Source organism: Lysinibacillus sp. NPDC093712 (assembly GCF_050280025.1).
GTDB lineage: Bacteria > Bacillota > Bacilli > Bacillales_A > Planococcaceae > Lysinibacillus.
The window spans coordinates 10,454-68,124 of sequence record NZ_JBNNUU010000003.1; the positions used below are offsets into that span (position 1 = coordinate 10,454).

Genomic DNA, 57,671 nt, shown 5'->3' on the forward strand with positions numbered 1-57,671 from the left:
CCAGAGACTACATCCGTAATTTTTACGCTATTATCATTTGTTTTATCTGGACTACACCCAACTAATATAAGTCCACTTGCTATAAAAAGCATAATAAGTCCATCTTCATTTTCAGCTAAATATTCGGGAGAATCTTGTAATACATTGCTGGGGATGATTTCATTGTTTATAGCATTATTTACTTTGCTATCCCCAGAGACTACATCCGTAATTTTTACGCTATTATCATTTGTTTTATCTGGACTACACCCAACTAATATAAGTCCACTTGCTATAAAAAGCATAATAATTCTTGCCAAAATATCAGCTCCTCTGGAGACCTTAATGGGTATGTACTTGTTGTCAATAACGCTGCCCTTATCTTAAATTTCTTCCAATAAAGCTAGCAGATACAGGGCTTAGACCTAATTCTCTTGCCCAAACAGAAAGTTGCCCAATGTGATGAACTTCGTGAGTAATTATATGATGTAATATTTCATCAAAAGTATATTGATCTTTATCCCATGAAACACTGACTAGTTTTTCATTTAAATGTCCTAAATTTGGGTTTAGAAATTCAGCTATTTCATCTCGTAATTTATCTGAAAGTGATTTTACCTTTTCAAGTGTATTGTAATCAGTAAACTGAAATACGATATCTTCTTTGCATTGGATACCACGAATCCAGCTATACTCCACATCAATTATGTGAAAAAGTGTATATAATATATTTCCTACTCCACCATTGTGGACTTTTAACAACTCTTTAATTGTCAGTTGATTACACCAGTCAAACCATTCATCTCTTACCTGCCAGTTGTATTCAAAAAATTTAATCATTGTAAGCACTCCAATCTAACATAGTACATTACATTTCGATGCAAATACAACTATATCCTTCTTCAACTATCCTGCTCGTTTAGTCCACTAAAGAAAAAAGAGCTGCCTATGCAACTCAATGTTTTTCATGAAAGAAACCAGTTTGTTGAATAAGGCTACTCAATTTTTCACTTTTTTTCATAGCTCTTTATTTACTACTATTATATCAGTAGCTAGTTAAAAATACTTTTCCATTCGTTTTTTTAGTAGCTTCAACAGCGTCAATCGCCTTATTTAACTCTGACAAGTCATACTTTGAATCGACCATCATTAAACGTAATTTTTTTTCTTCGATTAGCCTTGTCAAATGGGTAAAAGTTTCTTGCCATTTACTTGTTGAAGCATTTTTATTCCAATGCCGTAAATGAAACATATTCGCTTTCACTTTTGCTTGATTTACAATAGCTGCCCAGTTTACTTGTATCCCAGATAAAAGACCAATGGTTAAAAATTGACCATTCGGATGGACACTAAAAGCTAACTCATTGCCATCCGAACCTCCAATAGAATCAATTGCCGCATCTGCCCCCCTACCGTTCGTTAATTCCATAACAGTTTCAATTAATGCACTTTTTGAGGTATCTATTACATCAGAAGCTCCAAGTTGAAGTAATTTCTCGGTATAGTTATTATTTCTTGTCACTGCAATTAATCGAAAACCTAAAATCTTAGCAAATTGAGCAAAAATATATCCAATAGCAGAACCACATGCATTAACTAATAAAACATCATCTGGTTTTAATTTTAAAACTTCCATACAAACTACCCACGCAGTAACTGGATTGATATACATTTGGGCAGCTGTAAAATCATCAATAGAATCAGGTATAGGAACGGCAAATTATGCTGATGTCTTTACAAATTCTTGCCATGTACCTTCCCCTCGTAAAGGTAAGACTCGTTTACCAATAAGATTCTTCGAAACAAAAGAGCCTACATCTTCTACAATCCCAACCCCTTCATAACCGGGAATGTTAGGTAATGATATGCGATGAGCATACGTTCCTCTAATTGGAATTAAATCAGAAGGATTGATAGGTCGTGCCAACATCCGTACAAGCACTTCATGATCTTTTGGTAGTTCTATCGTTTTATAATCAATTTTCAACACTTCTTTAGGTAAGCCAAATTCGTAAAATGTAATATATTTTGCATCCATGTTATTAAGGCTCCTTAAATAGTAGCTAGCGTGTAAAATGTTTTATTTAGATTCGATTATGAGCGTATCAAAAGTTGTTTTTTGCTTTTTACCAATCTAATTTAGCAGGTTAAGCGAGAGCTTTATTGATTGAACCTCGTAGCTATCACTCTAAAGCTCTGTTGTTTCATAGCGAAAACGGGTTATTTTCTTCTCTTTTCGTGCTTTTAGCATTTGAGGTATAAAAATCCCTAATAAAATACAAACAATGCCAAACCATTGCAAAGGAGAAACGACTTCATGAACAAGTGTAATAGAAGCGATTACCGCTGTTGGTAGTTCGACAGCTCCTAAAATTGTTCCAAGGCCTGTCCCGACTTTTGGTATACCAACGGAAAAACAAATAACAGGTATGACCACACCAAAGAAACCAAGAATTAATGCATATTTCCATAATCCAGCCTGCAGTGTACCATCAATCAAGTATGTCGGGGGGAAAACTAAGCAAACAAAGAGTGTTGCACTCGTTGTCATAAGAAAGCTTTTTGAATAGATTGGTACTTCGGTGGAAACACGACCACTTGCAAATATATAAAGTGAAAAGGTTATAGCAGCTAATAATCCAAAGAGTATTCCTTTAATAGATAATTGCTGTCCTAATCCTTCAAATACTCCTCCAGCAAACAACGTTCCTACAAATAAGATCATAATCGAAATTAACTTCTCACGACTTGGAAAAGTTTTATTAGCAATTGCTTCAATTAGAACGCCCATCCATGTGAATTGAAATAACAACACAATAGCAATGGATGCAGGTAGTTCTTTTACAGAAAGTCCGTAAAAAATACTTGTTAAACTCATTGTTGTCCCAACTGCTAACAGTGATAATATATTTTTCAAAGATACTTTATGACGTGAAAAACAAATAACAAGTAATAATAATCCAAACCAGCCGAATACATATTGTCCACCTAAAAGCTCAGGAAAGGTAAATCCATTTGAAAATCCAACTTTAAGAATAGAAGATAGGACCCCATAGCTACAGGCACCTAATAAAACCACTAAAGAAAACTTCAATTTTTCCAAAAAAAATCCCTCCAAAAAATAAAAAATCTCGTCGTCTATAAATAGACGACGAGCGAATGAAACAGAGCTAAAACTCTACAAAATTCCGCCACTCACGAACTCGTGAGTGTTTGCTTATAAAATTAGGACAATTATATGCAATAGTTTTCTAAGTGTCAACACTATTTGACTTCTAATTTTAGCTGTAGATTAATGAAAAGTAACAAAAAGTCGTACTTCGCTTTAGTTAACATTACTTATTTGATTTCCTCAGCCAACTCTAAAATAATTCCCTTGGACTACGAACATAGCATACATTATATATAACTTTCTTCATATTGCTGCTAAAGATTTCCGTACTCTTCTTGTTCAACCTTGCAACAATAACTTCAATATCTTCAACAGTAAATTCAATATGTCTGATACCCAATGTATTTGCAAAGGGTTGCTGTAAGCACAATAAGAAAAAAGAACTGGCATATGCAGCTCAATAATTTTTCATTATTTAATCGTAATGATAAAAAAGTTCCAAAAAATACTTTGCGAGCTTGCACTAACTAAATACTGTAATATTTTTTTGATACCCTGTGATTAGTGCAGATTTAGGTCTATTCCCCTCATCACTCTATGATTTAATCATTCACTTTTTCCTTACAAAAGAAAAAACACCCTATGTAAGCGAGCAGACTAGTCCAATTTTGAAATGGATAGTTTGAACACTTACATAGAGCGATTTAAGTACCTCTATATAGTTAAGGTAATGAAAAATATTTAATGACGTTTTTTGTTTAGACAGCTTTCATGCTTATGCTTGTAACGTCTTAATTGTTTGAGCTACTTGCTCTTCTGTTAAATTGTGACGCACGATGTAGCGATTGAGCGCATGCTTTGTACATTCGATTGTACAGCCCCCTAAATGCTTTGCTTCATTTTCTTCAGATGCGATGATTTGCTTGTTACATTCAGGGTTTGCACAGTTAATGTAACGTTCACAAGGTTCACCGTCATAGTGATCACGACCGATAATCACATGCTCTACTTGATTGATTGGCACCGTTAAACGCTCATCAAATACGTACATTTGACCATCCCATAATTGGCCTTTTGCAACAGGGTCTTTTCCGTATGTTGCAACACCGCCATGTAATTGACCGACATCGCCAAAGCCTTCACGTTTCATCCAGCCTGAAAACTTCTCACAACGAATCCCACCCGTGCAATATGTTAAAACATTTTTTCCTTCGAATAACTCGCGGTTTTCACGTACCCATTCCGGTGTATCACGGAAGTTTTCTACATCTGGTCGAATCGCGCCACGAAAATGGCCGACATCGTATTCATACGTGTTACGCACATCTAATACTACTGTATTTTCATCTTGCATTTCAGCAAGGAATTGTTCTGGTGACAGATAGCGACCTGTTAATTCATGCGGGTTAACGTCTGCTTCTAAGCCTAAGTTTACTAACTCAGGACGTGGGCGTACGTGCATTTTTTTGAATGCATGGCCATCTGCCGCATCAATTTTGAAGACAATGCCTTCAAATAATGTATCTGCTTGCATGTTTGCCATGTATTGCTCTGTTTGCTCAATCGTACCTGATACCGTACCGTTAATGCCCTCATTGGCTACTAAAATACGACCTTTTAAACCGATTTCTTTACACATTGCTAAATGCGTTACTGAAAACTCAGCTGGATCTTCAATCTTCGTGTAATGGTAATATAATAAAACTTGATAATTCATTTTTTCCACCTATCATTTCATATATTTGCAGGATATACCTGATAGCCTCTTTTAAGACCTTATAACCATAAAGGATTTTCATTAAATATACTATCGGTAATTAGGCTGAAATGAGTATAAATATTGTAGGTTAGACAATTAATACAAAAGAACCGGTTTTTTAAGCACATTTGAAGCCAACAGTTATCCAAAGTGATTATGAAAACACCAAACAACAAGAAACATACTCACTAACCCCCAAGCCATGGTACTCCATATCCACCAAATGACTGATTTAGATTTTGATGAATTTTCCTCGTCCTCTATATTTGCTTTTATAAAAGCGACCTTACTCTCCATATCTTTTTTCATAGAAATGAGAACAACAAATCCAATTATTATGAAACCAATAGTTATCCAAAGTAATAGGTCCACTGTTACACTCCCTTTATGTAATTGAATTTCACCGCAGTTTATTATAGTAATTAGATCCTACAAAGATAACAATTTGTTAATTCAAATGCGTTAGTATATAAAATACCCTGTGAAAATAATAATTAATCTAAAATTTTACATAATCCACGTATTAAAAGGCTGAAACTTAAAGTCCCCCAAAGCGTCGTTTTGGTAATATTTAAAAAATTGTTATTGAATATTATATCCCTTTCCATGAATGAAGACGCATTTCCTTATTAAGAAAATACGCCCGAATATCGAATATTCTATCTATTGTTTCGAGAAAGTATATAGACGGAGAAAAAAAGAAATGTTAATCCTAGAAACAATAGAATTCCACCTGCAATCATATTTGATATTATATATTTGGACCGAATGGAATGAAACTCAGCCGTATCCATATCACCCATAGAATCTAAATAAGCACTAGCTGCACCTGCTCCCAGATCAACACTAAACTTTAATACAAAAAAACCTGCTAATGTAATAACCATTGTAATTATTAAAAAGCCGTATTTCTTAATAAATTGCATTATATCCCCCCTGTCAACTTCACAAACTGGCCTGATTCTTAAACAAGAAGCGCGATATCTACTCTAAAATAGCGCCCTTTAACAGTAGACTCGATTTCAAGATAATCGTAACATTAAATAATTGCAAAATCTCTACTGTTCTTTAATTAAAAACTCTAAAGTAAAAGGAATTGCCAACTCCCGAAATACTCTCAGTTAAGGAGTACTCAACTACATTTGCTGTATTTCTTGATTCTATATTAGAACAAGACGTACTTTCTTTTCCCTTCCCAGTGCCTGCATATCAACTAACCTGCACCGTTAGAATAATAAGAAAAAAGAGCAACATATGCAGCTCTTTTTTCTCCAAATAACGCACCCCGTTAGTTTTACGTTTCACAACATTTTTTTACGAAACTTTAACTTACTTTATTGACTTTGCTCAATCGTCATTTCTTCCCACGAATAATTTGGTATAGTTGCAATCCATAACGTATCTCTCATCATATCTACATCTAATACGATTAAATCAACCGCATCAAACACTTTTTCAGGTTTTCCTTCATCTTTCGTATGAATGGTATAAATAGCTTCGTCTCTATGTGTGTATCCGAATAATTTCTCTCCTTTTTTAATGAATTGAACTACCTCTTCATCAACTTTAATTTTACGCCAATCTTTCTCTTGAAGATCTCGAATCCAAATTCCATTTTGTGTGGAAATAAATAGCCTATTATTAATTACTTTCATATCATGAGGTTCATCATTACTATTCGGCATAGGGATCTGCTTCCACTCATCATTTATCTTTTGAAGAATCTTCCTTTCTTCTGTGAGCCCTACTAAATCACCATTATTTGATATTTGAACTACATTAAATGGTTTAGGAACACTAGCTTGTTCCCAACTCTCCCCCTGATTAGTTGTATAATAAATATTTCCACTCGATAGCACAGCTATATGATTGTTGAGTGAATAATCGATGTTGTCAATCGGGTCATCTAAAGAAAGTATTTTCGTACCTTTACTTTTTGATGTAATACCTGCCCATAATTCTTTTTCTGTTGCTGCAAATAATTGGTCATTTTTATCAAACCAAGCATGTGTTACGTAATTATTAACTTGGAGTTCTGTCCATGTTTCTCCATTGTTTTGGCTCCATTCAATAAAAGGTTGCTTGGTTGTACTAAATTGGGTTGTCTTTTTGTCTCCCCATACAACTAATTTGTTGTTTCCAGCGACAACCCCCGTAATCGCCATCCCTTTTTTTGTTAGGTTTTCTGTGGCATTACGTCTGGATATTAACCCTCCACCGTATGGTAATTTATGAATAGCACTGACCACATCTCCGTTTTGTGCATTGAATGAAATTCGTGTAAAACGGCTATCTCGATCCGTTCCAACCACTGTTATTATGGGCTTACCATCGATCCTATCAAGTGTAAAATGATATCCTGTTGCCCAATCTTTCCCTGGTTTTAGTCCGTATTTAGCTTTTGCTAGTTGGAGTACATCAGAGCTATCTAACTTAATCTCATCGTAAGGTATTGTTGGTCCCTCAGTTTGTTTACCAGGTTTAAACAGCCAAATCTTTTTTTCTGAGATGCCAATTATGACATAGTCATCTGTACCTGGAACCACAAAGAACATGAACCAATTAAAGCGTTTCCCTGTTTCTCCTCTCGAACCTCCCATCTTTTCATCCACACTGTTCACACTTGAAAGTACTGCGTTTACATTCCATTCTTTTGCTCTCTGGAGTCCAATGTTAATCGCTTCTTTTAGCGTAACTTCACCTTCTGAAGCGTTTGTTTCACGACTAATCAAAGTTACAAAAACTAAACATACAACTAAAAAACAACAGATTTTTTTAATAAAATTCAAAATAACCACCATCCTAAGAATAATGTGCTTATTTAGGATGGAGTAAATTTTCCGTACTATTCCCTCTTGCATTAAACTGCATCTTTAGTTTTAAAAAATCGTCTAAACAGCAAGTAAAATCACTGTTAGCCATCCATCGATTTACATTCGATGAAGCATATTAAAAGGACTTGTTTGTATTATTTACGCACAAGTCCTTAGATTAATGTTAATCAATATTGTCCGATTGTTGAAAAGCCAAGAATAAATCTCTACTTTTTTCATCATCTTGACCAAGTTAACCATTTTTAACGTTCTCAATAACAATTTTAAAGTGTTTTTGTGTAATAATATCTCTTACCTGTTAGCGGATAATCATGAAGTACAAATTCTTCTTTATAGCCTAGCTTGACGTAAAAATCAGGTGCTTGAAAACTAAACGTATTGAGGAAGGCGTATTTGCATCCTCTATTAATAGCAATCTTCTCCACTTTCCTCATCAATTCAGTACCAATTTGCTGACCTCGCAGTGCTTCACTTACCCATAAATACTCTACTTCTAACCAATTTCCATGTGTCTCACCAATTAAACCTGCAACTCTATTTCCTTCTTCATCCTCTACAAATAGACCAATATCCTTTACTACCTTATCTTCAATGTTCTCAAGATTGTATTTTAATAACTGTTGAAAAATATGTTCTTTTTCCTTTTTCGTAATCTTTTCTGATTCAATGTATTTCATTTTTCCGCCTCCTATTTGTGATTCTTTAACTGTTTAAAGAAGAAACTTCTTTTTTAAAATACGCCTGCCGTTTAACTGCTGTTACAGCCTTCAATGCTAATAATCCTAATAAGAAAAAGGCACTTGAACCTATTAACCCTATAGGTCGGATTGAAGTTAATTCAGCAGCTAAACCTATTAAAACCGTTAATGCAATAATGAAACCTGCTTCTATGACACTAAAAATGCTTCCGAATCTCCCCATCATCCCCACAGGAATGTGATTTTGGTAGAACGTCAAATACCCTGTATTGGCAAACGTTACAGCAAATCCTATTAAAAATACACTAGGTGCTGCACTAAAAAATCCGTTCGAACTATAAAGTACGAGATAACCTATTGATGTAAAAATGGTACCAATACCTATTAATAGATTAACTGCCAGTTGTTTCGAAAATACTGAATTAATAATTGATCCTAATATTATGCCCGCTCCAAAAATACTTAATAAAAACCCATAATGGGTGTCTGATATTAAAAGTACACCTTTAGCAAATGATGCCTCAAGAGAATCTATCGCAGTCATGAATATCGTAGTCCCACTAAATAATAAATATATCTTTGTGATATAAGTATCGCCCTTACTGAAATTAATAACAACCCGAAAATCATTTTTTATCAAATCCCACGTAAATCTTTGCACCTCTGACTCTTTCAGCTTTGAATCAACATTAGGTAGCATCATTATAATTAGTGCTGAAAAAAATAAAGCGACTGCATTGACATGGATGGCGGTATATGGAGTACCCATCCAAAATAAAACCCCAGCAATGGCAGGGCCTATTAGTGAACCACAAGAGTTGATAAAACTACGTAGTGCATTAAAGCGTTGCCGATCTTTTTCTGGTATTAGTTTCGTCATGTAAACCATAGATGTAGGCTGAAAAATAGCACTGCCCATATTAATGATAAATGCAAGTATATAAACATAAATAAGTGAAGGTAAAAACGGAATTAAGGCAATACAGATTGCTCGGAAAATGTCTAAGCCCATCATTAGAAGCCGTGTATTAACCCGATCAATTAAACTACCTGCCCAAGCATTCGAACATATCGTTGCAATGGGACCTAGTATATATAAAAAAGCAATTGCAAGTGGGGAACCTGTTTCATTCAATAGAATTAAATTTAGTGCGATTAGGTAAACCCATGCACCGACATTAGAAATGCCTATTCCCCCTAATAGTATTAAAGGATATTTCCATCTGGACATCATCACCACTCCTATTTTATTTGTTGCTAAACAAAATAAAAAAACTCACCCCCAAGATTTTTATCTTGGGGGCGAGTCATATCGCGGTGCCACCCCAGTTCATTTCTACATTGCTGCAGAAGCCTTATCAAGTACAGCTGTGTGAATAAGTCACCAGCGATACTCTATCTCGTTAACGTGAGAAGACGTTGCATCATCATTAGTTTAACAAACAAATCCAATGCACAGCTCCAAGGCTTGTTTCAACACATTTCCTAGCCCTCTTTTTCAGCGTAACAGAGGTCTCTGTAGATAGTACGTATGTTTACTCTTCTTTTCATAGCTTTTTATATGTAATTTTGTAAATCTTATACTATTTTAAATTGAATTTCAATACAAAAAAGACTATATATTTTTTTACTTCATACATAACCTAACTTATTTTTCTAGAACTAATATGCTTCTTCCTTGTTAGATTAATAAGAAACTATCCCATATTTTATCATCAACCCTAAAAAAACCTTCGTGCGAACATGCTGCTAGTAGACATTGATTATCTTGATAAAACATCAAATCCTCTGGTAATTTCGGTGTAATCCACCCAAAAAGTGAGTCGCTACGTTCCTTTAAAAATTGTGTGGTAACGTTATTTAAATGAAAATAATAAACATATGCTGTACCTTCACCAAGCGCTGTCGTCTCCCACTGTCGTTGAATTTTTCTTTCGATAATCTGGTCTTTAATTTCTGCTATTAATTCATCAACAAAGGCTAGTCTCAATTGTTCATCATCCATTAATTGTCTATTCTCTACGAACGCAAAACGGTTACATCTTGTTGCTAAAAACTCGATAAGATGTTGATATCGTTTTCCTTCAACTTTTTCTGTAATCATTATCAATTTTAAATCCCCCTCATTTTTTGATTGGCTATCACAATACCTTCTTTGCCATCAATAACCAAATTATAGCATTTACTCTAAAATACCATATTTTATAGTAGACTGTTAGTATTACATATTAAGTTGATTGGAGCGGAGGACGGGCGACTCCTGCTCAGAACGCACAGTACGTAAGTCGCAACAGACCGCGCGTTAGCGAGGGTTGCGGCTTACGGTGTGCCCGCGGAAAGCGCCCGTTCGTAGCGAAAATCAACGGCAGGAGACATCACTTCTATTCTATATTAATTTTAAATAAAAAAAGACTGTAGACAAACTCGAAAATCTTCGAGTTTGTCTACAGTCTGAGCTTGGTAGTAAAACATACCAAGTTGTTTTCTTTATTGCGCTTTTATTGAACATAACAGTCGGCTATGAAGAAGCACCTTTAACGTGTGCATTGCTGAAAATTTATTAGTACTTTTTTTGTACGTCTTCAGCACACTCTAAATACCATTTCTCCTCACTTTAAGTGAATGTTCAATGATTAAGTCAAGTAACTTATGATAAGGAATACCCGCTCCTTGTGCGCTTTTTGGCAGCAAACTATTTTTCGTCATCCCTGGTAATGTATTAACTTCCATCACATAAGGGATACCATTTTGAATCATCATGTCAATTCGGGCGTAAACACTACATTTCAATGATTTATAGCAAGTCATAGCAGCTAAAGAGACACGGGCCTGTGTTTCCAGAGGGAGCTGAACTACCTCTTCAATCGTAGCCACATCATTATATTTGGAGGTATAATCAAAAAACTCTCCCTGATGACGAATCGAAATCACCGGTAAAAGCTTTCCATCTAAAATAGAACATGTAATTTCCTCTCCCATAATTAGCTTTTCAATTATCACTTCGGAATCCCATTTGAATACTTCTGCAATTGCTGGCTTTAGTGTTTCTTTATCATAAACAATTTTTACTCCCACACTTGAACCGCCTGAATTAGGTTTTACCACTAGCGGGAAACCCATTTTGTCTAGTTCATCCATTTTAAGTTCTTCCATGTTCGTTAGGTGAATCCAATCCGGTGTTTGCACGCCTTCAAAGCGGATGATTTTTTTTGAGATATTCTTATCCATACATAAGCTGCTGGACAGAATGCCACTCCCTGTATAAGGAACTCCCATGGTTTCAAGAGTACCTTGAACAGTACCATCCTCACCGAATTTGCCATGCAGCGCCAGTAGTGCAATGTCAAGATCGTTCACCTTTTCCACTAAGTCTTCTTTGTTCTCTATGTGAATCGGTACAATTTCATATTTATGTTCATCTAAATGCACGATCATTTCTTCACCTGTCATAATCGAAACTTGTTTCTCAGAAGAAACTCCTCCCATAATTACGCCAACTTTCATTTTTCTAGCCCCCCATAATTATTTTTTAACGTATCCCCAATGATTTTTATACCCTGAATAATCTCTCTTTCATTCAACCTAGAAAATCCTAATCGTAAAGAATGGTTTCCACTGCTGTCCGTATGAAAAACATTTCCTGGTATGAAAACAACGCCTCTTTGATAACATTTTTCTAAAAGCTTTCGTGAATCAATATGGTCTTCTAGTTCTATAAAAATGTGAAGACCTCCGTCACCCGTTATTCGTTTGAAAGGAATAAATTGCTTACAATAATGAACGGTTAATTCATACTTTTTCTTATAGACAGATTTAGCTTTTTTTATATACTTCTCAAAGTATCCATCAATCAAATATTGATATAACACAGCTTGATCTAATGTGGACGTATGAATTGTTCGAGCTCTTTTCATACTTTCTAAGTAATTAATTAAATCTTTATCTGCCAATATCCAGCCAATCCGTAAACCAGGAAAAAGAATTTTAGAGAAGCTGCTAATATAAATAACATTATTACCTTGTCCGGCGAAGGACGCCAATGATGCGAGATGTGACCCTGAATAACGTAATTCTTCATTAAATCCATTTTCAATGATAGGAAGCTGATATGCCGAAAACAAATCCATGATTTCTTTCCTTTTTTTTGAAGACGTTACGATTCCAGTGGGATTATGGTAGGACGGAATTAAGTACGCAAAATCATATTCTTTTTTTGATAGCATTGTTTCCAGTTTACTAATATTGACACCATCATTATCCATTTCGATTCCATCAATTTCGAAGCCATGTAATCGAAAGAGCTTAAGAGCAGAGTCATTGGTTGGATTTTCACAAATAACACGACCGCTCTTTTTATTTAAAGATGATAAAATGAGATCCAGACCTTCCGTGAACCCATTGGTAATTAAAATATCTTTATTTCGAGTGTCTACTCCTTTAATTTCCATGTAGCGAAGCAAGTATTCGATAAGTGGTTTATAGCCCTTTGCATATCCATAGTTAAGAACGATATCTCCTTCAATAGACATCCGATTTAAAAAAGCCCGTTTAAAATTATCTATATCAAAAAGCTTTTCATCGGGTGCGATGCTATTAAACGAAATAATTTCCTTATTCCAGCGTACACCTTGCTTTTTTAGGTCCAATTCATCTGCCAAAAAGGTTCGCTCGTTAACTTTTTCAGTCCAATTTAACTGGATGGATGGGGATTTGATTATCTCAACATGACTGACAAAGTTTCCCTTTCCCTTTACCGCATAGATAAGACCTTCTTGTTCCAGATCCGCATAAGCTGTTAGAACGGTATTTCGGCTAATTGATAATAAGGAACAGAGTTCACGAGTGGATGGAAGCTTTTGGTGCTCAAGTAAATGCCCGTTGGTTATCATTCTTTTTAAATATTCCTTAAGTTGTATATATACAGGACGACCTTCCGTAATCTTAAAATCGTTAAACACTCCATTCATCTCCTTGCTAACATTTTTACATTCCTGCACTAATTTCAAAAGGTCCACCCAATATGTATTTTTACTGTCTTGTGGTAGCTGAGTGGAACTAATATGTTTTTAAATAGGCAATTGTTCATTTCATTTTAATACAATATATAGAAACTTGAAGAATTACGGCCGATTGTGGGAGATTATATACATTTTCTTTGTTTAACTATAGCCCTCAGTTACATCAATAAGTACATACTTTATTCAATAAAGGTAATAATACAATTAATTATGTAGAGAACGTAATGAGGTGTACTTAGGAACATGAAAAAGATAATACTCGTTTTACTCCTATCCCTTGCACTAATTACATCTTTTCAAACAAGAACCGTTTCATTTTCTGAACCTATGGAGGATTCTAACGAGCTTAGATTAGAGGATATGCTCATGCTAATGCTTACTCCTTATATTGAAAAAGATTTGAATAGCTATTATTATTCGAAGATTTTTAAGGATGTTTCACCACATGTTACTCCATGGAAAATTGAAGTTATTGAAACTAGAAGAGTAAATGATTTTCGTGGCTTTATATTGCAAATTACATTTGAAATTGAACCTACAGATGGTGGTCAGTATATTCCTTTAGGGAAGGATCGAATGACCTATGAAATTTCTGATGGACCTGATGTTAAATTGATAAATCACATTCACCTAAAGACGTATAAATATCCACCAGAATAATTTTTGGCATTGGAATAAAGTTTGATTAGAAAAACCTCACAAACCCATATTCAAAGAAAAATTAAAAGACTCTCTTCTAAAAAAAAGTCATCGAAGGAGAGTCTTATTAAGAATAAAGTACAATCCCTAAATAGAATAGTGCCCAATTATAGAAGAACAACTTACAATGTTTACGAGTTGTTCATTAGTATTCCATTAGTTGTTAATGCCACTTTAACATAATTAAAAACTAAAAAAATGTTTTATTCATTCAATTTAGTGGAATAGATTGAATGTAAACATATATTGGAGGGATAAATAATGACAGTCAAATTGACAGTAGAAAACGTAGTACAAGCGAAACAAGAAGTGGAGAAATTAGAAGCGCAAGGATATCTTCGAGATAACATTTACATCTTTGCGCACTATGAAGAACGTGAAGATGATATTAACGAAGCACTGGGGACAGAAGAAGCTGGTATTAGTGAGCAAGGGTTCCTGACTTCTATGAAGAACCTGGTGAATTCCCGTGGAGATGAACTCCGCAATAAGTTAGCTTCTGTCGGATTAAGTAAATCGGAAGCTGCTCAATTCGAAGAGGTACTTGATACAGGTAAATTGGTCTTAGTTGCCAATAAGTAAAAACAAACCCGGGAATCTAATCCCGGGTTTGTTTTTCATTTTACAAGTCTCCTCGTATTGCTTGGACTCTGTATTCCAGATGGCCTTTCAACCAGTCAGTATAAAAACCGAAAACCCATCCTTCTTTATTGTCAATGATCTGCTCGAGGAAATCTTCATCTTCTTCAACAATATGGCCCTTTAATGAAAACGAGCGTTGCTCCTTGTTACAGTATCGAGCCCTTATATGGAAGACTTGATTTCAAGATAATACATTACAATTTCCATTGTTCCCCTGTTACTTAAAAATAAGAAAAAGGGGTCGGTGTTGGTTTAAAAAATAAAATTTGTCGATCACCCGACAAACTGAATTAAACTGACTCGTAAAAAAAGCAGTGACGGACTAGGAACACGAAAGACCTAGACTGCCGCTGCTTTTATTGTGCTAACGTATTCCGGTTAGCGTAATCTATTTTAGGTGACAAGGTCATCTACCCGTCTGGTAAACGAGACCTATGGCTCCAGAATCAAATGTCTTGTTTTCGATAAGTTTAAGATTGATTTTCTCCTTGACACCTTGGAATAACGGCAACCCGCTGCCGACCAGGACGGGAGAAACTGTAATTTTATACTCATCAATTAAATCAAGCTGCATAAGGTAGTGTGCTAATCTAGGACTTCCTAAGATGACCATATCCTTGCCTGGCTGCTGTTTGAGGTTCTTGATCTCTTCCTCGACATCCTCTTTCACCAGTCTGGAATTGTTCCATTCGACATTCTCCAGCGTCGTGGAAAAAACGATTTTGGCTGTCTTTTCGATCCACTCGGCATGATTTCGTTCGTACTGCGAAGCTGATGAGTTCGAAGGCACAGATGGCCAGTAACTGTGCATCATCTGATAAGTCCCACGTCCCCAAATGACAGTGTCGGCAGTACTCAGAATTTCTTTCGCGTGTTTCTCCAAATCAGAATCGTAGGAAACCCAGCCAATGTCCATTTCACCATTTGGCCCTTCTACAAAACCGTCAAGCGATGCGTGCAGAAATAGAACGAGTTTTCTCATTTTCAGTTCTCCTTTGTTCATGAAGGATGTCATATTATACTTTGCAGTTTTCATTAATGTTATGTGCAGAATCAAGTATAGCACACATAACAATCAATAATTTCTTCTATAGTGCAAAATTTCTTTATTTAACAATTTGACCCATAATAAAAAACACTCGGCTAATTGTATGCAAATAGTTACACTTAACCTTTTTGCAGTTTAGTTCAATAACAGTCACGAAACGATTAATTAATACCTTTTTTGTGTAGAAAATGTGTAGAAACTTTTCATTTTCTATACTTTTCTAACGGTTTCTCAAAAAAGAAAAGCGCCTCATACCCTTGTTGTAAAAGTATTTGAAGCACTTTTCAGTTGGTTCAAACTTGTTCTATCTGAACCTTTAGACGTCCCAGGATATCAAGCAATCTGTGTCAATGAATTTAGTTATGAAAGGTTCGAGGAGTGTCAAGAAAGGATTTTTTAAACATAAAAAAAGAAAAGATGACTTTTATAGTCACCTTTTCACTTATATTAGCAATTTAGTTATTGAATATTTGTTCGTAACGGTGGAAGAATGCCACTGTGTGCGCTCTTGCTAGAGAATCATTTGGTTTAAACTCTTCATTTGTTTTAGTGGTTGTTAAACCATTATCACGAAGAAATTTAATAGCTTCTGACTGAGATACAGTCTTACCATAATGCATTGAAGCTAAGATACGAGCGAAGTTACCACGTGTGATATCCTTACCTGCAATAGCTTGTTTGGATGCTGTGTTTGCACCTAAAACTGGTAGAGAGTATTTTGTAGCCAGTTGGTAGTTTACGTCTCCATACCATGAAGTAATTGCTATCGTTGAAGCTAGTTCTGATGGTTTGAAGTAACGTAATAGGATAGATAACATTTGATTTTCCGTTAAGTTAGTGTACGGTTTAAGTAAGTTTTCGTACTTACCTGTTGATGGGTTTTTCACGTTTGGGTATCCACTGATGATACCGATGTTGACTGCCCACTTAAAATCCTCAGCCCAGTATTGGTTTGCATTGTAATCAGCAAACTTTGATACATCAACGTTCCCCGTTGTTGGCGGTGTTACTGGAGGTGTTGGCGGTGTTACTGGAGGTGTTGGCGTTGGTGTTGAAGCTGAGTAGTTTAAATAGCTTGATGCTACATACCCCTCTGTCCCGTCACTTCTTTTCACAGGATACCAAACAAAATGGTTTTTCTTCGTTGATACTTTTTCATATTCAAAAGGACCCGTAATGGTAACAATTTCACCTTCACGTAAAGTACCCAAAGAAGGACTATCCGTAGTAGGTCTTGTCCTAAATGTTACATTCGTTATTGCACTAACTTTTTGATTTGTTTCAAAAAGATACTTAGATTTTGTTAATGGTAAATCAAAATCATAGTTCATTGTTGAAAATTTAATATTTTCCCTACTGTTAGAGTCATATTGAAATTGTTCACGTGAAAAAGGTAGCTCTGTTAAGTCTATTAATTCCAATTTATTTATGATTCGGAGAATTCTTTCTTGATAGGCATTGGTATTTCTTTCACCAGTTGCTTGAACAATTGGACTATTTACTGGCTTAGTACCGTTATAAGCCATGATAGCGAAGTACCAATGTTCCAGTACATCTCTTTCCCCACCGTTGATGCTAGGTAAATCCTTTCGCTTAAACATATCATCTAGAGTCTCTACACCAGCTTGTATATTATAGACAATATCGCTTTTTAGTCTATCTTGATTGTAGCCGACTTGATTTGTAATTTGCATAATGCCAATTCCATTATCAGCTGTCACAATCGCTTCACCATTCATATCAAAATGACGCCAATTTCCACTTTCACCTTCAGCTATTGCCTTCACAATTTCAGGAGGAACATCATAAGTCAGTGCGGTTTCGGTTAACAAACAGTTCATTGTGGAATAATCAGGGTTTACTTTCGATGCCGAATCATACTCACATGTATTTGCAATATTATTAGCTAATACATTATTATCTATGTTTATAGATAGAGAGAGGGCACCAATAGCAATAACACTAATCAATGGTTTCAATATCTTTTTCATATGTGATTATTACACTTCCTTTCATATTTTTTATAGTTAAAAGATTCAGATATATGTTATCATAAACCCAATATTTAGGATATAGGTAATAGTCAATGTTTCTTTCATTTAACAGGATTGAGTGATAAATGATAGCTCTAACATATATTGTTTAATTTTAATTCGGTGAAAAGGTTATAAATAGTGATTGTTGGATTTTTACTTTTTTGTGAAATAGATAAGCTTCCTAAAATATTGACCAAAACTCCACGCGATTTTGTTCTGCAACATATTCCTTAAAATAGTCAACAAGTTGCATAAAAGTTGTCTCATTTACAGTCCCTCTCACCTTATAAATATAAGGCTTTTGAATTTGCTCTCCTACTGCTATAGATGGATTTTTTCTACATGGAAGAATTTCAAACTGTCATTTAATTTTTCAAATATGCTATCTAGCAAACGATGCCATTGTATAGAATACTCCTCTTCACTTATGGTAAAAAGTTCAGTGATATCATGACTACAAATAGGAGTATCACTATCTATAGAATAATAATAGAAGTCAGCTGTCTGAGAACCATCAACCACCTCGGCATAAAGATATACCTTTAACTACTCCTCAGGTATTGTGTCTATTACGATTCCTATAATCTCTTGATATAGCCTACCTAATTTTTCATCATTCATCTAATTTTCCTCCCAGTACATTATCCAAATGCTATTTCTCCCAACTATCTTCACCAATTCTATACTTAATCTCGAAAATTCTTCTCGCTCTGCTATCCTTTGAGTATAGTTTTTTCTTTAAGCTTGAAATTTCTCCTTTAAAACCTTTCTAAGTCCAGCCTAAGCATATGTATAAATAACATGAAAACCAATGTGAGTTAATTATTTTTAATATCTTCATTACATTTACAATTATTGTATAATTCAGAGAGGGTTTGATAAATAAAATTACGGAGGAACTTATGAAAACTCACTATTATTTAGGATGGTTCAACAACTTTTTTCCAGAGAAGCTGGGCAAAGTGTTACAGAAAGATATTAGTAATAGAAAATCGCTTGTTATGATTAACTCGAATCCATCTTTTTATGAAGAGGTTGGTGCTACTGAACGCTCGTGGTTCGATCATGCTAACATTCTGTTTGATGAGTATCATTTAATTAATTATCATATCCAGAAGGAAGATGCCCAATTATTAATTCAAAATGCTTCTGTTATTTTCTTGTTGGGTGGAAATACTGTTAAACAAAATGAGTTTTTAATAGAATACGAATTGTCTGATGCAATAAAAAAAAGCAGAGCTGTTGTAATGGGCGCAAGCGCTGGTGCAATTAACATGTCCGCTAAATGGTTATGCTCAAAAAACTTTGGCTATAACGTTGAAGAAAGCTCTGTTTATGACGGTATCGGCCTTGATGATTTTTCCGTCCTGTCTCATTTTGATCTTGAAAATAATATGACAATGGTTCAAAACGAACTATCGGCCTTATCGGAAGAAATTAATATTTATGCCTCCAACAAAGATTGCGCTGTACGTGTAAAGGGAGACAAAATTGACATTTTCGGCAATGTATATTTAATTTCAAATTCCATAAAGCAAAAATTAGAAGAGACGCTCTAGTTATGGTTTTCTAAACAATGTCATTTATTATCTGAGTGGAAAATAACACCTATTGATTGAACTGTACTTTTGGTACAGTTCATTTTTTGAATTTATAATTTCTTTATAAGCAAGTCATACCACTTTTGAAGTTGATACTAAAAAAACAATTCCTTTTCAAGAATCGCGCCCGATTGTTGAAGGTCGTTCCAACATTATTGCCAATGAAAAAAGGCACACGGTTGTTCAATAAGATTAAAAAGAGGTTTAGTTACCAATTCTATTTATAACAACTTCGGGAGTGCTTTATAAGTTTTTTACTTCCATAAACATATTTAAGTTATATACAAAAACCATACGTTGACATTGTCTAAAGCTTGATTTTTATTTGAACTAATATAAAACTGCTAATTTGATTTTTTAGCTCAGCTATTTATTGAATTCATTAACTGGAAGAAGTACTCCGGTTTATGAGTCTTATTTAGGTTATACCATGAATGTAATGTGTCGGGTGCAAAGACGTCTAATTTTTTTAGTACTTCCATCGTAAATTCTAGAGGTGCTACTCCTGATGCAGTAATCAAATTCTCACTAGATACCGCAGGTCTCATCTCATAATATTTTTCTCCTTTATAATTAGGACAGACCATTTTAATATACTCTAAGTCACTGCTTGTGTGTTTTCTAGAATCTAAGTATCCCATATTTGCAAGGGCCTCAGTTGCACCACAAATTGCAGCAACAATAGTGCCAAACTTTAAAGCTTGGCCAACTCTCTCCAAGATAGGTTGATGAATTTCTTCACTCCAAGTAATCCCTCCTGGTAAAATTAAAAGATCTTTACTCTCAAGAATACATTCATCAAGTGAAATATCTGGTTTTATGCTCAGTCCTCCCATAGTTGTAATCATTTCTTTATTAGCTCCTACTGTAATTACTTTTAAAGGTGGTAAGTCTTTTTTGAAATATCTTCCTGAGTTTAGTTCAGCAATTAAATATCCATATTCCCAGTCCGACATTGTATTAAATACATATAGAAAAACTTTTTTTGTTTGCATCCAAACACTCCAATCACAATTGATATAGCTATTATAAAATAACTTCCCTGACAGTTAACGTCAGGGAAGTTATCATACTTGATGAAAATTTATTAATTCCGTCAGAACTTCAATAATTCTTTTCTTAAGACTTATTGGCTCGATAACTTTAATAGATTTATTGTACGGTAAAAGTAAATAAGGTACATATGTATGTATTATATCTTTTTCAAGAAGAAAAACTGCTTGATTTGAAGTCCGTGTTTGTAAATAATGTCCTAAAAACCAATGTTGGCAAATATCATCCAATGTTAGTGAATTCCCATTAATAACCAAAGAAATAATTACTTCCGTATCTTCTATAGTTGGAAGGAGGTTTTTCATAAAAATGTCACGTGCTGAAAAATTTTCTGGCCGGTTAAACTTATTTTCGGTTAGCGTTAGACTTTCAATTCGATCTACTCTAAAACTACGGATTTCATTCCTAAGATGACAAAACCCAATCACATACCACTTATTATTCCAATAAATAATTCTGTAAGGATCAATAAATCTATACTTTGATTGATTCTCGCCACTTTTATGGTAAAGAATTTTTAAAGAGTTTCCGTCAGCTACGGCCTGCTCCAACTCCTTCAAGAAAGGATCCATAGGCTGAGAACTTAATCGACTTATTACTTCAAGACTGGTCAAATGTTGGTTTATCTTTATTTTCTGCTCTTGATTTGAATATTTGCTTAGCTTTGAAATAGCACTATTTAGTGCTTCACCACCATAATATCCAGCTTCTTCTGCAAAAACAGCAGCATGATAAAGTGAAGTTTGCTCCTCAAAATCAAAAAATAGAGGAGCCTCAATAAAATTGTTCAATAGAGTGTATCCACCGTTATGTCCTGGTTCTGAAATTATAGGTACGCCACTTGTTGAAAGTGTATCAATATAACGATACACAGTCCTTATATTCATCTCTAACTTTTCTGAAATTTGTTGTGCAGTAATTTTTTCACCTGAACGAAGCATCCATAGAATTGCTAACATATTGTCAATTTTAGGCATAAAATTCCACCTCTATATAGAATTTATTATCTATCATATAGTAATAAGTAAACTTTAGTTTATCATTTAAATTTAACTTTTTTCCTTGAATTAGATTATTTTGTCTTTTTCGTTTAAGTATAATTTTTAACAATCTATTTCTGATTTTTAGTATAACCCATCAACTGCGTTATTCCACAATATGGCCTTTTTAATGAAAACGAGCGCTGATCCTTATTACAGAATCGCGCCCTATTGTGGAAAATCGTTATTCAACTAAAGCTCCCGTTAATTGAATAGTATACAAGAAAGGTAATTATTTTATTAATTGTTCTCCTGTTAAAATCTCATGTAGATTCACTGCATCTTGCTCTGTTAATTTCACATATCTACCGCTATCCGTAACAATTTCTAAATTTTCGCCGCTTATACTAATAAAGAATAGTACATACTTATGATATGGTTCACCTTAATGCAGTTAGTTTCCATTATATTTATTAATCATTACCAGCGATTCATCGCTATTTTCACCCAGACAACGTATAATAAGAGAAGCAGAAGAAGAATTTATTTTTCCTCTAGTTAAAAAAAGAGGTGCTATTACTTGAAACAGTTTGAAACAACATTACCTGAACAGTATGAAACATTAAAAAAACAGGCCAATTATACGTCTAGCTGGCGAGAGCGTTTAGACGCAGTCGAAAAATTATCGGCTTATCAACATGACAAAATCATAGATTTATTAAAAAATCGGATGCAGAATGATACTGTCAATAAGGTGCAATTAGCAGCCTATGAAGCACTCGTGGCGTTTGGTGAGGACGTAGAGAAGCCATCACCTGCACGTTTTGATATTATCAAAGGAACAGACAAAATTTTACTACGAGTGAAAAAGAGCTTGCCGAAGGACCATACAGTGGCAGAATTTGCGGATAAACTAAAACGTATGCGTTTAGATGTCTTTGATGCGTATGAAGGCGACAAAGGTGTAGAATTTATGAACTGGTTAGAGGAACGTTGGGCAAAACTGTAATCAGTAGTTTTGCGATTTATGAAGGAAAGTCATTCTCTCCACTTGTGGAGGGGATGGCTTTTTCTTGTCTTACGCTGCGGTTCATCGAAACAAATATTAAATTGTATTACTTCATTTCTTTGATTATCTATTTTATTGTTTATTAATAAATGCTTATATTCATTACTATCATCACAAACGTATGTAAGCTAATTTAAAAGACCTGAGTCCAATACAATGATGGACTCAGATCTTAGAAGTTGCTTAAATTAATTGTCTAACTTTTTAGATCAGATCACTTCATGTTTTAAGTGATCCCTATGGCAACCGCAACAATTAACGCCAGACAAGCAATAACTATCCAACCAAGTATCATCTTCCAAATAAATTTAATCCACTTTTCATATGGGATACCTGCTACAGCTAAATACGCCATTAATGCAGATGAAGTAGGGATAATAGAGTTTGTTAGAGAATCGCCATATTGAAAGGCTAAAACAGCTACTTGTCGTTCTAATCCTAATAAATCAGTAATTGGAATCATAATTGGCATTGTTGCTGCCGCCTGTCCACTGCCTGATGAAATAAATAAATTCAAAATGGCTTGGATAATTAACATGCCGATTGCGCTAATAGCATGTGGTAAATGTCCAATTGTTTCAGATGCTGCATACACAATCGTATCAATAATTTTCCCCTGCTCTAAAACAACCGTAATGGCACGGGCAAAGCCTACAATTAAAGCACCAAACGTTACCGCCTTAGCTCCCTCAATAAAGGAATCAAAGATAGTGGCAGGTTTTAAACCACCAATTAATCCTGCAACTAACCCCATAATTAAAAAGGATGCAGTTAACTGTGTTAAGAACCAACCCCAATTAAAGACACCATAAATATTAAAGCCAATTCCACAAGCCATGACAATAAATACAAATTTATGCTTTCCAGTTAATGTAGGAATGTCAATCGCTGACACATTGGATTTAGCTTTTTGCTCAATATCATAAATAACGCTTGCCTGGGGGTTCTTTTTCACCTTAAAAGCATAGCGAGATACATAGAAAATAGCAAAGCCTAGTACAAAAACATAGACTACTGCACGGAAACCAATCCCTGAGAATAATGGTACATCTGCTAATGATTGCGCAACACCTACTGTAAAGGGATTTAGCATTCCTCCAAAAAATCCACTGGCAGCACCAAGTGTGATCATGGCAGTTCCTGTTACAGCATCAAAGCCCATCGCACGTGCAATGGCCACACCAATTGGTACGAAAATAATTGTTTCTTCCGCCATTCCCATTGTAAAACCACCAACAGAAAATAAAATCATCGATAAAGGAATAAGTAATTTTTCTCTGCCTTCTAAAGCTTTTACCCCTTTATAGACACCAGCTTCAATGGCACCTGTTTTATGAATAATTCCAAATACACCACTAACTAAGAAAATGTAGAAAATAATTTGAGCTCCTTTTTCAAGCCCCATTGGAATCGCTGTAAACATTTCGAAAAATGAAACTGGATCACTCTCAATATGATGATAGCTTCCATCTACAACGAGCATTCGCCCTTCCTCATCTTCTACACGATCAAACTCACCTGCTGGAACAATATAACTTAAAATACCCGCTAAAAAAATAATAGCAAAAATAATGGTATATGTATGAGGGACTTTGAGCCAACTCCTCTTCTTTACGCTCTGTTCATTTTCCATTACATCATGCTCCTTTTATAGATTTAGACATATGACAACTTTGTCGTTAATATGTCGTTAATAAAAAATAAATATACAGGAGTTAAAATTCTTTGTAAAGTCTTAATTTTCCCTCATTTCAAAAATAAATCGGTAGTTGCCTTATAAAGCTTTTTTCAACGACTTTGATGAGTGATAGGATGCTTCTCCCTGCTAACTAAAAAAATCATGCTCGATTAACAAATTAATAATGCGTTCAATAGATAGAAGTGAAAGATTCATAAAGAGCTAATTCCTCTGCAGAAAACCATTCAAACACTGAATGATTAATGTGTCCATGTCATCGCCATGTTTATCTATTTACATAAAAAGTTGTATAGACAATATTCAAAGGAAAATCCAAGAAATGTTGGTTTAACAGCATTTCTTGGATTTCGGTTTCATTCCAATCTATCATTTGGATATGTTATTAATGTTTACTAGTATATAAAAATTTGAGATAGGTGTAACCATTTGAGTTAACCATAGGGACTTTTTAACATATGTCTTCGTTGAAGAAGTATCAGTTAATTGAAATGATTTAACTACTTTTTAACATGGATTACTTTGTATCCAACGAATAAGATTAAAAACCAAACTGGTGCGACATATAGGGCAATACGCATATCTGGAATAAACGCCATTAACACAATAACCATTAGTAAGAATGCAATGGCAATATACGTAGAAAGTGGATAAAGCGGAATTTTGAATTTCAGTTCGGCTACTTCCTCTTTCGTTTTTGACTTTCTAAATTTCAATTGTGCTAATAAAATAATCATCCAACTTGTAATGACTGCAACAGTCGCAATGGCAGAAATATAGATGAACACTTTTTCGGGTACTACGTAATTTAAGACAACCGCAATTAATAACACCGCTGAAGAAAATAAAATCCCTCTACGTGGACTACCGTTTTTACTTACTGTTTTAAAATATTTTGGCGCATTTTTTTGTACCGATAAGTTGTGTAGCATACGTCCTGAACCGTATAAACCACTATTAAATGCAGACATCGCTGCTGTAATTACAACAAAGTTAATAATGTGAGCCGCAGCAGGGATACCGACGTAATCGAAAATTTGAACGAACGGGCTTCCTTCCGAACCAACTTCGTTCCAAGGATAAATAACCATCATAATGCCTAATGCACCAATGTAGAAAATTAAAATACGCCAAACGATGTTGTTAATAGCTGAAGGAATTGACTTGCTAGGATTTTTTGCTTCTCCTGCAGAAATACCAACTAATTCAACCCCACCGAATGAGAACATAACTAATACTAGTGACATTAAAATACCATGGAAACCGTTCGGCATGAAGCCACCGTGTGCCCATAAATTATCGAAGCCAATTGCTTCACCTTGGTTGCCGACACCGAAGAAAATAATAGCCAATCCTAGAACGATCATACCGATAATCGCAACAACTTTAATCATCGCAAACCAGAATTCGAATTCTCCGTAAGCTTTTACATTTGCTAAGTTTACAAGCATCATAATAAAAAGGACTACAAGGGCAGTTACCCATTGTGGAATATCAGGGAACCAGTAGTTAATGTATACACCGACCACTGTTAATTCAGCCATGCCAACGACAATCCACATGAACCAATACGTCCAACCAGATAAAAACCCAGCAAAGCGTCCTAAATATTTATCCGCGTACGTACTGAAAGAGCCCGATACAGGTTCCTCTACTGCCATTTCGCCTAATGCACGCATAATTGTGAAAATTACTAATCCGCCAATTAAATAAGCTAGTAAAATAGATGGCCCAGCCATTTGAATTGTTGAACTAGAGCCGTAAAATAAACCGACCCCAATGGATCCGCCCAATGCAATTAGTTGCATGTGACGAGTACTTAATCCGCGCTTTAGCTGTGAATCTTGATGATTGTCTTTCATAATGTCATACTCCTAATACGTTTAGATTTTCAAATACTTTGCTCAAAAAAGGAATAAAAAAAAACGCCCTTTTGGATTAACCAAAAGGACGATTCAACTCGTGTTACCACCTTTAATTTATAAGCAATTCACATTACTTACCTTAAGAAGTACGGTCATTTGACGATACTCTCGCACATGATTACGGGTGCTTACCGGCGTAGCCTACTTAGAATAATCTGTTCGGTACACGGCTCCAAGATGAATTCTCAATCGTTTTACATGCACCTCTCATCAACCGGTAACTTTCTGTTCGTAAAAATAATTGATACTATTTCTTTTCATAGCCTTTGTTCTATACAAATATTTTCGAATTGTTTTTCATTTTACAGAAAAAAAATATTTTGTCAATATAATTTTCAAAATTTCTTCATAACCCACTTAAATTATATATGACAATTTGTTATGTAAATATAAATTCTAAAGGAAATATTACAACAAATGTTATTTAACAATCTGGTCTTTTAATGAAAACGAGCACTGACCTTGTTACAGAATCGCGCCCGATTGTGGAAGATCACACAACTCAATGATTTTCAAGCAAGCACCAATTAGCACAATAAAATAAATAAGTCTATTTCTTCAAATCGGACGGTAACATTCCATATACCATACTATCTGTCCATTCATTTTTATTCCAAAAATCTTGTATGAAATGGGCTTCCTTTCTCATGCCTATCCGTTCACATAATTTTTGTGAAGCTGTATTCCGTGCATCAAGATTAGCTTGTATACGATGTACATTAAACTCACTAAATAATTTATGGAGCAAATTACTTACTGCTTCAGTAGCCAAACCTTTCCCAGCTACTTCATTTGAAAAACTATAACCAATCTCAACTGTATCTTTCATATCTGTATACCATACGGATAGATCACCAACTACTTTAGTCTTGTATATAACAGCCAAACTTAACATTGATTCTTTCGTCAGTGCACTGTTCACTAGCTTTTTATTAAATCTTTCCTGCATGTCTTCTAGAGTCCATTTATTATGTAATAGGAATTTACATGTATCATCATTATTATAAATAGCAAATACGTCCTGTAAATCAGTACTCTTAAAAGGTCTAATTATTAATCTTTCTGTTGTGATTTCCAAGTTAGTTCCCCTCCCTCTAAACATTCTACAAAATAAAATCTACTATATTCAGGAACAAAGTGTAAACTATAAACTCCTGTAATGCCATTGTAATCCGGATTGTTATTTGCTTAAAGTACAACAATTGCAATCAACCCTAGTCTTCCACATAAAAGAATGATTGATCAAAAAACATTTTCATAGCATTTAAACCTCTTTCATCGATTTTATTTTGTTAACATATTTCATCATAGTTATTTAAAAACCTTCTTCCACTAAATGGCCCTTTAAAAGAAAAAGACGCGTTCCTAAATAAACGCGCCCGTTTGTTGAACAAAATAATTTGTTTACCCTTCAACAATTGCAAGATATTTTTTGATTTCTCCGTTTGATTCAACAATTAAAATATCTCCTCGTTCATTAGTCGAAAAAATCTTTGTCCCAACAGGAAGTTTATTCGACATCTCATCTTTAAAATCTGTATTAGCATCATTTTTTGTTTTTATTTCACCGATTTGAACATCTTTTGTTAAAGACAATTCTTCAACCCAATCAATATTAGTTTTGTAGATAACGCCATCATACTGAAAAATATCAGCATCAGAATCTAATGTTAAAACTTCTTCGGCATCTATACTGTCAATTGATACTGTTGTAGTTCCTCCTTGAATATTGCACCCTGTAATCATGAATAAAGCTAATGCAATCAAACCATAGAATAACTTTTTTATGTTCAATTCACCCACCTCTTTTATATAGACATAAATTGTCTACCAAAAGTTACATATCATCGTTAGAAGAAGAAGAAAAAAGCTGCTATGCAAGTCAATGTTCTTCAAGTAAAGCCCTCGTTAATTTCTCCCGTGGGATTACTTATTTCTCTCAAAGATGGTGCGAAACAAATTTATTTAAGAATCGGACATATCGTAGTATTCTTTCCATTCATTTATTGCTGTTTCAATATCTTTAGCTTGACTTTCAATAAGAAAACCTTCAATTTCAAAATCCACAATTCCAACTGCTATTTGTTCTGTACAAATACAATAATTATAAAAATTTACCAACAAAAATTTGACAATTTAACTACTACGTTGTATGGTTAGTTACACAAGTAACGAACCAATTAACTAGGAGGTGGATTGTGATTTATTCTTTAAGCAACGAAAAACCAATCTTCCAACAAATTCGGGAACGGATTGAAGATGCAATTCTTGATGGGCATCTCCATTCTGAAGATCGCATTCCATCGACAAATGAATTTGCCAAGGAGTATCAAATAAATCCTGCAACAGCAGGAAAGGGTGTGAACGAATTAGTGGAAAAGGGTGTCATCTATAAAAAACGAGGCGTAGGCATGTTTGTTAGTACAGACGCACGAAGGATTTTAATAGCAGAACGTAAGGAAATCTTCTTTGCACAACATATTGAACCGTTGAAAAAAGAGGCAATTCGTTTAGGTATCTCAGGTGAAGAATTACAAAATATGTTACAGAGGGGATAACTTATGAAAATCGATGTGAGAAATGTAAGCAAATTATATAAGCAGAAGCATGCTTTAAAAAATATATCGTTTACTATTGAAGGGCCAAAAATTATAGGTTTTTTAGGCCATAATGGCGCTGGTAAAACAACATTCTTAAACCTTTTAGCAGGGCTTATTTCTGCAAATGAAGGGCAAATTTGTGTCAATGACGAGAATGTTTTTAATGCCCCTGTTATATTACGAGACATTTGTTTTGTTGCAGAGAGTGGGAATTTTCAAGAAGATATGACAGTTGCGCAAAGTTTAAAGACTAATAGTTTCTTCTATCCAAAGTGGGATGGACAGCTTGCAAATGAACTACTTCAAGTGTTTGCTCTTAATCCAAAAGATAAGGTGCGCAATCTCTCCAAAGGGATGGTATCTGCACTCGGTATTATTACAGGGTTTGCCAGTAATGCTTCAATCACGATTTTCGACGAGCCTTACATTGGATTAGACGCAGCTGCTAGAAATACTTTTTATGATTTATTAATCGAACAACAAATAGAAAATCCAAGGCTATTTCTTTTATCAACGCATTTAATAGATGAAGCTAGTAAATTGTTCGAGGAAATTCTTATCCTCCATGAAGGTGAATTATTACTTCAAAAAACAGCGGAGGAATGGGAAAAGTATATTGTTGCAGTAAAAGGAAGCGCACAGGATGTCGAGCTCGCAATCAAAAACCTAGAAGTAATTTATAAGCATAGTTTTATGCAGGAGATGACAGCCGTTGTGTATGCTAGTGGTCAGGCTATTGAAGATGACAACATCACACTAGAAAATGTATCTTTACAAGACCTATTGGTGTATTTAAGTAAGCAGCAGAAAGCGAGGTTAGTAAAATGAAGACAGTACAGGGTAGCTTATACGTCCTTTTTCAAAGCTATAAAAAAAGTAATATTATTTTTTGGTGCATTTTGTTTTCAATCGTCATACTGTCATTTTTTATTGATACCTTTTTTGGACAGTATGTATCCTTTGTCATGACTATTTCAATACCTGTCTATATTTTTTATAGTACGATGGGGGCAAAAATATTAAATAAAACATTGCCCTATTTTTTAAAGCTTGGCCTAAGTCGTATGCAGTATGTGTGTAACGTTGGCTTGTTTTTCATCATTTGGAGCTTTGCGGGTGCATTCGTGATCGCTTGTTCACATAAAATCATTACCCTCGTTTCTAACCTATTTGATTATGAAAATATGGTTATTGTTCACCCTATTTTACTTTTCGACAATTCGGATTCATTTTTTTTAACAATGTCTATGGATACTGTGTTACTTCTACTCTGTCTAATTTCAAGCTTACTTTTAAATGTCGTCTTTTACCGCTTCGGAACATTAGGTGGCTACAGCTTTATTGGTGTACTTGCGTTGATTCCGATCATAATGGTCATTTTCGAATGGTATACACCGCTATTTGAATTAGTATCAAAGGTTTCTGCTTTTACTATCATCGCTAGCTTACTAGTTATTATTATTTTCATCTATATCATAATATCAAGTGCATTACGAAAAGCTTCTGCAATTCCATCATAAAACGGCGCATGAAAACATTAAATAAAGAAAAGTAAAAACATTAACCTTGAAGGGAATCAACAAAATGAAAAAACTCATTTTTAAAATTATTGGATTAGAAATGCTTCTTATATTTTTCTATGTTGCAAATGGCGCCTACGTATCCATTCAACAGCCATCTAGCCCGTTTCTACAATTTGCCTTTTTGATTCCTTTAGCAGTTGGCCTCTTCCTTTATATTGCTATCAAAAAGAAATGGAGCCATTACTTCTTTGTTGCAATCAATAAAGAAAATATTATAGTATTCTCACCGCTTCTTATTGTGTTATGTATTATTTTAATTGGCACAAAAGGTTTAAATTTCGAATCGATTAGTGATTTACTTCTTATGTTTATGATGCAAATGTTTATCGTTGCATTTATTGAAGAAACAATTTTCAGAGGCATCCTACTTCGCATGTTGCAACCAAAAGGAACCTTTGTTGCCGTATGGATTTCGAGCATACTGTTTGGCATCACACATTCATTGCAACTAATTGGAGGGCAATCGGTTGAAGATACCATCATTCAAATTATTTATGCCCTTCTTGTAGGTCTTGTTCTTTCATTACTGATTATCGATGGCCAATCCATTATTTTGACAATTCTCTTCCATGGTTTTAACAATTTCTTCAACTTTATGGGGAATGCTGAAAGTTCTATGCTAACAGCGTATATTATCATTATTGTCCTATTTGTTTATATGTTATTTTTATGGAGACGTGTTAAGAAAAAAAACAAGGGGCTACTCCTAACAGCATAGATCAAATTAAAAGCATCTTCGATTGAATTCAGGTATAAATACCTTAACTTTCAATTAGGAGGTGTTTTTCTATCGTATAAGTATGTACGTTGCATAGTTAGACCTTTTTTTACTGTCTACATGCAGTTAAAAAAAGGGCATTACCATAAGCTTGTCCTTTACAGGCTGCCCATTGATAATGCCCCATTCGCATCGATTCATTCTACATTCAATCTTACTTTTGAAAAACTCCTTTAGATACTATCTCTTCAACACTTACTTTTCGATCTTCATTTAGAGACAATGTAAGGGCATCTGCAGTAGCAATTGATGCTCTCGCAGCAGTACCGTCCAATAAAGGAATAAACTCCTCTTCAACCTCTGCCCCCTGCATAATACTATGGAAATACTTCATCTCTTTCTCCATAATCGAATGCAGCCACATTGGTGGTGTTTGATTTGGTTTACCATAGGCAATCGCTTGGTCAGACTTTAGCCCACTATAAATTCTAGTACGATCCTCATCCTCTTCTTTTGATTCATGCAATAAATATCTTTCTTCTTTTTCTGGTGTTTTTAAAACTACTTTTACATCTTGCAAATCGATTAAAATGGCACCTTTTGTTCCTTGGATTTTCACATAATGATCGCTCCATCTAAAGGCAGACCCATATTGTAATGTTGCAAATCGTTTATTTTCAAATTCAAGCGTAATTAATAACATATCATCTTCATCACCAAATTGTTCCCCTTGATGGGCAACATTTCCCCCAACCATTGACACACGTTTAGCTGGACCCATTAAAAACTGAATAAAATCAAGTTCATGAATATGATGATATAAATGACCACCAGAAAGTTCCCTTTGCTTTTTCCAACTTACTTCTTTTTGTGCTTCTTCCCAGCCATTACGTTCTGCGTGACAGAAAAGAATTTCACCAATTTCACCTTCGTTAATCAATTTTTTAGCTGTACGTACCCCGTTCATAAAATTCATGACATGACCTGCCATAAATGTAACGCCATTTTGTTTCGTAGCTTCAATCATCTCATTACAATCTTCATAGGATAAGGCAATTGGTTTTTCACAAAATACATGCTTGTTATTTTGTGCAGCGCTTAAGACGGGATGCTTATGAAATCCATTAGGGGAAGCTATAATAATCGCATCAATATCTGCTCGTTGACACAATGCTTCGACATTAGGTTCTACCTCACAATCTAGTTCTTTTGCTATAACCTCTGCATTATTTGGATCATATACCGCTACAATCTTCGCATCTTCTAAACTGTTAAGTATTCTTGCAAGACCTGCTCCAAAATAGCCTGTTCCTACTACTCCATAGTTGATTTGACTCATATTTATTCTCCTCTCAATTTAAACAATTATTATTTTCCTGCACCATCCGATAAACCGCCTGCAATCTTATTTTGGATAATCATAAAGAATATAATAGAAGGCAAAATGACAATCACTGATGCGGCCATCATTTCTCCCCAATCCAATACTTCTGAACCTGTTAAGGAATACAATGCCACTGATATTGGCATCTTTTCAGAACTATTAATAAGCAGCAAGGCAAATAAAAACTCATTCCATGTATTGATAAAGGTATAAATAGCAGTTGCCACTACACCTGGTGCTACAATTGGTAGCACGACTTGCACAAAGGTACGCACTATCCCTGCTCCATCTACCTTTGCAGCTTCCTCTATTTCTAATGGCACGGTTTGAAAGAATCCAATAAGCATCCAAATCGCATAAGGAATTGAAAAGGAAAGATATGTTATGACTAGCCCCGTCCATGTATTTACTAGACCTACAGATACGATAATAATCGAATATGGGACTGCCAAAAGAATAGGCGGGAACATATAAGTAGTGATTAAGATTTTCGTCATTTTCTTTCCTGCCTTTGGAAAGAAACGAACAATGCCATATGCCCCTAACGCGGACACTACGATGGTAATGAATGTAGCTGAAAAAGATACTAATAAGCTGTTTTTTATATTGGTAGTAAACGATAAGTCATTTAACACTCTGAAATAGTAATCAAATGTTATTTTTTCAGGAAAGAACGACAGTGGATTATTAGCCATTTCCCCTGAGGACTTTACTGACGATAAAATAATCCAAAGTAACGGGAAGACCGACACGATGGCTAATAAAGTCAAATAAATATAATTCAGTGTTGTAGATAGTTTGCTTTTTCCTACCATCATCGATCCTCCCTTTCCCATTTATCGAGTAATTTAAAGTACAAGAAACAAATACCAAGTAAAAATAATAATAGTATGACGGTAATGGCAGAAGCGACTCCAAGCTGCTTCATACCCCATCCTGCTTTAAATGCAAAGATTGGCAGTGTTGTCGTAATATCTGAAGGTCCCCCTCCAGTAATTAAGTATAGGATGTCAAAGTTATTAAAGACCCAAATCGTTCTTAAAACTAATAATAACCCGATAACGACACGAATATGTCTTAGCGTAATATGCCAAAATACTTGAAATGATGATGCCCCATCCATTTGGGCTGCTTCGTACTGTTCTGATGGAACCGTCTTCAAAGCAGATAAAATATTAACCATAAACAACGGTGCTCCAAACCAAATATTTATTAATACTACAACGATAAAAGCTAAATCTGGATTAGCTAGAAAGTTAATATTTGCGTCTGTTATTCCGAGTTTAGTAAGTAAATTTGGTAAAAATCCGTATACATCGTTTAGAATATATTTCCATGAAAAAGCAATGACGATTGCTGGAAATGCCCACGGAATTATCAATAAAGTTCGATAAAGTCCGGTGAATTTTGGAATTCTATTTAAGGCTAATGCAGCAGTAAAACCAATAAATAATTGCCCTGCTAACGACAAAACAGTCCATTTTATTGAATTCATAAAAGCCCTATAAAAATCTGGATTGGTTAATACAAATTTAAAGTTTTCTAACCATACAAAGTCATAAAATGGACGGATTAAATTTTTCGAAGTAAAACTAAAATAGATACTCGAAAAGATTGGATAGATTAATAGTAAAATAACTATTAGTACAGAAGGTAAAACGAACAGCATACCTGTCCAATTAAAAGACTTAAGTTTTTTTTCCATGTCTCGTCTCCTTTCCTGTTATGTATAGATCTGTGTTATCAATAACGCCTCAGCGTAATTGTCCCCAGATTTTATAGAGTCATCGCACACTTAAAGAAGTGTGATACAAGTTAAAAAACAAACGCTCTCATAATTCATGAGAGCGTCGTAAGTTGTGTATTCCGAGCCCTGCTTATTTACCTAACATCTTAAATAAGTCATTTAATTCCTTTTCGGCCTTTTCAGCAGCTTCGTTTACAGGTACATCTTTAAGAACGATATCCTGGAACATTTTTTCAATAACGCCTTGACTCACGATAATACCTGATTGTAAGGTAGGACCGTTCTCCATACCGATTGCAGTCCCTTTATCTACGGCTGCGCTAATAACTTTTACAGCATTATCAAATTTCTGGATAGTCGGATTATTTAAGAATTCTGGGTCCTCAGCAATGTCTTTTAAAGCTGGTAGCATACCTGCTGGCACTGAATGTAAGAACTTAATGTATTCTTCTTTTTCATATAAGCTTTCTACAAATGCCTTAGCAATTTCAGGGTGCTTACTATTTTTCCACACTACAACTGGAATGTTAGATGTTTCAATTCCGTTTTCTGGATCATTCGCATTAATTTTTGGCATTGGCGCAGCATCAATTTTATCGAGCAACTGTGGAGAATTCGTTTCCACTCCGCCGATTTGGAAACCGCTATTAAAGTCAAACGCAGTTTTTCCTTGATAGTATAAATTAGCTTGATCTAATACTTTATAATTGACTGAACCTTCAGGCGATGTCGCTTTATACATATTTATCCAGTAATTAATACCATCAATTGCGGCTTTACTTGTTAAGTTTGCTTTTCCATCTTTCGTTATTAACGTTTCACCAGCAGAACGAACATAAAAATTCAAGAATCGTGTTGCCATCATGTCGCCAGATCCCATTGGCACTGATAATCCATACACATCAGGCGCATTATTTAACTTTTTAGCAGTTTCATATAGTTCATCCCATGTTTTTGGAACTTCCAATCCTGCTTCTTCTAATAAATCTTTTCTATACCACATCACTTGGGCATGAGAATACAATGGTATCGAGTAATTATTTTCATCCACTGTTCCTTCTTGTAACGGAGCTTCATAAAAACGATCCCTACCAATGCTGTCAATGACATCATTTAATGGTACAAGCGCATCAACATCGATTAATTCAACGACATGGTTTGGCAATGCTGTACTCACATCTGGAACTTGTCCAGATTGCAAACCAGTCGTCCATTTCGTATAAAATTCAGGCCACGCAAACGTTTCAATTTTTATTTTTACTTTCGGGTGTTCTTTCACAAATGAATCTGCAGCTGCTTGCATAAATTCTAGTCTTGGTCCCTGTGTGAAGGAATGCCAAACTGTGATTTCCCCTTCAAATTCCCCTGAAGAGCTTTGGTTTGCTGTTGCTTCTTTTTCTCCACTGCTACAACCAGTAGTAATCATCATAGCTAATACGGCAAACAGCACTAACAATTTCTTTTTCATTCAAATACCTCCCATTAAATATTTTTAAGTATGAAAAGAACAAATTTATAACAATGCTTGTATTACAATTAGCAATTGCTCCATCGATTCAATTAGTATGTAATTCCTTGCTGGAATTTCTTCAATGGAGCACTTACACTTCCCATGAGAACATGGAACGCACCAATACCCGTTTTAATTTCTATCAACTTCTTACTAGATAGATTAGGCATGCCATATGACTGAACTTTCAGAAATATCCAGTTAAAGGACAGCGTGCAAACGTCATACATTCCTTTGTTAACGATGTTCCTAGGTATGCAAATAATGTAAGTTTTCATTTGAGATCCAAACTCCACTAACTATATTTCCCAGTTCTCTAACAGCAGAACACATGCATACCCCATCGTCATAACAAGCATAAAAAGCTGGAAAAATTCATTTTAATCTCTCTAATGTCATTTTTCACCCTCCCAATATTCATTATTTATCTGTTAACGCTTTCAACTGAAATATACCAAATTAAAATTTAATTGTAAATAATTTTCTTTATATTTTAAATTTTTGAAAAAAAAATCCACCAAAAACCAACATCTTCTCATCCATTGCTTCTAAGGAAAATTGTAAGCAATGTATGGTTTCATAGCTTTTTTAGTGTGAATAACTAGGTGCTTTTATTAAGCATTCTTTAAAAATGTTAATGTTGAGAATTTTCGGAATATATGTATAATTCACTTGTGTACGCATTTCATTTGAGAAAAATATATTCCTACACTGCAATATGTAGGTCTAAATACTTATTACTCAATAAGTTTTATGCGTTAATTTTGTATGGAGGTGGTACTATTCATTTTTGTCTTTTACTGTGGAAAACAAATCTAGTAACTTACAGCTAAAATGTTCTAACTTTCGCTTTACAAATTTAGCCTGTAGGAGTATAGCGTAAATATTGGACAATCTAAAAAATACGAGGAGGCTTAATATGAAATATCCTTTTAAAGTAATCGGTATTTCTACACTGCTCTTAGGGCTAGGTTTTGGTCAAGTAAGTCCAACTTATGCAAGTGCAGAAACTAATGTTACAAGTAATCAAATACAAACTGTTAGTACACCAATTTTTGAAAAAAATAATATAGTGTTAAATAACCAGGGATTAGATGTAACGAATGAACTACAACAAGCACTCACATCGGAAAGTTCTACAATAATCATTAAGTTTAAGTCAAACAATCAAAATGCATTGCAAGCTTTGTTTGGAATATCAAATAAAAACACTGGCTATAAAAATAATTATTTTGATATTTTTTTACGAAATAACGGTGAATTGGGTGTTGAAGTTAGAGATGCTAATGCAAATATAAATTATTTGATTGCAAGGCCTGCATCTCTATGGGGCAAGGATGAGAATGGAGAAGTGTCTAACACTGTAGCGTTTGTATCCAACGCACAACAAGGAAGTTACACGTTGTATGCAAATGGTGAAAAAGTTGTGGAAAGTAAGGTTTCATTGTTTAAAGCGATTAACAACATTACTGGCGCAAATTCCATTGTTTTAGGTGGCGTAAATCGAGCAGGGGCACTAGACTTTAAATTTAATGGAGAAATAGAGTCACTCAAAATCTATAATGAAGCTCTAGCTGATGCCCAACTAACAAATGACACAACCAATGCAACTACGGACAATTTAATTTTCAAGGCTGGGGATGCAACAAAAGCGAATTTTTTCAGAATTCCTGCTTTATATACGCTAAGTAATGGGAGAGTTCTTGCTAGTGTGGATGCTAGATACGGAGGGACACATGATTCTAAAAGCAAAATAAACATTGCAACCTCATATAGCGATGATAATGGGGTTACATGGTCCAATCCCAAACTAGCCTTAAAATTTGATGACTATGCAGAGCAAACAATTGATTGGCCTAGAGATGACGTAGGTAAAAATATTCAGATAAGTGGTAGTGCTTCTTTTATAGATTCTGCATTAGTGCAAGATAAACAGAATAATAAGGTCATTTTGATGTCTGATTTTATGCCAGCTGGTATTGGAAATCAAAATGCATTAAAAACGGATTCAGGCTACAAATCAATAAATGGACAGTTCTATCTAAAATTGAAATATGGCTCTGAATCGGCATATAATTATTCCATTCGTGAAAACGGTGTAATTTATAATGATATTTCAAATACACCAACTGAATATAGTGTGGATAATTACTACAATATAAAAAAGAACAATGAATATTTGAATGTAGAGCAGTACTCTGTCAAGTTTGAAAATGGTAATCTCATTGAGTACAAAAATGGCAATCAAGTGAAAATGAATATCTTTTACAAAGATTCCTTATTAAAAATTACACCTACGAACTATATAGGCTATACGACAAGTGATAATTCAGGAGAAACTTGGAATGCACCGCTATTATTACCGCCTTTCCTTGGATTAAATTCGAACGCTTCATACTTAAGCCCTGGACAAGGTTTGGTGTTAGCAGACACGAATCGTATTATTTTTTCATCATATGCAAGTAAGCAAATGGTATATATTATTAGCGACGACAATGGGCTAACTTGGACACATAAAACCGCTCCACTGCCGTTTACTAATGCAACTGCCGAAGCACAAATGGTGGAAATTAAACCAGGTGTCATTCAAACGTATTTAAGAACGACAACAGGCAAAATAGGCTATATGACGAGTTTAGATAGTGGAGATAGTTGGAGTGAAGTGAAATATCTAGACATCGTGGAAAATACCTCTTATGGTACACAACTATCGATTATTAAATATTCTCAGCTAATAAATGGCAAAGAGGCAGTAATATTAAGTACCCCGAATTCCACAAATGGCCGAAGAAATGGACAGTTATGGGTAGGATTCATCAATCAAGCTACAAATACAATCGACTGGAATCACAAGTATGATGTCGATTATCCGCAATATGGCTATTCATATTCAGCACTTACCGAGTTACCAAATCATGAAATCGGTTTATTGTATGAAAAATATGATGCGTGGTCTAGAAATGAGTTACATTTAAAAAATGTATTGAAGTACACTACTTTAACTATTGATGATATTATGAATTAACTCACACATTACGAGCGTTGTATTGCTAATTGATAATGGCAATAAGTAAAGAAAATACCATTCATACAATAATATAGTAGTAGCATATCAAGGGCTTCCAGAAGCTCTTGATATTTTTTGTAAACTAATTGGTTGCTCCTATTATTTGAATTAGTTTCCCATTATGAGCATCTATCACGACAGTTGGATTTCTATTATCAAATTGCAGCATAATTACCCATTCTTTACGGTTAAACATTCGATTTAACATGCCAGTTTGATTGTGCAATTGTGTATTTATTTGTTCAGTAGTCAGTTCCTTTACATTGACATTCATTTGCGCAGTATACGTATGTTGAGGAGGATTATTTAAATACATTTCTGCCTTTAAAACCGCATCTTTAGTATCTAACATTGGTGTCTTATAAAAATACAATAACAATAGTAGCAGGCACATCAAAGTCACAATGTTTTTCAATAGCCTATCTCCTTTGTTCTATATCTTATTGGCGGTTGCTTTGGTGTTATTGGCGATTCGCGGCATTTTAATGGCGATTTCTTCGATCTTAGTGGCGATTCGCTTCTTTTTATTGGCGATTCCCTCGATGCTATTGGCGATTCAGGACATCTTATCAGCGATCGCTTACCCCCAATAGATAATAATCGGAATGGTCCTCACAACCAGCAATATAATATTCTGTTTTGCTTTGCCTCTTACCTTTGCTAGTTATTGTTGTACAAATTTCTGTCTTAACTCCTTTATCTTGCCCACCGAATGCATCATTCGTGTTATCGTATGAATATTGAATGTTGTCCCCATCATAATGTAAATCCTGAAAAATAGGATCACCTTCGATGGTAAAGGATGTCACCCGAATCTTGTCCTCTTGCTGCTTTGTTATGCTCTGCAAAAATTGCTCAAAACGCTCAAGGTTGTGAACTTCACTTGGTGTAACCGTAATATCCCCTTTTTCAATGGCATCTGCTGTACTATAGCTACTTTTTGAACAGCCCGCTAAGAAAAGCATACTTATGAAAACAAACGTTACAAACATTACATTTCTCATCATTTTTATAGTTTATGTCCTTCATCTTTTTTATATATTATACACTAAATTTCCAATATATTGTAAAATCAATATTGTTCCCGGAACATATTGGAGGTAATTGAAGTGAAAAAAACTGCTGTATTGTTATACCCGCAATTTAGTGAATATGAATTAAGTGTTGCATTATCAATATTAATGCAAGGGAATAAACCCATTGTGACAATTGGTTTAAATAATAAAAGCAGCATTAAAGGTGAGTCAGGTTTATCTTGTTTAGCGGATATACAACTATGCGAAGTCAATTTAGAAGAGTTTGATAGTCTGTTATTACCTGGCTGTTTGGACATTATGACATTAGTTGATGCGCAAGAGCTAATCGATTTTATTAGAAAAATGAGTGCTAATGGAGCAATCATTGCTAGTATTTCAAGCTCTCCATACCTTTTAGCTAAGGCTGGTGTATTAAAGGGCAAAAACTATACAGTCGGCTTGTCACTTGAAAGTATGAAGCAATTAGGGGTTTTTGACCTTAACTATTACTCTGACGATTTAATCGTCCAGGATGGTGCGATTATTACTGCAAGAGGAAGAGGTTTTATTCAGTTCGGTGTTGCTTTTGGTAAAATGTTACAGCTGAATTTTGATGAAAATTGGTATCAAGCATAAAAATAAAGGATAGTTCTGTCGCCAAGACTGACGACAACTATCCTTTTTCTCTAGGCGTTTCAATATATACGACTAAAAAGAAAAGCTGCTCTTGTTATATTCAGAAGCTTTAATTTTTTCACTTTTTGGCTGTATCCATCGATAAATGATTTTCCCAAATAGATAAATCCCCCAAATACAGCATTCCTTTTTGGCAAATAAACATCACATGCCATGAAATTTCACTGCTCTGTGGCAGTTAAGAGATTTAACTAGCCCCTAATAGGCATACAAATAGACCACTTAGTCTTACATCTCATATGTTAATTATGAACCACAACTTATCAAAACAGGAGGTAATAACATGTTTAATCGTAAGCGTCACCATGGAAGAGGACCACAATGCTGCCCACCACAAACAATGCCAACACAATTTGACCCACCACAATTTTCACCACCAGAGCAATATGTTCGCACAAATTATATCCATACAGTTGTACCACACGTTCAGCCAGCACATATCACAACAGTTAACAAACATATCATTGATCATCAATACTACTTCCCATGCACTGAAAACGTAGTAAACGAATGCTGTGAAAACCACACACTATGCGGTATGCCACACAATCACTGCCATATGCCACAGCACCATATGGGTCACCATAAACATATGGGCATGGGTATGGGTTATTAATTTTTTATGCGATGAGACACTTTTTGTCTCATCGCTTTTCTCTCTATAGGCTGCAATATTCTTTTCCAGCAATCTTCACTTGGTTTCGCCCCGCTTGCTTAGCAAGATACAGTGCACCATCTGCAGCTTCAAAAAGGGCTTCTGTCGTACTAGCCATTTTCGGATACTCCGCAACCCCAGCTGATAATGTTACTGGACGTCCACATGGGCTATTCGTATTTGCTAATTGTTGTCTTAAATTTTCGGCTACAATTACTGCTTCTTCAACAGACGTATTAGGCAATAAGATAATAAATTCCTCTCCACCATATCGACAGCAAATATCGTGTTCCCGTGCTACAGCTTTCATATTTTTTGCTAAAAATTGCAGTACTTTATCTCCTACTGCATGACCATAGGTATCATTAACGCTCTTGAAATGATCTAAATCAAGTAAAATAATCGAATGCATCATATGTTTATTCTGCCATTCATATAGCATAGCATCCATTGTGCGTCGATTCGTGACACCAGTTAAAGGATCTGTTGTCGATTGATCTTTAAAATAGGATACTTGCCCCTGCAAAAAGGACAAACTTCGAATAAGCGCACTCTTTAAATAATACGCTTCAAAGTACCAACTGCGTACGGACTTTAACCCTTCTACATTTCGTGAATCTAAACTTTCTTCCGTTAACGTTGCTAACTGTTGCAGTGGACGGGCAATTCGCGCAGCTGTCCATAGTAAAATAATGATTGATAATAACATAAGAGGGATAGCCTTAATCGCTACATCTTGTACTCGATCGAACGAAGGCTCGAGTGCTACATCTAACGGTCTTTGGGAAACGACTCCCCACCCTGCTAGCGGCACGGAGCTATATCCTGCCAGCATCTCTACCCCTTTTGTATTCGTTACTAGCTTTGCGCCATTTTTTCCAGAGACAACTTCTTGAACAGCTTTATTTTTTATGACAACATCGTTAATGCGTGTTGGGTCTTGATGGTAAATAATACGTCCATCTGCATCTACTACAAAAACATACGAACCGTCATGGTAATAATGCTCTCCTAACAGCAAGTTAAATACATTTTTTTCCTTTAAATAAATTGTACCTGCTACCATTCCTAAGTATTTATTTTCCGCTGAAAATATAGGGTATGAAATAAAGATAATAAGTCTTCCTGTTATGCCTTCATATGGTTTAGATACTAGAGGGATTTTTTTAGATAACGCCTCTTTCCCCCCTGCAGAAGTTAAATACTTACCTTTAACATCTACAGAAGGCGGTGATACAGACAATACTAAACCATCCGCATTGGACACAACGACTGAGTTAAACATATTATTTTGCATTTTTAATCGATCTGTTTCCCGATCCAAGGCAGCCTCATCGTTCATGATAGATTCTATATTGTCCGCACTATATCCTAAAATTTGAAAGGCTTCTTCTAAGTATGCACTTGCGGTAGTTGCCAATTTATGTGCATATACACGATTGGTTTCAAGCGAATTTTCCTTTATCGAATCAACATTCATGCGATAGCCGCTCCATAAGCTACCGATACTTGTAAGAAAAAATGCTGCCATAGCTAAACCCATTATTAAATGCTTTAGCCTTAATTGTGTTGATTTCATTGTTTTTTATTACTCCTATTTATGTATTTTGGCCATCTTATTACTTAAGCTTAAAGACTCACTTTCTACTATCTATTAAAACACAAATTTCATTTTATTTTACAAATTTCTTGTATATATTAAAAGTATTTGTAAAAGAAGTGTAGTTAAAGACCTATATTGGATTTATAAAACTAAACTTTAAATCATTTTTCTGGTTTAAATATAAAACTATAAACTCAATATTTAATAATTTTTAATATATTTCTCTAACTTAATGTATATATTTATGATTATTGATGTCTCTTTTACAATTAGATACGATATTTGGAACTCGACTATTCTATTATATAGCAACCGAAATTTATGTACGAGATGATTATCCATTACAAAAAAAGACTATTTACAATATCGTAAATAGTCTTTTTTATTTAAAACTAAAATAGGAGAAGACTACTGCAGTTGATCTCCACTACGGGCGGGCGCTTTCCGCGGGCACATCGTAAGCCGCAACCCTCGCTAACGCGCGGTTTGTTGCGTCTTACGTACTGTGCGTTCCCGCAGGAGTCGCCCGCCCTCCGCTCCAATCAACTAGTGTCAACACGCTCTTTCGAAGGAAAAAGTGAAAATACAGTACAATTATCGCACTTATGATTATATACGATAGTCGTCTGCTTTAATTATTAAATAAATTTAGAGGTCTACTAAAGTTGATTTCCACTACGGTCGGTCACTTTCTGCGGGTACATCGTAAGCCTCAACCCTCGCTAACGCGTGGTCTGTTGCGTCTTACGTACTGTGCTTTCTGAGCAGGAGTCGCGCCCGCCCTCCACTCCAATCCAATCAACTTTATATGTATTGCTAGCAGTCTATTATAATTGCTACTTGGACATGGCAAACAGCTTCATAGAGAGGGGATGCTCGAAGTGTATGACAAGACGAAAGTAAGAACCCATTTTTTACAATAAAAATAACAAAAGGGATTAAGAATAGAAATCTTAATCCCTTTTGTCGACAAGCTGATACTATTTACAATAATAGCAAATAGTCTTTTTCTTATATTTCTTCTTTTCGAACATGCTCAATTAATTTTTCTAAATACTGGATAGAGCCTTGTATTCTAAAATTCGCATAGTCGCTAACAAAATCCGCCAGTACTTCTACACCAGGTTTAACTAAATGATGTCTGTCCATTTTAAAAAGATTGTCCCATTTTGAATGCATACCGCTTAACTTTTTTTCTAAAATATGAATGATTTTATCACGATCAACATGTTTCATATTTGCTAAACCAATCACCATATCGCCTATTGTATTTGCATTTTCAAGGGATTTATAAATCTTTTTTGGCAAGGCATCGCGCCCTTTTTCCGTAATAGAAAAGACATGCTTATCAGGTCGATTATCCTCTTTTATAACTTCTTTCGTCTCAATTAGCCCTTGTTTTGCTAATGATTCAATATGATAATACAGCTTACTTTCCGTCAAACCATTTATCGAATCAAGGGACTGTAATTCTGAGATCTGTTTTTTTAAATTATAAGGATAATTATCGCCTTCCATAAGCTTGCTAAGAATGAAAATTTGAATTGCCATTGTTTCAGCTCCTTAGGCAAATATTAGTTCTATTTTATCAAAACTAACGATTTACTTCATCAGAATTTTAATCCTTTGATAAATTCTTAAAAACTACTTCTCCACAGCTACTGGTAGTGGTTTATGAAGGATCCCAACAATAAGAACATTAATGACCATTGCCACAAAGCCAACTGTTGTTAATCCTAAAACGAACGGAGCCGCACTCACACTACCAAAAATACTGTTAAAGTATGCTTGAACAGAATAATACATTGGTGAAATGTGACTCATCCATTTATAAGGTAAGTACATCATATCACGAGAGATTGTAGCACCATTGGCGATTGTTTGGATTAATAGAATTGGAATGTTTACAATCATACCAGCTTCTCCAATTAATAAAACAAAAACTGCAGTGAAGTTAAAGCATGCCCAATAGTTTAGAATTTGTTGACCCCAAATTTGGAAGAATGAATCTGCTCCAGATAAATCATTGATGGCAAATGACATTCCTGTTGATACTAACCCAGCTAACATACCGATAATAATCGATGTTAATTGCATGTAGATAAATAAACGTGTTTTCGTTGCTTTCCCACGACTCGCTTTAAACGCACCTACTAATTGCATCGCACCAATCATAGCCCCAACATAAATTGCCATTGTTAAAAACATTGGTAACATATTGTTATGCATACCATCTGGCACGTCGTTCAATGTCACAATATTTCCTACATAACTATTTTCAATTTGCGCCGCTAATTCTGCTGCTTGCTCTTTTGGAACATGTAAGTTCATTAAAATTCCTTGAGCTGTTTGTTGTGAAAATTGTGCACTTAGTTGTGCATTAATTTGCATGACAATTTGTTGCATAGAAGATGACACTGCTGTTGCACCAGCTTCATTAATTGAGAAATCAATGCTAGATGATACATCTCCTTTTTGTAAATCAGCTGAAAACGTCTCTGGAATGTGAACAACTAAAGCTAAGTCGTTTTTTTCTAAATCTTTTATAGCCTCTTTATTTGAGATGTCTGTTTGAATATCCTCGAATGGTAGTTGTTCAGTTAAACTATCAGCTATTTGAGCGCCATATTCCCCTTTATCATCATTAATAATGGCAATCGGTAATTGATCCATATTGCCCGGTATTGCTGTATACCCTGGTAAAAAGATACCCAGCATACAGACCGCATATAAGATCCCCATAAAAATAGAGCCTTTTGCACCCTTCGTTTTCAAAAACTCTTTAAACTTCATTTAATTAGTACTCCCCTTCTACAAACCTGTTTGTCCAATTTATATTCTAAACAGAATAGTTTAATTTAAGTAGTTTAATTAAACCGTGAGTGTAATTCTACAAAAATACTATTTACTTTGCAATCAATACATATAGGCTACAAATATTAATTTTTATAATTTGTCTAAACTGTGAAATAGCATCTCTTTGATAACGTTTACAAGTTCAGACTTAGAAAATCAGGTATTATTTGTAAGCAACGAGCGTATAAAGACATTTATATTTGAACAATAAAAAGCGTTGGACGTATAGCTCCAACGCTTTTTATTTATTAGTTTTATTACTATCCTGTCTCATTTTCTGTATGAAAAGAATTATATCAATTGATTAATACATTCATTCATATTTCTTTAAAACGATCGCTGCGTTATGACCGCCAAAGCCAAATGAGTTAGATAAACCGGTATTTATATTCACATGACGAGCAACAGTTGGTACATAATCTAGATCACAAAATGGGTCGGGATGCTCTAAGTTGATAGTAGGAGGAATGATTCCTTCCTTTAAACTCATTGCTAAAGCAATTGCCTCCGCTCCACCAGCAGCCCCTAGCATATGACCAAGCATTGATTTATTTGCTGTTACTGGGATTTGATAGGCTTGTTTGCCAAACAACTGCTTAATAGCCATCGTTTCAGAAATGTCCCCTACTTTTGTACTTGTCGCATGCGCACTAATAATATCAATTTCGTCAGGTACTATATTGGCATTTTTTAATGCTGTTTTCATTGCAAGATAGGCACCTTTACCTTCTGGATGTGTTGCGACGATATGATGTGCATCTGAACTAGCACCATAGCCGATTACTTCTGCATATATTTTTGCCTCACGTTTTAAAGCATGTGATAACGATTCTAAAATAAGAATGCCTGCTCCTTCTGACATAACAAATCCATCTCGGTTGTCATCAAATGGACGGCTAGCCATAGCAGGTTCATCGTTTCTTGTTGATAATGCCGTAGCATTCCCAAAGCTAGCTATTGATAAGTCTGTTATCGCAGCCTCTGTTCCACCTGCAAACATAACATCTACTTCACCGTAACGAATTAATCTAAATGCTTCTCCGATAGCTGTATTTCCGATTGCACAAGCTGAAACAGGTGACATGGAAGGACCCATCGCTTTCCACTTAATACTAATTTGAGCCGCAGCAGCATTAGCCATCATGGCAGGTACTAAAGTTGGGCTAACTCTTCGTGGCCCTTTCTGTCTAAGCGCATCAATATTTTCAATGAAAGTTTCAATTCCACCTATACCTGACCCGACGTATACGCCTAATCTTTCTGCATCTATTTGATTGAGGTCTAAATTGGCATCTTGCCATGCTTGTTCTGCCGCAACTAAGGCAAATTGAGCAAAACGATCTAAACTTCTTGCTTCTTTCTTACCTAACGCTTCCTCTGCATTGAAGTCTTTAATAATACCTGCAATTTTTGTCTTTTGATTTGTAATATCAAATGTATCAATCGTTGATATGCCAGATTGTCCATTCTTCAAATTGTTCCAAAATGTTTGAACGTCGTTGCCTAGAGGAGAAACTACTCCCATTCCAGTAATCACTACTCTCTCCATTTTTCATTCCTCCAAATCAATATGATAATTGTATTTTACATCGTTCATATCCTATTACAAGACACAGTTTATCCTGGTATAATAACTACTAGGAAAAAATGATACTGAGGTGTTGTTAACTTGAATGATAAAAATAGGCTTGAAGCTTTGTCGACATTTTTAAAATCGAAACGTGCCCAAATAAAGCCTGAGTCTATCGGTTTGCCTGCCGGAACTCGGAGAAGAACACCAGGGTTACGCAGAGAAGAAGTTGCCCAATTAGCAGGTGTAAGTACTACTTGGTATACATGGCTAGAGCAAGGAAGAGATATTAAAGTATCTGCCAGTGTACTTGATTGCATTGCTACAGCTTTGCAATTGAGTAATGATGAAACAGACTACTTATACAACCTTGCATTAGATGTAAAATCTGAAATGACAAATCTAAAAAAGAATTCTTCAGAGCTTAGCCCTGCTTTAAAACGAATATTAGCTGAATTAACATATTGTCCAACGATTATTACGGATCGCCATTGTCATATTGTCGGTTGGAACGCTGCTGCTGCACACGTTTTTTTAGACTTTGACCAAGTACCGGATAATGAAAGAAATTTGATTCGTTTAGTGTTCACTAGAAAAGAATTTAAAGCGTTAGCTGTCAATTGGGAACATTTTGCGAAAGGTTTTCTTGCTATTTTTCGTACCTACTATGGACACTATTTAGGTGATGAATGGTACAACCAATTTATTGAGGACATGAGTCAATCCCATCAAGAATTCCGAGATTTATGGCAAGAAAGTCAAGTGAGTAAGGCGCCAGAAATGATAATCGAATTTAGACATGCAAAAGCAGGAAAAATGTTGTTTAATCTAACTTCACTCCAAGTTCAAGGAGATATGGATTTACGGTGCAGCATTTATACACCTGCAGAGGAAACAGAAACAGAGGATAAATTAAAGCGGTTAATGAAGAAGGTATCCGCTGAAAAATGAACGGATTGAGGACAATTTGTCAGTAGAATAAAACGTTGGAGCCCTAGAGATGCACTTTAGCTGGCTACGGGCTCCAGATATTTATGAAAGCATGAAATTTCACCTTTTTGTATGCTTAAGTGTCGAGGAAAATATCTTCCTTTTTGTAGAAAATTTATCCCAGCTATCCATCCTTAAGATAAAATTTACCAACATATGGGTTGACTAAATATGTCTTATCCTTTGTATATCTGTAAATAAAAACCCTCCACAGGTGCTTGTGGAAGGTAAAATATAAATATATTTAGTATTATGTTTTTTAATTTTTAAAAATCTAGCTCCAAACAATCAGATTAACTAAAATTAATTTGTAACATTAAGTTTCATCACTTTAGTTACGCCATTTATTGTAAATTTAATTTCATATATTCCTTCTGTAACTAGAGTCTTAGTACCAAACTTAATCATTAGCCAAAATGGTTGATCAGGATATGTCATAATGTCTACGTTTGGAATTGTAATAGTTTGACCATTATTCGAGATCATTCCTGCTGTTAAATTAATTCCTGAATCATTATTTGAAAATGCATATTTATCATTAATATCAGCAGTAAATGCTCCGTCTAAATCAATAGTAACAGTTGCATTAATAATGGGTTTTTCAGCATGGACTGTTGGCCACAAACTATTTAAACTTCCAATATTTACACTAGTTCCAACTGGGAATGAATATGAGGTACTTCCGATATTGTCCTCTAAAGAAAATGATAATCCCAATACTTGTGTTGTAGCTGGACTTAATACTGGATTTCCTGAAGGTACCCCAGATTGTGCTACTGGTGTTACTTCAAAGAAGATATATTTATCCACATCTGCTTCAGTTAAAGTATACATATTAGATTTAGCACCACTAATTGCTACCTTATTTGTTCCAGCTACATCTTCCGCAACGTACCATCGATAAGTTGAAGTACCCTCTAAATCATTTTCTTTGTCAGTGTAATCATAGTTTCCTATTAAAACTTGTCCTTCTTTTACTGTTCCACCAATATTTACATTTAATACTTTTGGTGCTTCATTACTTGAACTATTCTCGTCTTATACACTTTAACGCTTTATAACGAGCCTTCACCGTACGTGCGACTTTCATCGCATACGGCGATCCGTCAACAATAATTTTCAACTTATTCTTATTTCCCCGTCAACATCGTAATTTTATTTCTATATTAAATCAATAGATTTTCTACAAGGTAAAGAAATCTTAACCTTCTATTGTTTTTGCTCTTAATTTAGACATTAGAAAACGTTATCAAGAATAGTGTGGCATGGGTGTGGTTGTTTCAGTTATACTTTTTTCTAGAAGTTTATTGCTATTCAACTAGAGGAGAAGGTTAGTTAAATCAGCAGTGAGAAACTTTTACTTTTTAGGTTCGTATAACTATTTCTATAACATTATTGATTTTGCAAAAATCACATAATATATGAGGTGTATAAAAATGTATAAATATATGTATGTAGAAGCAAAGGTTTCTGGTTTATTTACAATGGAAAGTCATAGGGAATTAATTGATAAGTATAGTAAAGAAGGCTGGAGATTTGTTGCTACTATTCCTAAAAGTAGTGGGTCATATGGTCAGATTAAAGCAAATGATTTGGTTTTTGAAAAATATGAAGGAAAATGAACATCAATTTTCAATTAAAGGCCCTGTTAGAAATTATTAAATAAAAGCCTAAAAACACTAAATCTTAGTGTTTTTAGGCTTCTCTATTCAATAAGTCAATAGCAGCAGCAATTTACTTATTTTTCTTTTCTACTTTCATAAACAACGCAATGACTAGTGAGATAATGGCTATAATCATCCTAATAGGAAATGTTGTTTTCAAAGCCATGTAAAGTACCTGCAAGTAATTGCATTGGATCTTGCGAATTTACTAACACACCCTGTAATTGAACCAACAAAATATATTACACTTGAAGATATGAAGCATAAAATCGTTTATCCTTTTTGACTCTTACTTTACTCTTCAGGAGTTACTACTTTTTTAGTTAAATTTCTTACCCATAGTAATACAAAACCACAGATTGCAATCCACATTAATACGAGTGTATAGTCATTCATGACACCTTCACCAAAGTATAAAATCTCTTTGATGCCATCTACTAAGAAACGAATTGGTAGCCAAGGTAAAATGTAATTGCCGTAGAAGCTTGGAATCATCTCGGGTACTAATTGAATTAATGGTAATCCAAAGAATATGAATAACGCGAAAAACGCTAGTACTGGTAAACGTAACCAGGAAACGACTGATAAAATCATGTAGATAAATGCGATCACTGCAATAGATGCAAATAATGCCACCGTATTGAATGATTCAAACTCATACCCTAACATCCATGTTGAGTACCAAGTTACTAGATAACCCGCGAAGAATCCATAAATAATCGGAATTAATGATTGGACTAGTTGGAACTTTATCATGCTAATACGATTTTCAAATGGACGCTTTGTTCCCGCTAAGTACAGCATAACAGCCCCAATCATACTAGCCATCCACAGTGGTACAAACAACGCTGCTGGCACAGATCCTAATTTTCCAACTGCATTTACTTTCGTTACTGTTGCTGTTATAGGATTTGCAAGTAATGCCACCTTTTTCGGTTGTACAGGAGAAATCATAGAAGATAAATCTTGTCCTTCTCCACTACCTTGTGCATTCATTTGAGCTAATTTTGCACCAACTGCTTCACCCATTTGATCTGCTACTTGTTGCATTTGCACAGTAATTTGTGCGCTAGCGTTCGTACTAATTGTTGCTACAACCTGTTTTAACGTCGCTTCCATCGATGTTGCAACACTTGTATTTACACCTTCATTTATATAAATGTCTAGATTAGCAGGCGTATCTCCTGTTTGAATCGCAGTAATTTGCTCTGTAAACGTGGCTGGAATAACAAGCCCACCATAAGTATTGCGATCTGTCATCCCCTCTTGCATTTCTTTTAGTGAATCATATTCAATAAATTCAACTGCATCAGGTGCATTTTCTTTTAAATTTTTGATAATCGTATTGGCCATTACGCCGCCATCTTCATTAACCAATGCGACTGGTAAATGTTTTGGGTTAACTTTAGCTGACGGAATTTGTGCTGCAAGAAAAATCAGCGTCACAATTGTCGCTACGATAAATGGTAAAATTAAAAACTTATTTTTGCTCTTCATTTGACGTTTTCCTCTCTTCTCTCTATCATAAATAATTAACACGTTGTTAAGTATTTTACTTACTGATTATAAACATGAAAGTACTAAACTGACCATGTACAATAACTTCAATGATGTAAATTATTGAACATATCTTAATAAATTGTTCAGAAATAGAGGAGAGCTATTAGTGGATCGCCGAAAAAGGAAAACACTACAGGCTATTCAAGACGCCTGTTTTAAGTTATTACAGCAAAAAAGCTTTGATGAGCTAACTATTTCCGACATATCCGAGAAAGCTGATATTAGTCGTGGCACATTTTATTTACATTATGTAGACAAGTTCGATATGCTTGACCAATTTGAACAACAATTAGTGGATAAAATCAAACTAATTTTCGAAACGCATTTAAAAGATGTGAATTCGCCGATTGACCTTTTAAAGTCTAGATATCCAACATTTATTCAATTATTTACATGCTTAAAAGAAGAACAAACTTTATTTCAAATTATTCAACAAACGAAAGGCGCAATGTCATTACAAACCGAACTAACGAAAGTACTTCAAAACGTCTTTCATCAGTCTCCTTCTAATCAAATTATTGGACAAGTAAAGTATTTACCATCTCATTTTTTCATCCCCATTTTGGTTTCTGTCATTACTGGGGTTACCCAATTATGGTTAGATCAAACAGCAGATTACACACCTGAGCAATTAGCAAAAGGTATCTTAAACATTATGATTAATGGCCCCGCAAGAGTTGCTGGATGGCTACCTGGAGAAGTGATTGATATTGATAAATTTTTAGATGAAAAGTAATCAATTAAAAAGAAGAAGAAGCAAAAAAAGTAGCAGAATGGCTTTCACAACAAAAGTAATCATTTTATTTTTAGGAAAGGCACTAAACAAATCGGTTCATTTAGTGCCTTTCCTTTTAAGTTAACGTAGCGTCAATTGATTACCTTTTACAAGAATGTTATTCCACAATATGGCCCTTTAATGAAAACGAGCGCTGATCCTTAATTACAGAATCGCGCCCGTAAAGGTCATATAATTCCCAATATTCCCGGTCATCTAGTAATCCTTCTGAAAGAGAATGCCCAACAATTTGATCATCCATTTGCGGTAAATCTGCTAGTTTCCTTGTGTACTCAACAATACTAGAAATCTTGCAAAACTTTTTCTGGAGCAACAAGCTTTCAAAACTTTCATCCATAAGTAAAGATAAATAGCCAATCCCCAGATGATTCCATTCCTCCAGAATTTGTGTAAATTGTTGTAAGTATGCTTCCTTTGAAATATCATCTTTTCTGATTTGATCAACGAGCCAATATTGTTGTTTGTTTTTAATGATATTAAATAAGTTCAAGTTGCTCCCCCTTAATTGCATAGGCATCTACGCCATATGATCATACCTTCTTTAGTTGAGAATGGTTCTAACATCTAATCGCATTTGTTACAAAAGGGTTAGCCTCCCTAGAAGATAAAGGGGTTAAACGATATTCGTTTTAAAAAATAACTACACCTATTAATAACAAAGCAAAACCTATTCCGCCTTTCTTCAAAGCGTAACCTCCTATTTCATTTTCTTATTGAGTTTTTTAACTAAATCCTCATTCTATTAATTGTATTGTTTCACGTTCTACATCTTTATTTTAGCATTAATACCCAATTTAATTAATAATTGTTATTCAACAATATAGCCTTTTAATGAAAACTAACGCTGATTCTTGTTACAGAATCGCGCCCGATTGTTGAATAACTATTTTATATTATTAATAGCGTTCTCTCATATATTCTATATCTATATTAGGTAGTATATATACTAACAATTTTCTCGTTTAATAAAATCTCTTTGTCTTTTTTCAAACCATTTATTATTGCTAAATACAATAAAAAAGGTACTACATCATTAAAATGTAATACCTTTTTGGTAGTTTGATTATAAATATTTCACCTTAGATAACCATAAGCCCCAACGCTTTTGATTAATACATTTTTAAATATTGGTCGCGTTCCCATTGGTGTACTGTTGTACGGTACATGTCGAACTCGATTTCTTTTGCTTCTTTGAAGTTAGCGTAAATGTGCTCACCTAAAGCAGCTTGAGCTACTTTATCTTGCGCAAGTAATGTTAATGCATCGTCAAGCGCTGGTGGTAAATTGGCAATACCGTTTGCTTTGCGCTCTTCTTCCGTCATTACGTAGATATTGCGGTTAATTGCCGCTGGTGGTGTTAATTGTTGGCGAATACCTTCTAGACCCGCTTCTAAAATAACAGCCATCGCTAAATATGGGTTTGCTGCTGGGTCCACTGAACGTACTTCTACACGAGTTGAAAGTCCGCGTGCAGATGGGATACGAATAAGTGGTGAACGGTTTTGTGCAGACCAAGCAACGTAGCATGGCGCTTCATAACCAGGAACTAATCGTTTATAAGAGTTAACAGTTGGGTTTGTTACTGCTGTGAATCCTTGTACGTGTGCAAGGACACCTGCCATGAATTGCATTGCTGTTTCAGAAAGGCCTAGCTCTGTAGACTCATCATAGAATGCATTTTCTTTACCTTTAAATAATGAAACGTTAAAGTGCATACCAGAGCCAGCTTCACCAAATAACGGTTTTGGCATGAATGTTGCATGTAGGCCGTGTTTACGTGCAATTGTTTTAACAACTAATTTGAACGTTTGGATGTTATCACATGCTGTAATGGCATCTGCATATTTAAAGTCAATTTCATGTTGACCAGGTGCTACTTCATGGTGAGAAGCTTCAATTTCAAAGCCCATTTCTTCAAGCTCTAAAACGATATCACGACGACAGTTTTCACCTAAATCAGTAGGTGCTAAGTCAAAATAACCACCGTGGTCGTTTACTTCTAACGTAGGTTCACCTTTTGCATCTAATTTAAATAAGAAGAATTCTGGCTCAGGCCCTAAGTTGAAGCTTGTGAAGCCCATATCTTCCATTTTTTTAAGGATACGTTTTAAATTGTTACGTGGGTCACCAGCGAATGGTTCGCCTTTAGCAGTGTATACGTCACAGATGAAACGTGCTACTTTCCCTTTTTCTGAAGTCCAAGGGAAAACTACGAAAGAATCTAAATCAGGATATAAATACATATCTGATTCTTCGATACGCACGAAACCTTCAATTGATGAGCCATCGAACATCATTTTGTTTTCTAGTGCTTTGTCTAGTTGACTAACAGGAATTTCAACGTTTTTAATTGTACCTAGTATATCCGTAAATTGTAAACGAATGAAACTAACATTTTTTTCTTCGATTAAACTCTTGATGTCCTCTTTTGTGTATTTACCCACAGTTTTCCACACTCCTATAAATTGTCTAGCTTATATCTTTACCCTACCCTACTAAATAAAAACCGACCAATTGAAAAACACTTGCATTTATTTAATAGAATCGGGATAAATCCCCACGTCGGATAGATGATTTTTGCATGCGCTGTGCTTGACGCATTTCTTCGCGCATAATTTGACGTAATTCTGTGTCAGTTAAATCAGGTTCTTCAGTTGCAACAGGATCTAATTTTTTAGCAAATAATTTTTTAATTTTCGCCATATTCATACCCTGCTCCAAGTAATCTTTTATTTCAAGAAGCGTATCGACGTCATTTAATGAAAACATTCGACGATTACCTTCTGTTCGGTGTGGCTCAATTAAATGGTGTTCTTCATAATAACGAATTTGGCGTGCCGAAAGCTCGGTCAATTGCATCACAATACTCATAGATAATAACGGCATCGTTCGTCTAATTTCACGACTCATTTAAGTCCCCCCAATACCCGCTTATCATATAACGAAAAATTTTCACTGTCAACAAAGATGTTAGGTTTCCTAACATGGATTTTTAATTTTTTTTTGAATTGATGAAAAATTGTTAAAAACTATAAAAATATAGTCCAAGCTTTAGTCAAACTCAAAATATTTTACAGTTTATCTTTGGTCTTCTTATATAAGATGATTCCTGTGTTTGATTTCCGCTACGGGCGGACGCTTTCCGCGGGCACACCGTAAGCCGCAACCCTCGCTAACGCGCGGTTTGTTGCGTCTTACGTATTGTGCGGTCCCCTCAGGAGTCGCCGCCTCCGCTACAATCAACTAGTATGACATTTTCTTTTAAGTGCATTAGGCTAATAATACGTACAATAGTCTTCTGCTTCTATCATTTTTTATATAAGTATAGATGATTTCTGCCTTTGATTACCGCTACGGGCGAACACTTTCCGCGGGCACAAGCAAGTCGCAAACAGCCTTTTGTCGACACTATGAATACAATCTTTTTAGATTAAATCATAAGAAAACGTAGATTGCTGCATATGCTCCTTTTTAACATGTATAACGCCAACAATTCTTCAGGCATGTCACCACAAAAAAATATAGTTTCCACTCGCACTGTTCCTGCTGAAATATAGTATCTATTAAGACCACTAGCTTTGGTGTGAAAGCTAAACAGATAGCTACATTAACATTACGAAACAAGCCCCATCACAAAACTGTGATAGGGCTTGTCTAACAGCTATAAATTGCCTATTTTCGTATGCTTTGGACAGCGCTACAAATGGCAAATTTCACGTGCTCATATGTCAATCCACCTTGAATAAATGCTGTATACGGCGGACGAATTGGACCATCCGCTGTAAGTTCAATGCTTGAGCCTTGAATAAATGTCCCTGCTGCCATGATGACATCGTCTTCATAGCCAGGCATGTAAGCAGGCTCTGGAGCATAATGCGCATTTATTGGAGAATTTGCTTGAATTTCTCGACAGAAAGCAATCATTTGCTCTGCTGTTTTAAATGATACCGATTGAATTAAGTCTGTACGCTCCGCATGATAACTTGGGAAAGTATTCATGCCTATTTCCTCCAGCATTGCTGCTGTGAAAATGGCACCCTTTAATGCTTGACTAACAACATGCGGTGCAAGGAAAAAGCCTTGATAGAAATCACCAAGTGTATTTAATGTTGCACCTGCTTCTGCCCCAATACCTGGCGATGTCATTCGATAAGCACATTTTTCTACTAAATCAGCTCGTCCTGCAATATAGCCACCTATTTTTGCTAAGCCACCACCTGGATTTTTAATAAGAGAACCTGCCATTAAATCAGCACCTACTTCTGTAGGTTCCTGTGCCTCCACAAATTCACCATAGCAGTTATCAACAAAAATAACGGCATTTGGAGAGAACTCTCTTACTTTCTCACACATTTTTGCAATTTGTGAAATGGTAAAGGATGGACGAGTTGCATAGCCTTTTGAACGTTGAATAGCTATCATTTTTGTGTTTGGTGTAATAGCTGCAGCAACTGCAGTCCAATCAATTTCTTTGTTATCAATCAAATCTACATGGCGATAACCAATTTTATAATCCTTCAGCGATCCTGTATCTTTGTCACCACCATCGACAATCGATTGTAGCGTGTCATATGGTTGACCTGAAATATAAAGCAATTCATCACCTGGTCGTAGCACACCGAATAGACTAAGCGTAATCGCATGTGTACCGGATATGATTTGCGGACGGACAATCGCCGCCTCTGCTCCAAAAACTTGTGCATATACACGCTCAAGATTGTCACGTCCCTCGTCATCATAACCATAGCCATTAGACGGATGTAAATGATAATCGCTTACTTGATGCGCTCTGAATGCGGAAAGCACCTTTTGCTGATTGATGAACGCCATATTCTCTACCTTCGTGTGATAAGGGCGCACCTTTTCTTCTATTTTTTCCGCTAATGTTAACGTCTCTGCTGTTAAATGGGTTGTAAAAGTCATTGTTTTCGTCTCCGTTTCAAATTGTTCTTTCCTATCTTATCAATTTGTTTGCAACCCTGCAAAAATTGCTATTGTGTCTGGCTGTTAAATGCGCTAAGCTAAGGGGCGGACTTACTACAAATTATTCTCGTATAAGGGGGGAAAGTGATGGCTTGGGAAGTTTTTAGCATCATTGGGACAATTGCCTTCGCTATTTCCGGGGCAATAATTGCAATGGAAGAAGAATACGATTTATTCGGTGTATATATACTTGGCATTGTAACTGCTTTTGGTGGAGGTGCCATTCGTAATTTACTGATTGGTCTACCTGTCACAACATTGTGGGGGCAAGATATGATGTTCCAAATTGCGATTGCTGCAATTACTATATTTTTTATTTTTCCGCATCATCTAATACAGCATTGGCATCGTTGGGGCAATTTCACAGATGCTATTGGTTTATCGGCTTTTGCTATTCAAGGTGCATTGTACGCTGTCAAACTCAATATGCCAATTAGTGCAGTAATTGTTGCTGCTGTTTTAACTGGTTCAGGCGGTGGTATTGTTCGGGATTTATTAGCTGGACGGAAGCCACTCGTGCTACG

At 35.1% G+C, this 57,671-nt stretch carries 49 protein-coding genes, 4 pseudogenes and 2 other annotated features (1 of these 55 cut by a window edge); of the genes and pseudogenes, 15 read left to right on the forward strand and 38 right to left on the reverse strand.

Annotation, left to right across the window (positions count from 1 at the left end; genetic code table 11):
- From ACQKNX_RS12765 to ACQKNX_RS12825, 13 genes and pseudogenes are all read right to left on the reverse strand, one after another.
- Positions 1-299, reverse strand: a pseudogene (locus ACQKNX_RS12765) (hypothetical protein); the annotation flags it as partial.
- A 58-nt stretch (positions 300-357) separates the two neighbouring features.
- Positions 358-819: a DinB family protein gene (locus ACQKNX_RS12770; RefSeq protein ID WP_427429209.1), complete on the reverse strand. Its 462-nt coding sequence runs from the start codon at positions 817-819 to the stop codon at positions 358-360.
- 205 nt (positions 820-1,024) lie between these two features.
- Positions 1,025-2,017 (reverse strand): annotated as a pseudogene (locus ACQKNX_RS12775) (zinc-dependent alcohol dehydrogenase family protein).
- Between the two features lie 150 nt (positions 2,018-2,167).
- On the reverse strand, positions 2,168-3,082 hold the full coding sequence (locus ACQKNX_RS12780; protein WP_427429210.1) for an EamA family transporter: 915 nt from the start codon (positions 3,080-3,082) through the stop codon (positions 2,168-2,170).
- Between the two features lie 784 nt (positions 3,083-3,866).
- Complete coding sequence (locus ACQKNX_RS12785; protein WP_427429211.1) at positions 3,867-4,808, reverse strand: rhodanese-related sulfurtransferase; 942 nt, start codon at positions 4,806-4,808, stop codon at positions 3,867-3,869.
- 183 nt (positions 4,809-4,991) lie between these two features.
- Entirely contained in the window at positions 4,992-5,222 is a 231-nt protein-coding gene (locus tag ACQKNX_RS12790; RefSeq protein ID WP_427429212.1) for a hypothetical protein, read from the reverse strand.
- 287 nt (positions 5,223-5,509) lie between these two features.
- Positions 5,510-5,776: a hypothetical protein gene (locus ACQKNX_RS12795; RefSeq protein ID WP_427429213.1), complete on the reverse strand. Its 267-nt coding sequence runs from the start codon at positions 5,774-5,776 to the stop codon at positions 5,510-5,512.
- Between the two features lie 408 nt (positions 5,777-6,184).
- Positions 6,185-7,639: a WD40/YVTN/BNR-like repeat-containing protein gene (locus ACQKNX_RS12800; protein ID WP_427429214.1), complete on the reverse strand. Its 1,455-nt coding sequence runs from the start codon at positions 7,637-7,639 to the stop codon at positions 6,185-6,187.
- Positions 7,640-7,947: 308 nt separating this feature from the next.
- Positions 7,948-8,361 carry a GNAT family N-acetyltransferase gene (locus ACQKNX_RS12805; RefSeq protein WP_427429215.1) on the reverse strand — a complete coding sequence of 138 codons (414 nt, stop codon included), beginning with the start codon at positions 8,359-8,361 and terminating at the stop codon, positions 7,948-7,950.
- 25 nt (positions 8,362-8,386) lie between these two features.
- Complete coding sequence (locus ACQKNX_RS12810) at positions 8,387-9,613, reverse strand: MFS transporter (RefSeq protein WP_427429216.1); 1,227 nt, start codon at positions 9,611-9,613, stop codon at positions 8,387-8,389.
- 64 nt (positions 9,614-9,677) lie between these two features.
- Positions 9,678-9,942: a binding site (T-box leader), on the reverse strand.
- A 121-nt stretch (positions 9,943-10,063) separates the two neighbouring features.
- Entirely contained in the window at positions 10,064-10,486 is a 423-nt protein-coding gene (locus ACQKNX_RS12815; protein ID WP_427429662.1) for a stage III sporulation protein AH, read from the reverse strand.
- A gap of 488 nt (positions 10,487-10,974) precedes the next feature.
- Complete coding sequence (locus tag ACQKNX_RS12820; protein WP_427429217.1) at positions 10,975-11,886, reverse strand: D-alanine--D-alanine ligase; 912 nt, start codon at positions 11,884-11,886, stop codon at positions 10,975-10,977.
- Complete coding sequence (locus ACQKNX_RS12825; protein WP_427429663.1) at positions 11,883-13,340, reverse strand: PLP-dependent aminotransferase family protein; 1,458 nt, start codon at positions 13,338-13,340, stop codon at positions 11,883-11,885. The genes ACQKNX_RS12820 and ACQKNX_RS12825 overlap by 4 nt, the downstream gene beginning before the upstream one ends.
- A 303-nt stretch (positions 13,341-13,643) precedes the next feature.
- Between ACQKNX_RS12825 and ACQKNX_RS12830 the strand changes: the two genes are divergently transcribed.
- Together ACQKNX_RS12830 and ACQKNX_RS12835 are read left to right on the forward strand one after the other, a co-directional pair.
- A complete protein-coding gene (locus ACQKNX_RS12830) occupies positions 13,644-14,060 on the forward strand; it encodes a DUF3888 domain-containing protein (RefSeq protein WP_427429218.1) in 417 nt (138 codons plus the stop codon).
- 300 nt (positions 14,061-14,360) lie between these two features.
- A complete protein-coding gene (locus ACQKNX_RS12835) occupies positions 14,361-14,681 on the forward strand; it encodes a general stress protein (RefSeq protein ID WP_340825674.1) in 321 nt (106 codons plus the stop codon).
- Between the two features lie 466 nt (positions 14,682-15,147).
- On the opposite strand, the gene ACQKNX_RS12840 is transcribed toward ACQKNX_RS12835, so the two are convergent.
- The 3 genes and pseudogenes from ACQKNX_RS12840 to ACQKNX_RS12850 all read right to left on the reverse strand — a co-directional run.
- The gene (locus ACQKNX_RS12840) at positions 15,148-15,723 is read right to left on the reverse strand and encodes a dihydrofolate reductase family protein (RefSeq protein ID WP_427429219.1); all 576 of its coding nucleotides are present in this window, start codon (positions 15,721-15,723) and stop codon (positions 15,148-15,150) included.
- 521 nt (positions 15,724-16,244) lie between these two features.
- Positions 16,245-17,780, reverse strand: a complete 1,536-nt coding sequence (locus tag ACQKNX_RS12845; RefSeq protein WP_427429220.1) for an SH3 domain-containing protein — start codon at positions 17,778-17,780, stop codon at positions 16,245-16,247.
- Between the two features lie 366 nt (positions 17,781-18,146).
- Positions 18,147-18,356, reverse strand: a pseudogene (locus ACQKNX_RS12850) (immunity protein YezG family protein); the annotation flags it as partial.
- Between the two features lie 371 nt (positions 18,357-18,727).
- On the opposite strand from ACQKNX_RS12850, the gene ACQKNX_RS12855 reads away from it, so the two are divergent.
- Positions 18,728-19,384 carry a Type 1 glutamine amidotransferase-like domain-containing protein gene (locus ACQKNX_RS12855; protein WP_427429221.1) on the forward strand — a complete coding sequence of 219 codons (657 nt, stop codon included), beginning with the start codon at positions 18,728-18,730 and terminating at the stop codon, positions 19,382-19,384.
- Positions 19,385-19,788: 404 nt separating this feature from the next.
- Here ACQKNX_RS12855 and ACQKNX_RS12860 read toward each other — a convergent pair whose 3' ends face one another.
- Together ACQKNX_RS12860 and ACQKNX_RS12865 are read right to left on the reverse strand one after the other, a co-directional pair.
- Entirely contained in the window at positions 19,789-20,421 is a 633-nt protein-coding gene (locus ACQKNX_RS12860) for a type 1 glutamine amidotransferase family protein (RefSeq protein WP_427429222.1), read from the reverse strand.
- Positions 20,422-20,493: 72 nt separating this feature from the next.
- Positions 20,494-21,456, reverse strand: a complete 963-nt coding sequence (locus ACQKNX_RS12865; protein WP_427429223.1) for a helix-turn-helix transcriptional regulator — start codon at positions 21,454-21,456, stop codon at positions 20,494-20,496.
- A gap of 583 nt (positions 21,457-22,039) precedes the next feature.
- Here ACQKNX_RS12865 and ACQKNX_RS12870 point away from each other — a divergent pair.
- Positions 22,040-22,468, forward strand: coding sequence for a HEAT repeat domain-containing protein (locus tag ACQKNX_RS12870; RefSeq protein ID WP_427429224.1), 429 nt, complete (start codon positions 22,040-22,042; stop codon positions 22,466-22,468).
- Between the two features lie 286 nt (positions 22,469-22,754).
- On the opposite strand, the gene ACQKNX_RS12875 is transcribed toward ACQKNX_RS12870, so the two are convergent.
- The 4 genes from ACQKNX_RS12875 to ACQKNX_RS12890 all read right to left on the reverse strand — a co-directional run bounded on the left by ACQKNX_RS12875 (position 22,755) and on the right by ACQKNX_RS12890 (position 27,952).
- Positions 22,755-24,161 carry a YfcC family protein gene (locus ACQKNX_RS12875; RefSeq protein ID WP_427429225.1) on the reverse strand — a complete coding sequence of 469 codons (1,407 nt, stop codon included), beginning with the start codon at positions 24,159-24,161 and terminating at the stop codon, positions 22,755-22,757.
- Between the two features lie 563 nt (positions 24,162-24,724).
- Positions 24,725-26,086, reverse strand: coding sequence for an amino acid permease (locus tag ACQKNX_RS12880; RefSeq protein ID WP_427429226.1), 1,362 nt, complete (start codon positions 26,084-26,086; stop codon positions 24,725-24,727).
- Between the two features lie 81 nt (positions 26,087-26,167).
- Positions 26,168-26,419: a binding site (T-box leader), on the reverse strand.
- A 280-nt stretch (positions 26,420-26,699) separates the two neighbouring features.
- Entirely contained in the window at positions 26,700-27,227 is a 528-nt protein-coding gene (locus ACQKNX_RS12885; RefSeq protein WP_427429227.1) for a GNAT family N-acetyltransferase, read from the reverse strand.
- 326 nt (positions 27,228-27,553) lie between these two features.
- A complete protein-coding gene (locus tag ACQKNX_RS12890; protein ID WP_427429228.1) occupies positions 27,554-27,952 on the reverse strand; it encodes a hypothetical protein in 399 nt (132 codons plus the stop codon).
- A gap of 395 nt (positions 27,953-28,347) precedes the next feature.
- On the opposite strand from ACQKNX_RS12890, the gene ACQKNX_RS12895 reads away from it, so the two are divergent.
- The 4 genes from ACQKNX_RS12895 (at position 28,348) to ACQKNX_RS12910 (ending at position 31,050) form a co-directional block, all read left to right on the forward strand.
- Positions 28,348-28,707, forward strand: coding sequence for a GntR family transcriptional regulator (locus ACQKNX_RS12895; protein ID WP_427429229.1), 360 nt, complete (start codon positions 28,348-28,350; stop codon positions 28,705-28,707).
- A gap of 3 nt (positions 28,708-28,710) precedes the next feature.
- Positions 28,711-29,577, forward strand: a complete 867-nt coding sequence (locus ACQKNX_RS12900) for an ABC transporter ATP-binding protein (RefSeq protein WP_427429230.1) — start codon at positions 28,711-28,713, stop codon at positions 29,575-29,577.
- Entirely contained in the window at positions 29,574-30,269 is a 696-nt protein-coding gene (locus tag ACQKNX_RS12905; protein WP_427429231.1) for a hypothetical protein, read from the forward strand. Before ACQKNX_RS12900 ends, ACQKNX_RS12905 begins: the two co-directional genes overlap by 4 nt.
- A gap of 64 nt (positions 30,270-30,333) precedes the next feature.
- Positions 30,334-31,050, forward strand: a complete 717-nt coding sequence (locus ACQKNX_RS12910; RefSeq protein ID WP_427429232.1) for a CPBP family intramembrane glutamic endopeptidase — start codon at positions 30,334-30,336, stop codon at positions 31,048-31,050.
- A 214-nt stretch (positions 31,051-31,264) separates the two neighbouring features.
- Here ACQKNX_RS12910 and ACQKNX_RS12915 read toward each other — a convergent pair whose 3' ends face one another.
- The 4 genes from ACQKNX_RS12915 to ACQKNX_RS12930 form a co-directional block, all read right to left on the reverse strand.
- Positions 31,265-32,389 (reverse strand): Gfo/Idh/MocA family protein, encoded by a 1,125-nt coding sequence (locus ACQKNX_RS12915; RefSeq protein ID WP_427429233.1) that lies wholly within the window; start codon positions 32,387-32,389, stop codon positions 31,265-31,267.
- A gap of 29 nt (positions 32,390-32,418) precedes the next feature.
- Positions 32,419-33,252 (reverse strand): carbohydrate ABC transporter permease, encoded by an 834-nt coding sequence (locus ACQKNX_RS12920; protein ID WP_427429234.1) that lies wholly within the window; start codon positions 33,250-33,252, stop codon positions 32,419-32,421.
- The gene (locus ACQKNX_RS12925) at positions 33,249-34,139 is read right to left on the reverse strand and encodes a carbohydrate ABC transporter permease (RefSeq protein ID WP_427429235.1); all 891 of its coding nucleotides are present in this window, start codon (positions 34,137-34,139) and stop codon (positions 33,249-33,251) included. Before ACQKNX_RS12925 ends, ACQKNX_RS12920 begins: the two co-directional genes overlap by 4 nt.
- Positions 34,140-34,311: 172 nt before the next feature.
- Positions 34,312-35,649: an ABC transporter substrate-binding protein gene (locus ACQKNX_RS12930; protein ID WP_427429236.1), complete on the reverse strand. Its 1,338-nt coding sequence runs from the start codon at positions 35,647-35,649 to the stop codon at positions 34,312-34,314.
- A 961-nt stretch (positions 35,650-36,610) separates the two neighbouring features.
- Here ACQKNX_RS12930 and ACQKNX_RS12935 point away from each other — a divergent pair.
- A complete protein-coding gene (locus ACQKNX_RS12935) occupies positions 36,611-38,716 on the forward strand; it encodes a sialidase domain-containing protein (RefSeq protein ID WP_427429237.1) in 2,106 nt (701 codons plus the stop codon).
- A gap of 124 nt (positions 38,717-38,840) precedes the next feature.
- Here the strand turns inward: ACQKNX_RS12935 and ACQKNX_RS12940 are convergent, their stop codons facing one another.
- Both ACQKNX_RS12940 and ACQKNX_RS12945 read right to left on the reverse strand, forming a co-directional pair.
- Positions 38,841-39,173, reverse strand: coding sequence for a hypothetical protein (locus tag ACQKNX_RS12940; protein WP_427429238.1), 333 nt, complete (start codon positions 39,171-39,173; stop codon positions 38,841-38,843).
- A gap of 154 nt (positions 39,174-39,327) precedes the next feature.
- Complete coding sequence (locus tag ACQKNX_RS12945; protein ID WP_427429239.1) at positions 39,328-39,750, reverse strand: DUF4362 domain-containing protein; 423 nt, start codon at positions 39,748-39,750, stop codon at positions 39,328-39,330.
- A gap of 117 nt (positions 39,751-39,867) precedes the next feature.
- Here ACQKNX_RS12945 and ACQKNX_RS12950 point away from each other — a divergent pair, with 117 nt between their 5' ends.
- Both ACQKNX_RS12950 and ACQKNX_RS12955 read left to right on the forward strand, forming a co-directional pair.
- On the forward strand, positions 39,868-40,410 hold the full coding sequence (locus tag ACQKNX_RS12950) for a DJ-1/PfpI family protein (RefSeq protein WP_427429240.1): 543 nt from the start codon (positions 39,868-39,870) through the stop codon (positions 40,408-40,410).
- A gap of 343 nt (positions 40,411-40,753) precedes the next feature.
- Positions 40,754-41,086 carry a CotD family spore coat protein gene (locus tag ACQKNX_RS12955; protein ID WP_427429241.1) on the forward strand — a complete coding sequence of 111 codons (333 nt, stop codon included), beginning with the start codon at positions 40,754-40,756 and terminating at the stop codon, positions 41,084-41,086.
- 43 nt (positions 41,087-41,129) lie between these two features.
- Here ACQKNX_RS12955 and ACQKNX_RS12960 read toward each other — a convergent pair whose 3' ends face one another.
- From ACQKNX_RS12960 to fabF, 4 genes are all read right to left on the reverse strand, one after another.
- Positions 41,130-42,704 carry a sensor domain-containing diguanylate cyclase gene (locus ACQKNX_RS12960; protein ID WP_427429242.1) on the reverse strand — a complete coding sequence of 525 codons (1,575 nt, stop codon included), beginning with the start codon at positions 42,702-42,704 and terminating at the stop codon, positions 41,130-41,132.
- Between the two features lie 1,035 nt (positions 42,705-43,739).
- On the reverse strand, positions 43,740-44,279 hold the full coding sequence (locus tag ACQKNX_RS12965; protein WP_427429243.1) for a PadR family transcriptional regulator: 540 nt from the start codon (positions 44,277-44,279) through the stop codon (positions 43,740-43,742).
- A gap of 93 nt (positions 44,280-44,372) precedes the next feature.
- Positions 44,373-45,521 (reverse strand): YhgE/Pip domain-containing protein, encoded by a 1,149-nt coding sequence (locus ACQKNX_RS12970; protein WP_427429244.1) that lies wholly within the window; start codon positions 45,519-45,521, stop codon positions 44,373-44,375.
- Between the two features lie 376 nt (positions 45,522-45,897).
- Entirely contained in the window at positions 45,898-47,133 is a 1,236-nt protein-coding gene (gene fabF / locus ACQKNX_RS12975; RefSeq protein ID WP_427429245.1) for a beta-ketoacyl-ACP synthase II, read from the reverse strand.
- 120 nt (positions 47,134-47,253) lie between these two features.
- Here fabF and ACQKNX_RS12980 point away from each other — a divergent pair, with 120 nt between their 5' ends.
- Positions 47,254-48,105, forward strand: a complete 852-nt coding sequence (locus ACQKNX_RS12980; RefSeq protein ID WP_427429246.1) for a helix-turn-helix transcriptional regulator — start codon at positions 47,254-47,256, stop codon at positions 48,103-48,105.
- Between the two features lie 342 nt (positions 48,106-48,447).
- On the opposite strand, the pseudogene ACQKNX_RS12985 reads toward ACQKNX_RS12980, so the two are convergent.
- Positions 48,448-49,137, reverse strand: a pseudogene (locus ACQKNX_RS12985) (hypothetical protein); the annotation flags it as partial.
- A gap of 443 nt (positions 49,138-49,580) precedes the next feature.
- On the opposite strand from ACQKNX_RS12985, the gene ACQKNX_RS12990 reads away from it, so the two are divergent.
- Positions 49,581-49,766 carry a DUF4177 domain-containing protein gene (locus ACQKNX_RS12990; RefSeq protein WP_427429247.1) on the forward strand — a complete coding sequence of 62 codons (186 nt, stop codon included), beginning with the start codon at positions 49,581-49,583 and terminating at the stop codon, positions 49,764-49,766.
- A gap of 336 nt (positions 49,767-50,102) precedes the next feature.
- Here the strand turns inward: ACQKNX_RS12990 and ACQKNX_RS12995 are convergent, their stop codons facing one another.
- Positions 50,103-51,305 (reverse strand): YhgE/Pip domain-containing protein, encoded by a 1,203-nt coding sequence (locus ACQKNX_RS12995; RefSeq protein WP_427429248.1) that lies wholly within the window; start codon positions 51,303-51,305, stop codon positions 50,103-50,105.
- A gap of 169 nt (positions 51,306-51,474) precedes the next feature.
- On the opposite strand from ACQKNX_RS12995, the gene ACQKNX_RS13000 reads away from it, so the two are divergent.
- Positions 51,475-52,104: a TetR/AcrR family transcriptional regulator gene (locus ACQKNX_RS13000; protein ID WP_427429249.1), complete on the forward strand. Its 630-nt coding sequence runs from the start codon at positions 51,475-51,477 to the stop codon at positions 52,102-52,104.
- A gap of 157 nt (positions 52,105-52,261) precedes the next feature.
- Here the strand turns inward: ACQKNX_RS13000 and ACQKNX_RS13005 are convergent, their stop codons facing one another.
- The 4 genes from ACQKNX_RS13005 to ACQKNX_RS13020 all read right to left on the reverse strand — a co-directional run bounded on the left by ACQKNX_RS13005 (position 52,262) and on the right by ACQKNX_RS13020 (position 57,087).
- Positions 52,262-52,654, reverse strand: a complete 393-nt coding sequence (locus tag ACQKNX_RS13005; protein ID WP_427429250.1) for a hypothetical protein — start codon at positions 52,652-52,654, stop codon at positions 52,262-52,264.
- Positions 52,655-53,273: 619 nt separating this feature from the next.
- Positions 53,274-54,608: a type I glutamate--ammonia ligase gene (gene glnA / locus ACQKNX_RS13010; RefSeq protein ID WP_340825713.1), complete on the reverse strand. Its 1,335-nt coding sequence runs from the start codon at positions 54,606-54,608 to the stop codon at positions 53,274-53,276.
- 91 nt (positions 54,609-54,699) lie between these two features.
- A complete protein-coding gene (locus ACQKNX_RS13015) occupies positions 54,700-55,074 on the reverse strand; it encodes a MerR family transcriptional regulator (protein ID WP_427429251.1) in 375 nt (124 codons plus the stop codon).
- 762 nt (positions 55,075-55,836) lie between these two features.
- On the reverse strand, positions 55,837-57,087 hold the full coding sequence (locus ACQKNX_RS13020) for an aminotransferase class I/II-fold pyridoxal phosphate-dependent enzyme (protein WP_427429252.1): 1,251 nt from the start codon (positions 57,085-57,087) through the stop codon (positions 55,837-55,839).
- Positions 57,088-57,234: 147 nt separating this feature from the next.
- Here ACQKNX_RS13020 and ACQKNX_RS13025 point away from each other — a divergent pair, with 147 nt between their 5' ends.
- Positions 57,235-57,671, forward strand: partial view of a trimeric intracellular cation channel family protein gene (locus ACQKNX_RS13025; protein ID WP_427429253.1) — the 5' portion only. 181 nt of this gene lie beyond the right edge of the window; 437 of the gene's 618 nt are visible here — the first part of the coding sequence; the start codon lies at positions 57,235-57,237; its stop codon lies off the right edge, out of view.

Bases quoted from the DNA above. Each gene is read 5' to 3' on its own strand.
- ACQKNX_RS12770 (WP_427429209.1), bottom strand. From the start codon at position 819: ATGATTAAATTTTTTGAATACAACTGGCAGGTAAGAGATGAATGGTTT.
- ACQKNX_RS12785 (WP_427429211.1), bottom strand. From the start codon at position 4,808: ATGAATTATCAAGTTTTATTATATTACCATTACACGAAGATTGAAGAT.
- ACQKNX_RS12795 (WP_427429213.1), bottom strand. From the start codon at position 5,776: ATGCAATTTATTAAGAAATACGGCTTTTTAATAATTACAATGGTTATT.
- ACQKNX_RS12805 (WP_427429215.1), bottom strand. From the start codon at position 8,361: ATGAAATACATTGAATCAGAAAAGATTACGAAAAAGGAAAAAGAACAT.
- ACQKNX_RS12810 (WP_427429216.1), bottom strand. From the start codon at position 9,613: ATGTCCAGATGGAAATATCCTTTAATACTATTAGGGGGAATAGGCATT.
- ACQKNX_RS12815 (WP_427429662.1), bottom strand. From the start codon at position 10,486: ATGATTACAGAAAAAGTTGAAGGAAAACGATATCAACATCTTATCGAG.
- ACQKNX_RS12820 (WP_427429217.1), bottom strand. From the start codon at position 11,886: ATGAAAGTTGGCGTAATTATGGGAGGAGTTTCTTCTGAGAAACAAGTT.
- ACQKNX_RS12830 (WP_427429218.1), top strand. From the start codon at position 13,644: ATGAAAAAGATAATACTCGTTTTACTCCTATCCCTTGCACTAATTACA.
- ACQKNX_RS12835 (WP_340825674.1), top strand. From the start codon at position 14,361: ATGACAGTCAAATTGACAGTAGAAAACGTAGTACAAGCGAAACAAGAA.
- ACQKNX_RS12840 (WP_427429219.1), bottom strand. From the start codon at position 15,723: ATGAGAAAACTCGTTCTATTTCTGCACGCATCGCTTGACGGTTTTGTA.
- ACQKNX_RS12845 (WP_427429220.1), bottom strand. From the start codon at position 17,780: ATGAAAAAGATATTGAAACCATTGATTAGTGTTATTGCTATTGGTGCC.
- ACQKNX_RS12855 (WP_427429221.1), top strand. From the start codon at position 18,728: ATGAAAACTCACTATTATTTAGGATGGTTCAACAACTTTTTTCCAGAG.
- ACQKNX_RS12860 (WP_427429222.1), bottom strand. From the start codon at position 20,421: ATGCAAACAAAAAAAGTTTTTCTATATGTATTTAATACAATGTCGGAC.
- ACQKNX_RS12865 (WP_427429223.1), bottom strand. From the start codon at position 21,456: ATGCCTAAAATTGACAATATGTTAGCAATTCTATGGATGCTTCGTTCA.
- ACQKNX_RS12875 (WP_427429225.1), bottom strand. From the start codon at position 24,161: ATGGAAAATGAACAGAGCGTAAAGAAGAGGAGTTGGCTCAAAGTCCCT.
- ACQKNX_RS12880 (WP_427429226.1), bottom strand. From the start codon at position 26,086: ATGAAAGACAATCATCAAGATTCACAGCTAAAGCGCGGATTAAGTACT.
- ACQKNX_RS12900 (WP_427429230.1), top strand. From the start codon at position 28,711: ATGAAAATCGATGTGAGAAATGTAAGCAAATTATATAAGCAGAAGCAT.
- ACQKNX_RS12905 (WP_427429231.1), top strand. From the start codon at position 29,574: ATGAAGACAGTACAGGGTAGCTTATACGTCCTTTTTCAAAGCTATAAA.
- ACQKNX_RS12910 (WP_427429232.1), top strand. From the start codon at position 30,334: ATGAAAAAACTCATTTTTAAAATTATTGGATTAGAAATGCTTCTTATA.
- ACQKNX_RS12915 (WP_427429233.1), bottom strand. From the start codon at position 32,389: ATGAGTCAAATCAACTATGGAGTAGTAGGAACAGGCTATTTTGGAGCA.
- ACQKNX_RS12920 (WP_427429234.1), bottom strand. From the start codon at position 33,252: ATGATGGTAGGAAAAAGCAAACTATCTACAACACTGAATTATATTTAT.
- ACQKNX_RS12925 (WP_427429235.1), bottom strand. From the start codon at position 34,139: ATGGAAAAAAAACTTAAGTCTTTTAATTGGACAGGTATGCTGTTCGTT.
- ACQKNX_RS12930 (WP_427429236.1), bottom strand. From the start codon at position 35,649: ATGAAAAAGAAATTGTTAGTGCTGTTTGCCGTATTAGCTATGATGATT.
- ACQKNX_RS12935 (WP_427429237.1), top strand. From the start codon at position 36,611: ATGAAATATCCTTTTAAAGTAATCGGTATTTCTACACTGCTCTTAGGG.
- ACQKNX_RS12945 (WP_427429239.1), bottom strand. From the start codon at position 39,750: ATGTTTGTAACGTTTGTTTTCATAAGTATGCTTTTCTTAGCGGGCTGT.
- ACQKNX_RS12955 (WP_427429241.1), top strand. From the start codon at position 40,754: ATGTTTAATCGTAAGCGTCACCATGGAAGAGGACCACAATGCTGCCCA.
- ACQKNX_RS12960 (WP_427429242.1), bottom strand. From the start codon at position 42,704: ATGAAATCAACACAATTAAGGCTAAAGCATTTAATAATGGGTTTAGCT.
- ACQKNX_RS12965 (WP_427429243.1), bottom strand. From the start codon at position 44,279: ATGGCAATTCAAATTTTCATTCTTAGCAAGCTTATGGAAGGCGATAAT.
- ACQKNX_RS12970 (WP_427429244.1), bottom strand. From the start codon at position 45,521: ATGAAGTTTAAAGAGTTTTTGAAAACGAAGGGTGCAAAAGGCTCTATT.
- fabF (WP_427429245.1), bottom strand. From the start codon at position 47,133: ATGGAGAGAGTAGTGATTACTGGAATGGGAGTAGTTTCTCCTCTAGGC.
- ACQKNX_RS12990 (WP_427429247.1), top strand. From the start codon at position 49,581: ATGTATAAATATATGTATGTAGAAGCAAAGGTTTCTGGTTTATTTACA.
- ACQKNX_RS12995 (WP_427429248.1), bottom strand. From the start codon at position 51,305: ATGAAGAGCAAAAATAAGTTTTTAATTTTACCATTTATCGTAGCGACA.
- ACQKNX_RS13015 (WP_427429251.1), bottom strand. From the start codon at position 55,074: ATGAGTCGTGAAATTAGACGAACGATGCCGTTATTATCTATGAGTATT.
- ACQKNX_RS13020 (WP_427429252.1), bottom strand. From the start codon at position 57,087: ATGACTTTTACAACCCATTTAACAGCAGAGACGTTAACATTAGCGGAA.